The sequence below is a fragment of the Haliscomenobacter sp. genome (genome assembly GCF_041740695.1).
In the GTDB taxonomy this organism is placed as follows: Bacteria; Bacteroidota; Bacteroidia; order Chitinophagales; family Saprospiraceae; genus Haliscomenobacter.
In genome coordinates this window covers 1-45614 of the sequence record NZ_JBGSLK010000142.1, presented here as the reverse complement: position 1 = coordinate 45614, position 45614 = coordinate 1, and the positions used below count along the sequence as shown (strand labels likewise).

41 protein-coding genes and 1 pseudogene are annotated in these 45614 nt (G+C 47.5%); 20 read left to right on the top strand and 22 right to left on the bottom strand.

Features of this window, described 5'->3' with window-relative positions; all coding sequences use genetic code 11:
- Positions 1–433: 433 nt before the first annotated feature.
- Positions 434–745, top strand: a complete 312-nt coding sequence (locus tag ACEW9O_RS29265) for a hypothetical protein (protein ID WP_373553787.1) — start codon at positions 434–436, stop codon at positions 743–745.
- Here the strand turns inward: ACEW9O_RS29265 and ACEW9O_RS29260 are convergent.
- Positions 717–1046 carry a hypothetical protein gene (locus ACEW9O_RS29260; RefSeq protein WP_373553786.1) on the bottom strand — a complete coding sequence of 110 codons (330 nt, stop codon included), beginning with the start codon at positions 1044–1046 and terminating at the stop codon, positions 717–719. The two genes, ACEW9O_RS29265 and ACEW9O_RS29260, sit on opposite strands and share 29 nt — an antisense overlap.
- Before the next feature lie 127 nt (positions 1047–1173).
- Here ACEW9O_RS29260 and ACEW9O_RS29255 point away from each other — a divergent pair, with 127 nt between their 5' ends.
- Positions 1174–1704 (top strand): hypothetical protein, encoded by a 531-nt coding sequence (locus ACEW9O_RS29255; protein ID WP_373553785.1) that lies wholly within the window; start codon positions 1174–1176, stop codon positions 1702–1704.
- Positions 1705–1715: 11 nt separating this feature from the next.
- Complete coding sequence (locus tag ACEW9O_RS29250; protein WP_373553784.1) at positions 1716–2120, top strand: hypothetical protein; 405 nt, start codon at positions 1716–1718, stop codon at positions 2118–2120.
- Between the two features lie 103 nt (positions 2121–2223).
- Here the strand turns inward: ACEW9O_RS29250 and ACEW9O_RS29245 are convergent, their stop codons facing one another.
- The 4 genes and pseudogenes from ACEW9O_RS29245 to ACEW9O_RS29230 all read right to left on the bottom strand — a co-directional run bounded on the left by ACEW9O_RS29245 (position 2224) and on the right by ACEW9O_RS29230 (position 3652).
- Complete coding sequence (locus ACEW9O_RS29245; protein ID WP_373553783.1) at positions 2224–2376, bottom strand: hypothetical protein; 153 nt, start codon at positions 2374–2376, stop codon at positions 2224–2226.
- Positions 2377–2693: 317 nt separating this feature from the next.
- Positions 2694–3086: a DoxX family protein gene (locus ACEW9O_RS29240; protein WP_373553782.1), complete on the bottom strand. Its 393-nt coding sequence runs from the start codon at positions 3084–3086 to the stop codon at positions 2694–2696.
- A gap of 15 nt (positions 3087–3101) precedes the next feature.
- Positions 3102–3260: pseudogene (locus tag ACEW9O_RS29235) on the bottom strand (ATPase); the annotation flags it as partial.
- Positions 3261–3496: 236 nt separating this feature from the next.
- Entirely contained in the window at positions 3497–3652 is a 156-nt protein-coding gene (locus tag ACEW9O_RS29230; RefSeq protein WP_373553781.1) for a hypothetical protein, read from the bottom strand.
- A gap of 80 nt (positions 3653–3732) precedes the next feature.
- Here ACEW9O_RS29230 and ACEW9O_RS29225 point away from each other — a divergent pair, with 80 nt between their 5' ends.
- Positions 3733–4734, top strand: a complete 1002-nt coding sequence (locus ACEW9O_RS29225) for an NAD(P)-dependent alcohol dehydrogenase (protein WP_373553780.1) — start codon at positions 3733–3735, stop codon at positions 4732–4734.
- A gap of 16 nt (positions 4735–4750) precedes the next feature.
- Here the strand turns inward: ACEW9O_RS29225 and ACEW9O_RS29220 are convergent, their stop codons facing one another.
- From ACEW9O_RS29220 to ACEW9O_RS29200, 5 genes are all read right to left on the bottom strand, one after another.
- Complete coding sequence (locus ACEW9O_RS29220; protein ID WP_373553779.1) at positions 4751–5329, bottom strand: Crp/Fnr family transcriptional regulator; 579 nt, start codon at positions 5327–5329, stop codon at positions 4751–4753.
- Between the two features lie 6 nt (positions 5330–5335).
- Positions 5336–5839: a TspO/MBR family protein gene (locus tag ACEW9O_RS29215; protein WP_373553778.1), complete on the bottom strand. Its 504-nt coding sequence runs from the start codon at positions 5837–5839 to the stop codon at positions 5336–5338.
- Positions 5836–6549 (bottom strand): endonuclease/exonuclease/phosphatase family protein, encoded by a 714-nt coding sequence (locus ACEW9O_RS29210; protein WP_373553777.1) that lies wholly within the window; start codon positions 6547–6549, stop codon positions 5836–5838. The genes ACEW9O_RS29215 and ACEW9O_RS29210 overlap by 4 nt, the downstream gene beginning before the upstream one ends.
- A 651-nt stretch (positions 6550–7200) precedes the next feature.
- The gene (gene nhaA, locus ACEW9O_RS29205; protein WP_373553788.1) at positions 7201–8409 is read right to left on the bottom strand and encodes a Na+/H+ antiporter NhaA; all 1209 of its coding nucleotides are present in this window, start codon (positions 8407–8409) and stop codon (positions 7201–7203) included.
- 134 nt (positions 8410–8543) lie between these two features.
- A complete protein-coding gene (locus ACEW9O_RS29200) occupies positions 8544–10112 on the bottom strand; it encodes a DUF4394 domain-containing protein (RefSeq protein WP_373553776.1) in 1569 nt (522 codons plus the stop codon).
- Between the two features lie 602 nt (positions 10113–10714).
- On the opposite strand from ACEW9O_RS29200, the gene ACEW9O_RS29195 reads away from it, so the two are divergent.
- Together ACEW9O_RS29195 and ACEW9O_RS29190 are read left to right on the top strand one after the other, a co-directional pair.
- Complete coding sequence (locus ACEW9O_RS29195) at positions 10715–11911, top strand: DUF5916 domain-containing protein (protein WP_373553775.1); 1197 nt, start codon at positions 10715–10717, stop codon at positions 11909–11911.
- Complete coding sequence (locus ACEW9O_RS29190; protein ID WP_373553774.1) at positions 11874–13280, top strand: DUF5916 domain-containing protein; 1407 nt, start codon at positions 11874–11876, stop codon at positions 13278–13280. The genes ACEW9O_RS29195 and ACEW9O_RS29190 overlap by 38 nt, the downstream gene beginning before the upstream one ends.
- A gap of 364 nt (positions 13281–13644) precedes the next feature.
- On the opposite strand, the gene ACEW9O_RS29185 is transcribed toward ACEW9O_RS29190, so the two are convergent.
- Together ACEW9O_RS29185 and ACEW9O_RS29180 are read right to left on the bottom strand one after the other, a co-directional pair.
- Positions 13645–13968 (bottom strand): hypothetical protein, encoded by a 324-nt coding sequence (locus ACEW9O_RS29185; protein WP_373553773.1) that lies wholly within the window; start codon positions 13966–13968, stop codon positions 13645–13647.
- 911 nt (positions 13969–14879) lie between these two features.
- Positions 14880–15836 carry a threonine/serine dehydratase gene (locus tag ACEW9O_RS29180; RefSeq protein ID WP_373553772.1) on the bottom strand — a complete coding sequence of 319 codons (957 nt, stop codon included), beginning with the start codon at positions 15834–15836 and terminating at the stop codon, positions 14880–14882.
- A 343-nt stretch (positions 15837–16179) separates the two neighbouring features.
- On the opposite strand from ACEW9O_RS29180, the gene ACEW9O_RS29175 reads away from it, so the two are divergent.
- Positions 16180–18804: a DNA gyrase/topoisomerase IV subunit A gene (locus ACEW9O_RS29175; protein ID WP_373553771.1), complete on the top strand. Its 2625-nt coding sequence runs from the start codon at positions 16180–16182 to the stop codon at positions 18802–18804.
- Between the two features lie 385 nt (positions 18805–19189).
- On the top strand, positions 19190–19681 hold the full coding sequence (locus ACEW9O_RS29170) for a Uma2 family endonuclease (RefSeq protein ID WP_373553770.1): 492 nt from the start codon (positions 19190–19192) through the stop codon (positions 19679–19681).
- A 10-nt stretch (positions 19682–19691) separates the two neighbouring features.
- On the opposite strand, the gene ACEW9O_RS29165 is transcribed toward ACEW9O_RS29170, so the two are convergent.
- Positions 19692–20453: an NIPSNAP family protein gene (locus tag ACEW9O_RS29165; protein ID WP_373553769.1), complete on the bottom strand. Its 762-nt coding sequence runs from the start codon at positions 20451–20453 to the stop codon at positions 19692–19694.
- Positions 20454–20584: 131 nt separating this feature from the next.
- Between ACEW9O_RS29165 and hisIE the strand changes: the two genes are divergently transcribed.
- Positions 20585–21199, top strand: coding sequence for a bifunctional phosphoribosyl-AMP cyclohydrolase/phosphoribosyl-ATP diphosphatase HisIE (gene hisIE, locus ACEW9O_RS29160; protein ID WP_373553768.1), 615 nt, complete (start codon positions 20585–20587; stop codon positions 21197–21199).
- A 70-nt stretch (positions 21200–21269) separates the two neighbouring features.
- Entirely contained in the window at positions 21270–21758 is a 489-nt protein-coding gene (locus tag ACEW9O_RS29155; RefSeq protein WP_373553767.1) for a methylated-DNA--[protein]-cysteine S-methyltransferase, read from the top strand.
- Between the two features lie 174 nt (positions 21759–21932).
- Here the strand turns inward: ACEW9O_RS29155 and ACEW9O_RS29150 are convergent, their stop codons facing one another.
- On the bottom strand, positions 21933–24434 hold the full coding sequence (locus ACEW9O_RS29150; RefSeq protein ID WP_373553766.1) for a DNA translocase FtsK 4TM domain-containing protein: 2502 nt from the start codon (positions 24432–24434) through the stop codon (positions 21933–21935).
- A gap of 155 nt (positions 24435–24589) precedes the next feature.
- Here ACEW9O_RS29150 and ACEW9O_RS29145 point away from each other — a divergent pair, with 155 nt between their 5' ends.
- Positions 24590–25327 carry a helix-turn-helix transcriptional regulator gene (locus tag ACEW9O_RS29145; protein ID WP_373553765.1) on the top strand — a complete coding sequence of 246 codons (738 nt, stop codon included), beginning with the start codon at positions 24590–24592 and terminating at the stop codon, positions 25325–25327.
- Positions 25328–25410: 83 nt separating this feature from the next.
- Here ACEW9O_RS29145 and rlmB read toward each other — a convergent pair whose 3' ends face one another.
- Positions 25411–26154 (bottom strand): 23S rRNA (guanosine(2251)-2'-O)-methyltransferase RlmB, encoded by a 744-nt coding sequence (gene rlmB, locus ACEW9O_RS29140; protein ID WP_373553764.1) that lies wholly within the window; start codon positions 26152–26154, stop codon positions 25411–25413.
- Positions 26155–26309: 155 nt separating this feature from the next.
- Here rlmB and ACEW9O_RS29135 point away from each other — a divergent pair, with 155 nt between their 5' ends.
- Entirely contained in the window at positions 26310–29885 is a 3576-nt protein-coding gene (locus tag ACEW9O_RS29135; RefSeq protein ID WP_373553763.1) for a T9SS-dependent M36 family metallopeptidase, read from the top strand.
- Positions 29886–30061: 176 nt separating this feature from the next.
- Here ACEW9O_RS29135 and ACEW9O_RS29130 read toward each other — a convergent pair whose 3' ends face one another.
- On the bottom strand, positions 30062–30937 hold the full coding sequence (locus tag ACEW9O_RS29130; RefSeq protein ID WP_373553762.1) for a LysR family transcriptional regulator: 876 nt from the start codon (positions 30935–30937) through the stop codon (positions 30062–30064).
- Between the two features lie 117 nt (positions 30938–31054).
- Here ACEW9O_RS29130 and hutH point away from each other — a divergent pair, with 117 nt between their 5' ends.
- From hutH to ACEW9O_RS29110, 4 genes are all read left to right on the top strand, one after another.
- The gene (hutH, locus tag ACEW9O_RS29125) at positions 31055–32569 is read left to right on the top strand and encodes a histidine ammonia-lyase (protein ID WP_373553761.1); all 1515 of its coding nucleotides are present in this window, start codon (positions 31055–31057) and stop codon (positions 32567–32569) included.
- Between the two features lie 20 nt (positions 32570–32589).
- The gene (gene hutU / locus ACEW9O_RS29120; protein WP_373553760.1) at positions 32590–34239 is read left to right on the top strand and encodes a urocanate hydratase; all 1650 of its coding nucleotides are present in this window, start codon (positions 32590–32592) and stop codon (positions 34237–34239) included.
- Between the two features lie 119 nt (positions 34240–34358).
- Positions 34359–35600 carry an imidazolonepropionase gene (hutI, locus tag ACEW9O_RS29115; RefSeq protein ID WP_373553759.1) on the top strand — a complete coding sequence of 414 codons (1242 nt, stop codon included), beginning with the start codon at positions 34359–34361 and terminating at the stop codon, positions 35598–35600.
- Positions 35601–35772: 172 nt separating this feature from the next.
- Entirely contained in the window at positions 35773–36780 is a 1008-nt protein-coding gene (locus tag ACEW9O_RS29110; RefSeq protein ID WP_373553758.1) for a formimidoylglutamase, read from the top strand.
- Between the two features lie 298 nt (positions 36781–37078).
- Here the strand turns inward: ACEW9O_RS29110 and recA are convergent, their stop codons facing one another.
- Together recA and ACEW9O_RS29100 are read right to left on the bottom strand one after the other, a co-directional pair.
- On the bottom strand, positions 37079–38140 hold the full coding sequence (gene recA, locus ACEW9O_RS29105) for a recombinase RecA (protein WP_373553757.1): 1062 nt from the start codon (positions 38138–38140) through the stop codon (positions 37079–37081).
- A 178-nt stretch (positions 38141–38318) separates the two neighbouring features.
- The gene (locus ACEW9O_RS29100) at positions 38319–38558 is read right to left on the bottom strand and encodes a hypothetical protein (protein ID WP_320027591.1); all 240 of its coding nucleotides are present in this window, start codon (positions 38556–38558) and stop codon (positions 38319–38321) included.
- A gap of 203 nt (positions 38559–38761) precedes the next feature.
- Between ACEW9O_RS29100 and ACEW9O_RS29095 the strand changes: the two genes are divergently transcribed.
- From ACEW9O_RS29095 to ACEW9O_RS29080, 4 genes are all read left to right on the top strand, one after another.
- Positions 38762–40234, top strand: coding sequence for a phytoene desaturase family protein (locus ACEW9O_RS29095; RefSeq protein ID WP_373553756.1), 1473 nt, complete (start codon positions 38762–38764; stop codon positions 40232–40234).
- 28 nt (positions 40235–40262) lie between these two features.
- A complete protein-coding gene (locus ACEW9O_RS29090) occupies positions 40263–41099 on the top strand; it encodes a phytoene/squalene synthase family protein (protein WP_373553755.1) in 837 nt (278 codons plus the stop codon).
- Between the two features lie 8 nt (positions 41100–41107).
- Entirely contained in the window at positions 41108–41959 is an 852-nt protein-coding gene (locus ACEW9O_RS29085; RefSeq protein WP_373553754.1) for a lycopene cyclase domain-containing protein, read from the top strand.
- An 81-nt stretch (positions 41960–42040) separates the two neighbouring features.
- Positions 42041–42682, top strand: coding sequence for a LysE family translocator (locus ACEW9O_RS29080; protein WP_373553753.1), 642 nt, complete (start codon positions 42041–42043; stop codon positions 42680–42682).
- On the opposite strand, the gene ACEW9O_RS29075 is transcribed toward ACEW9O_RS29080, so the two are convergent.
- From ACEW9O_RS29075 to obgE, 4 genes are all read right to left on the bottom strand, one after another.
- Positions 42668–42874 (bottom strand): hypothetical protein, encoded by a 207-nt coding sequence (locus ACEW9O_RS29075; RefSeq protein ID WP_373553752.1) that lies wholly within the window; start codon positions 42872–42874, stop codon positions 42668–42670. The two genes, ACEW9O_RS29080 and ACEW9O_RS29075, sit on opposite strands and share 15 nt — an antisense overlap.
- A gap of 166 nt (positions 42875–43040) precedes the next feature.
- Positions 43041–43637 (bottom strand): hypothetical protein, encoded by a 597-nt coding sequence (locus ACEW9O_RS29070; RefSeq protein ID WP_373553751.1) that lies wholly within the window; start codon positions 43635–43637, stop codon positions 43041–43043.
- Between the two features lie 177 nt (positions 43638–43814).
- On the bottom strand, positions 43815–44285 hold the full coding sequence (locus tag ACEW9O_RS29065) for a single-stranded DNA-binding protein (RefSeq protein WP_373553750.1): 471 nt from the start codon (positions 44283–44285) through the stop codon (positions 43815–43817).
- Between the two features lie 171 nt (positions 44286–44456).
- The gene (gene obgE / locus ACEW9O_RS29060) at positions 44457–45533 is read right to left on the bottom strand and encodes a GTPase ObgE (RefSeq protein WP_373553749.1); all 1077 of its coding nucleotides are present in this window, start codon (positions 45531–45533) and stop codon (positions 44457–44459) included.
- Positions 45534–45614: the final 81 nt, after the last annotated feature.

The window sequence follows — 45614 nt, the reverse complement described above, 5'->3', positions numbered from 1 at the left end:
CAAAGAAGGCAAAGACCATCTTTGCATTATCAATGCGATGCGCAACAAGATTTTGCTCAGGGTTTTTGCCGTCGTTAAAAATCAAGTTATGTATCAAAAAAATTTGAACAATGTCTTGCTTGAACCATAGAAAACACGACGGAACGACGACACGACGATATGGCTACCGCCACAACATGACGCTTTGCGTCAGGTTCGTAAAGCGCGAAGCGCGTAAATCGTCGTGCCGTCGTTCCGTTGTGTCGTTGTGTTAAAAAAAGCAGCGAAGCTGCTACTGCGTAATGTGAGTTGGTAAAAGGGGGGCGAAGCCTCAAAAGCAGGGGGCTAATTTGTGAAAATTTGTGCAATTTGTGGCTCATTTTAGCGGATCACGCCGCAGGCGGGATAAAAATCCGCGTTGATCCGCCCAATCCGCGTTGTCCGCGTTCCCATCATGCCGCTTTGGTACGGCTTATACATCCGCCAAAACCCCAAACCCGACGCGACAATTCGTCATTCGTTATTCGAAAAATTCGTCATTCCCAATCGTGCTGGTATTGTGTCGCGTTGGTACCCACATTTCGTCCCTACGGGACTCGGGGAAACCCTGGGGTTGTTGGATGCTACCCCTATTTCGTCCCTACGGGATTCGGGGAAATCCTGGGGTTGTTGGATGCTACCCCTATTTCGCCCTAGCGGGGCTTGTCGCCTGCCAAACCCATTTTCCTACGTTTACCTCATTTTTTATTTTGGATCAAACGTTTGAGCGCTTCCATTTCGGTGCGGAGGCCATTGAGTTCAGTTTTGATGGCCTGGAGTTCGTTGAGGATTTTGTCGCCCCGTTCGCCTTCACCCCAGAGCTGGAGTGGATCGATGCCGTGTTCTTGTTCCAGCATCTCGACGATGCGGCGGAAGGTTTTTTCGTTGCCGCCGCTGAGGGCCAGACTCACTACGCCGGGGGCCAATCCCAGCTGTTTAGCCAGGTCTCTTTGGCTCATGCCAAGGGTTTTGAGGGCCCCTTTTACACGCAGGAAAACCTGAGGGTCTGGATCATTAGGTAGCGACATAATTATAATTTTGCTCTAAAATTTTGAAATTTAATTCCAATTTTTTACCTTTGCCATCAGCATAGGAACAAAACCGAAAAGTAGCATTTTATTACCTGATTCCACCCTAGGTGGTTAAAAATTCGTTATGAATACTGTATCGAAAAAGTATCAGTCGGTGCCTATGCAGCCAGCGGCCCCGCGCGGCCCCAGGAGGGCGCTGTTGTTTTTCATTGCGTGCTGTTGTATCTTGGGATTGTTGGTGCGATGGAGCGGAGTTGATTTTCTGGAGCGGGATGAAAGCGGGGAATTTCGCTTGTCCGAGTCGCGCCAAACGCAGATGGAGCGGCGCCTGGAACGATTGCGGAGTTGTGAGCAATACGTGCTGATTGCCAAAACGAGTGGTTTTTACCCTTGTTACAATTGTGGAAAAGACACGCGCATTTTTTTGCAGGCGGGTGAGGTCTGGAAGTATGGCATCACCATCCAGGGCGAAAAAGGAAGGTACCGCAGCTGGGTCACAACAATGGGCTTGCGGTACCGGGTTCAGTATCGCGGGTCGGTACAGGACTGTTTGCGCCAGGAGACACTAAAAATTTACCAATATGCTTTGTTGCCAGAAAATACCAAACGGGCAGTGCCCTTGATTCGGCCGCCGGGCAACAAAGCAGATTTATAAACCCACGTAACATGTATGCACCTTTCATCATCTCCAGTATTGTAGAGGACAACCCCATTGGCGACAAAATTGATGCGCACAATGTGTCCTGGTTGGAGCAATTGCTCAATGCGCAGGTCCAATTGTCCAAGTATGGAACGGGCCTGCGGGGCATTGCGGTGGTGTTCATCGGAACCGGGCCGCAGGATGTGATCCATCAGGAAGAAACCACTTTTGATGCGGACAAAAAAGAGTGGTATGTCCAGCTGCGCCTGCCTTATGCGGCGTTGGAACAGGCGACTGAGGAGGAGGTGTTGGGCCTGATGGCGCGGGAATACTTGCAAGCTTTGCGCGGCTTGGGGGGGCGGGAGCAGGTTGTGGATTTCGATTGGGAGGGCTTGGTGGGGGAGGTGGAGAGAGTGATGAGGGGAGAGTGATGAGTGATGAGTGATGAGTGAAAAGTGAAAAGTGAAGAGTGAAGAGTGGAGAGTGGAGAGTGAAGAGTGGAGAGTGAAGAGTGATGAGTTGGGTTTTGGGGTTTTAGGGGAGGTATGAGGCAGGCCAAAGCGGCAGGATGGTAAAACGGATAAAACGGATGGAACGGATAAAAACGGATTTTTTTGCCGCCTGCGGCGGATAGGGATGAGCCGAAGGCGAGCCAAAGTCCGTTCCAATCCGTTTGGTCCGTTTCATCCGTTTTGCCATCCTGTCGCTTTTAGTAACTCACGTTACGCAAGTTTGATTCTGATAAGGTGCAGCTAAAGTGTATAGCTTCATTCTATTTAACCTCAGCGGTAAAAAACTGCGTAATGTGAGTTAGTAAAAAGGAGGCGAAGCCTCACAAGCAAGGTCGTGCTTTGGAATGACGAATTTTTCGAGTGACGAATGGGGTGCGTTGGGTTTGAGGTAACCTAAAATTCATCCGCGTTGTCCGCGTTCCCATCATGCCGCTTTGGTACGGCTTATACATTCGCTAAAACCCCAAATCCAATGCGACAATTCGTCATTCGTTATTCGAAAAATTCGTCATTCCCAATCGTTTTTCTATCCGCAGGCCTGAAATACCAGGACAGCCCCGTCAGGACGAGCAACAAGACTGGCCCAAAATATTCAATGGCGCCATCGCCCACGGCCAAGTGGGAAAAAACTGCGCCCGACATGGTAAAAAAGAAGCCGGCATAAGCCCATTCTTTGAGCAAGGGGTATTTAGGAATGAGCACGGCCACTACGCCCAAAAATTTCCAAACCGCCAGGATAGTGAGCAAATAGGCAGGATAGCCCAAACGGGTAAATAGGGCTACTTCCTCTTTCATATGAATCAACTGTACAATGCCAGTGGATACCATTCCTAAGGCCAGCCAGATGGTAGCAATCCAATAGATGATTTTATTTCTCTTGGTCATGGTAGGTTATTTGAGTTCGTTTTCGAGTTTGAGCACTTTTGTGTCCATCCATTGCGCCACGATGTCGGGCTCTACGTAGGCTTTGAATAGCAATTCCAAGGGCAGTTCAAATTCCCTGGTAATCACGATTTCCTGTTTGCCGTCTTCGGCGTTGATTTTGGTTTTCCGTTCCATGTTAGTCTTTGGGTTTATAGTTTTTCATGATGGCTTCCAGCTTATTGAAGCGCTCATCCCACTGATTTTCAGGTATTGTCTCGTCTATAGCAAACATAAGTCTTGTGGAATTTTGATCATGTTTTGCGAACAACTAATCGCGGAGCGATTGAATTTAGAATAGCCCCGGTCGTCCGGGGAAAAATGCGAGGAAAATGGTCACAACCACGGCAGTGGTTGAATTTTCTGTGAATTGTTCAACCGCTGCCGCGGTTGTGGAACCCACCTAAATCCCCCAAATCCCTCCTAACCTGTTCAATTGTCAACCCCGTATCTTCAGCAATATCTTCATCTGAAAGATTCCGTTTTAGTAATTTTCTGGCAATCTCATGGCTTTGCGCTTTTTTGATCAAATGGTTTTACGCTTTTTGTCCTATTTCATTTCTTAACCCAAGTCAATGCAATTGGGAAGCCAGCGCTATAATTTTGTGTCATGAAAAAATCAAGCACAACAATGAGCGCTGAAATGAAAGCAATTGAGTATCTGCAATACGGAGAAGCCGCTGTACTTCAACTCAACGAAGTAGCCAAACCCAGCCCAAAATCCAAGGAGGTCCTGATCCGAAACCATGCCAGCACCGTCACCGCAGCAGACATCATGATGCGCAACGGCAAGCCGCTGATTGGCCGGCTTTACCTGGGCTTGAACAAACCCAGCCGAACCATTCTGGGTTTTGAATTTGCTGGCGAAGTGGTCGAAGTTGGCACTGAGGTTACCTTATTCAAGCCTGGCGACAAGGTTTTTGGTGGCACCACTACCCTCGGTTGTTACGCAGAATATGTCTGTGTAAGTGAGCATGACGTCATCACCACCATGCCCAGCAACATTAGCTATCAGGAGGCCGCCCCGGTGAGTGGGAGTGCCATCACAGTATTGAATTTTTTGAAAGGCCTGGCCAACATCCAGGCCAACCAGCAGGTGCTGATCAATGGCGCATCGGGTGCCCTGGGTACTTACGCCGTGCAAATTGCCAAACATTATGGCGCAATCGTAACGGGTGTTTGTAGCACCAGCAATGTGGAAATGGTCAAAGCTTTAGGCGCGGATCAGGTCATTGATTATACCCAGGAAGACTTCACCAAAAATGGGGTGCAATACGACATCATTTTTGATACGGTGGGCAAGAGGAATTTTGGGGAATGCAAAAATTCGCTTAGCCAAAATGGGATTTACCTTTCAAGTGTGATTGATTTTTCCTTGTTGATGCACATGATTTGGACCTCAATTTTTGGTAGCAAAAAAGCCAGGTCTTCCTCAACCGGGATGCTTCCAGTGCGGGAACGTTTGGCCTATTTCCTGGAAATTAAGGAGCTTTTGATGTTGGGAAAAATTAAAACGGTGATTGACCAGCATTTCCCTTTGTCACAACTTGCGGCGGCGCATCAGTACGTTGAAAAAGGGCACAAAAAAGGGAATTTGGTCATTACGGTATGATTGGCTTTTTTAAGCCCTAAGGTCTCTGATTCAGCCTTTTTCGAATTCGACTCAAGGACTCTGGCTTCACCCCCAGGTAACTGGCCAGTTGGTACTGGGGGATTCGTTGAAATAAATCGGGACGGGTGTTCAACAATTTCAAATAGCGTTGCTCCGGCGAGTCGGTCAGGTAAGCAGTCAAGGCTTGTTTTTGTTCCACAAAAGCAGCTTCGACTACCGCTCGGGAGATGGTTTCAAAACGGGGAAAACGTTTGAACATTTCCTGGGCCTCGCGCTCGTTCCCAATCGACACGGAGGTGTCTTCCACACAAACCAGATTGTGCATGGAAGGGGTGGGTGACGTAAAGTTGCTCAGGGAAATCACCCATTGTTCTTCGGTGAAAAAATTGGTCGTTTTTTCTTCTCCATCGCTTAAAATGTACTCTCTAATGCAGCCTTCCAAAATGAAGTAGGAATTAACCTGCACCTGCCCTTCCCGCAATAGCATGGTCCCCTTTTTGAAGGTCTCTACGCGCATGCTCTCGGCAATTGCGGCGGCCTCTTCTGCGGAAAGCGGGCTGATTTTGGAGAAGTGTTGTACAAATTTGTTGTCCATTGTTGATCAATTGAGACTCCAAATGGTATAGTTCAAAACGCTGGCAAAAGATACCCATAACAAATAGGGAACAAGCAGCCACCCTGCCGTTTTTGAGATTTTTGAGAACTGGAAGATCGTCAGGATGATCGCCAACAGCAGCAGCAGAATCTCGATCAAGGCAAAAAATGGAGACTGGAATCTGAAAAAAATGATGCTCCACCAAAAATTGAGGAAGAGTTGTAAGGCAAATGCAACATAGGCGCTGCGTTTGTTGGCTGCAGGGATTTCGTTTTTCCAAATGAGCCAAAAAGCGATACCCATCAGAGCATACAAAAGAGTCCATACCGGAGCAAAAAGATAACCCGGAGGATTCCAGGAGGGTTTTTGGAGATTGTCAAACCAGGTATTCATGGCCGCACTGCCAATTAAGCCGCTGGTGAATCCAATTGCTTCACAAGCGAGGATGGCAATGATTAATTTCCAGATGGAGGATGTGTTGCGTGGTGTACGCACAGGAGTTGTTGTCATCCTCCAAAGTTAACGATTAATGGGGTATGGTCGCTATAATTGATCCAATGTTCGTATTTTCCTATTTCTATGGCGGTTACCTGCTGATAGAGCGCAGCGGAACTAAAGCAATAGTCAAGGTGATAAGGTTTGTTTTTGTTGCGGTAGAGGTAAAAAGTCGGATCATTTTCTTTGCCTTGTTCCTGGCTCAAATACTGATGATAAACGCTGTAAATGTTTTTCTCAGCCAATTTTTCCACTACTGCTGAATGGTTGCCAACTCTGCGGGGCCTGTCCCAAATTTTGTTGCTGTTAAAGTCTCCAGTTAGGATGCTCCGTTCACTGTTCAAAAGCTGGTCGTAATGGTGCAGCGCTTTCCAAATTTGCTCCACATATTGCCCGTCTGGATCCTGGCGATTGTTGGCCCAAATGGCAAAAAGGGTAAAGTCAAATTTTCCTCCCGTGACCGCAATCGGTAAAATGATTTTTAGGGCTGAGTTGTATTGCTCGTGCAGTTGAAATTTGTAGTCGCCGTAAGAAAAAACGCCAAGTCCTTTGTGGGGGTTATCGCCCACCCAAAGCAGGTCATTGGGTTTGGGTGTGGTTGAATTGAAAGTCAGTTTATCGGGGTGCTCACATTCCGGAACCACCAGAATATCGGGTTGGTGCAGCAAAATTTGTGCTGCTTTTTTTCTAAATGCGCCTTGGCAATTCCAGGTGATTAATTTCATTAGACTTCCTTTAGACTTGAGGTGATTTGATTATCAAGTAATTGGGTGATCTTTGGCATAACGACCAGCGGCAGAGCCGCCAAAACGTCTGTAGCTCAAGGAACGAAGATAGATTTTAAGGTACGTAGTACCGTAACAGTTGCTTTTTGTTCCGGTGCTCTGCACCTTAAGCCGTACTTGGTCTAAATACTACAGACGTTTTGGCGGCTCTGCCGCTAGTCGTTGGTCCTAAGTTTATAACTTGCTAATTATCAAATCACCTCAAGTCTCTTTCAATGAAAAAGATTTCACTTTTTTCTTTTTACAAAAAAGTAAATTACTAGTGTCAGTGTCCAAGTTAAAAAGCAGTCAAGGAGAAAGTTATCAATTCTCCACCCGCAATTTGGAGAGTCTGAGCCCCTTAGCCAAAACTGATAATAATATTTAAATGGAAAACCCAAATTTGCCACAGGTTTCTGGGAAAGGTCGCCCACAGAACTTAATAGCGACGTCATTATAGAAATGTATGAAACAACACAAAGGGCAATAATTGAATAGAGGGTAGCTATAAATATTTTTTTTGTCATTCCTTAACTGTCAGTTGATTATCATTGTTACGCATAACACGAAAACAAACCCATTATTGCGTAAATAATGCCCTACATGCTTTATTCATCGTTCAGGTTCGAGGTTATCTGTCGTCCCAATTTGTTCGGACAGGGTCATCCGCAGCCATAAATATCCAATTGCCCCTGCAACAAAGGAAGCGATCAGGATGGCAATTTTTGATTGAATGATGGTTTCGGGCTCGTCGAACGCAAGTAGGGTAATGAAGATGGACATGGTAAACCCGATGCCCCCTAAAAACCCTGCTCCGATGATGTTTTTCCATTTCAGGTCTGTCGGCAACACACAAAGCCCTAAACCAACACCAATAAAGGAAAAGAGCCAAATGCCCAGTGGTTTACCAATCACCAGTCCCGCCATAATGCCTAAACTGTTGGCCTCTCCCAAGCTGCTTTGCCAACCGGCACCAATAGAAATGCCAGTATTGGCTAGTGCAAATAGGGGCAGAATTAAAAACGCTACTGGCTTGTGTAAGACATGTTGAAGAATATAGGAAGGAGATTTTTCCCCGCCGCTGCCGAATGGAATGGCAAAAGCCAACAATACTCCGGTTATGGTGGCGTGAACACCCGAGTGCAGCATAAAATACCACATGGCTACACCCCCAATCAGATAGGGAATCAGGTTGTGAACTTTTAGGCGGTTTAGCAGGAGTAAAACCCCAAAAATGCCCAGTGCGATAGATAGGTTGAGAAAGGCAATTGAAGTTGTATAAAAAATGGCAATGACAATGATTGCTCCCAAATCGTCCATTACCGCCAAGGCGGTCAGGAATATTTTTAGCGAAGCCGGAACCCGATTGCCCAAAAGCGAAAGGATGCCAATGGCAAAGGCAATGTCGGTAGCCATGGGGATACCCGCACCTGCCTGAGTGTCCGTCCCAAAATTGAGCAATAAAAATAGCCCTGCGGGGACAAACATGCCGCCTAATGCGCCAAAAAGTGGCAACGCAGCACTTTTGAGGTCGCTCAATTCTCCGTGGTAGATTTCTCGTTCTAACTCCAAACCAATGAGTAGAAAAAAAATGGCCATCAGCCCATCATTGATCCAATGCGTGATGCTGTGCCCGCCCAAGTCAAGGTGCCAAAAATGGATATAGTCGGTTTGCCATGGAGAGTTTGCCAACCCAAGTGAAAAAAGGGTCACGAAAACTAAAATCAGTCCGCCTGCTTTTCCGCTGTCAAAAAATCGTTGAAAAGTTTGGTTAAGGTCATTGGGTTCGCGGTTAGTGCTGGGTTTGCAATAATTGCTTATAACACTGGGCGCTTTGGCAATGTTCTGGAAAGTGTATTCCGTCTTTAAGCACTTTGCAGTTGATTGAACGAAGAAAAGGGTAAGGACGCTAATCCTTACCCTTCTCTGTTTCCAATTCTATCGTTTGAAAAAAATCAGAATCCGTTGCCCAGCGCAAATCCATTGGCACTGGTCGTAATCCCGATCAATCGAGTAGCTTGACCCGTGGTCAAATTAATCGAATACACACTGGAAATCGTGCCCGTTTTTAAGATGGCAAAGGCTTTGCCAGACGTGCCGCCAATGTCAAATCCGTTGCCGGAAATTATATTTACCCCTAAACCGCCTACCAAGGTAAGTTTGCCGTCGTTAGGTGGTACCTGTAGGTAAAGAGCATTCGCTTCGTAATCAATACCATACAATGCAGTGGTGGTCGCACCCGCGAAATTGTTGGTGTACGCTGCGGCATCTACTGCCGGGGTACCTGGGTTCAGTGTGCCATCCGTAAAGACTGCGGTTCCCAACGTGGGGTGCAGGCGCAGGTTTTGGCCGGTGTTGCTGACCACTCTGATCCGGTCTACCGTTGGATTGAAGTCAAAGCCAAACTCTGTCCCGCTCAGTGCGGGCGTAAAGCCAGTTCCCATCACCGTTGCAGCACCATTGGCTGTATTGATGGTGTAGATGCGGCTAGTGCTGCCAAGAGCATACAGTTGCCCGGTGGCCGGACGCATGTCAATGCCCAAAACCGTTTCGCCACTCTGCAAACCAGTGATGGCTTTAGTGAATCGGTCGCCATTGGCCAGTCCGTTGATGATCATTAAATTGGTGCCTCCCGTGATGGTATAGGCAACCATGGTAGTCGGAATAGCCAGGTCAATGACGCCTTTTTTGGCTTTTCCCACATTTTTCGCCAAACCTGTTTTTAGGTCAATGCTGTAAAAACTTGGCGTGTCGTCGCCAGTTCCATTGGCTGAAAATGCCGCCAAAGCCATGTCATTTTTGGGAGAAAGATCAAACCCACCTTCGCCCACTAAGTCAACGCCCAAAGAACCTACTTCAACCAGGGTTCCGTTATTCGGTGGGTTTTGGATGAACAGTTTGTCGCTGCTTACATCAATGTCGTAGAGCGTCGTACTGGTAGCACCAGCAAAACTATTGGTATAAGCCACCGCAGAAACACCAGAAGTAACTGGATTCAGGCTGCCATCAGTAAAGGCTACGGCGCCAGTTTCTGGGTGCAGGCGCAGGTTTTGGCCCATGTTGGTCACCAAGCGGATTCTATCCACGGTTGGGTTGAAATCGAATCCAACCTGGGTTCCACTGATGGCTGGTGTAAATGGCGTGGTACTGACCGCAACGGCAGTACCCGTATTTTGATTGATGATGTAAAGCCGACTCTGGTTGCTTACTCCATACAGTTGGCCGCTGGCTGGGCGAAAATCAATGGCCAGGATTTTTTCAGCGGCTTGTAAGCCAGTAATGCTTACTGTTTTGTCTTCACTGAACGTTTGGCGCGCAGTGTATTGTACCAGCATATTGCTATCAAGCAGGGCATAAACGATAGCATCTTTGGTGTAAAGATCCCGATAAAACTCTTTGATCCCCAATGCTGGAAAATCTTCGGCATTGCTGGAAAGGTTGTCCTGATCTTTCGTGCAGGAGAAAAAGGTGGCTAGGCCTGATAGCAGCAGTACTGCACCAAGCTTGATTTGATTTGGTAGCATGTGAATTTTGATTTAATAACGCAGAAACATGAGTCATCCCGAATTTTTGAAAAGCGAAAATCGGGCTAAAATCTAATCGCGGAGCGATTGAATTTTGAATAGCCCCGGTCGTCCGGGGCTATTCAAAATTCAACCGCTTTCGCGGTTCGTCATCCCAAAAATTCGGGATGACTCATTTTTTGCGTCATACTTAGAAGTTGAATTCATACATAGCTACGAAGCACTATTTGAAACTGGATTGCGCGCATTGCATTTTATTTTATTCGAACAGTTGATTTTTTACTGCCCTTTGTGCCATCAACAGAACCGAAAGGTAGCTATGCTGGTGTGTCCTTTCGTACACTTCGTGTTCAAAAACGAACAAATTACAATTAATTTTTTTGTGTAAAAAATTCATAAATAGAGACTTGAATTATTGGTACAAATTTTGACTAAAAACCATTAATCACCCTGTAAGTCCTACTAGTATGTGCAATAGTATTCCGACCATTGCCATGCAACATGTACAAAAAAGAACTGTCTTTACTTGAAATCAAGTAACACCCGATTCAGAGCCTGGTTAAATTTAAACAGGCTCTATTAAAACGCTCATCCGACTGACCATGACAAACAGGTTTATGTGGTGCCTTACGGTTGCCACCACTCTGCTTACTACTACTATTTTATCCGGGCAAATCACGCCCAAAAAACTCCCCGCGCAGCGCACCGACCAGCGCGTTACCATCGATGGTAAACTCAACGAAGCGGCCTGGCAGGATGCCGCCAAGGCTGACGAGTACGTAGAATTCCGTCCAGTAATTGGGCGCAAGGAAGCCTACGAGAACCGCACCGAATCTTTCTTGATGTACGACGATCAGGGCATCTATTTTGGCGGAACCTGTTACGAACGCAACATCGACAGCATTGCCAAAGAGTTGGTGGGCCGTGATGGGTTTGGCATGAACGACTACATCGGCCTCATTTTTGACACCTACAACGACAAATTGAATGGCTTCGAATATTTTGTCACCCCCCTGGGCGAACAGTGGGATGCCAAAATGACCTCCAACCAAAATAGCGACAACGGGGGCGAAGATTTCAGCTGGAATGCGGTGTGGAAAAGTGCCGTTATCATCCATGAAAAAGGCTGGACTTTTGAAATGTTCCTGCCTTACTCTGCCATCCGCTTCAGCAAGGACAAAGTCCAGGATTGGGGTTTAAACATCACCCGCCGCCGCCGCAAAACCGAGCAGCAGTACACCTGGAATGCCATCGACCCCAATGTCAATGGTTTTTTGACCCAGGAAGGTACCTGGACGGGTATCACCGACATCAAACCGCCCTTGCGTTTACAATTGTCGCCCTATTTTTCCATTTACGGCAATCATTTTCCCATCAATCAAGTGGGGCAAAAAAACTGGAGCAGCCAGGTGTCTGGCGGGCTTGACCTCAAGTTGGGACTCAACCAGGCCTTCACTCTGGACGCAACCTTGATTCCCGATTTTGGTCAGGTGCAGAGTGACAATCAGGTGCTCAACCTCACCCCGTTTGAAGTGAAATTCAACGAAAACCGGACCTTTTTCACCGAAGGTACCGAGCTGTTTGGAAAAGGGAACCTCGTCTACTCCCGGCGCATTGGCGGTAGGCCCATCAACCTGCACAAAGCTTACGAGAATGTAGATGCCAATGAAAAAATACTCAGCAACCCCAGCGAATCCAAACTGATCAACGCGTCCAAAATTTCGGGACGGACCAAAAATGGACTGGGCATCGGGGTGCTCAATGCCGTTACCCGCGCCCAACACTCGTATCGGCGGTAGTTGTTTCGATTGTCTCGGTATCGGGGTGCTCAATGCCGTTACCCGCGCCCAACACGCCATGATCGAAAACCTGGAAACCAATAGTATCCGCCAAGTGGAAACCGACCCCTTGACCAACTACAACATCCTGGTACTGGATCAAACCCTCAAAAACAACTCAAGTGTAAGTTTCATCAACACCAGTGTAATCCGGGGCAGTGGCAACTACAACGCCAATGTAAGTTCAGGCTTGTTCAGTTTTTCAGACAAAAAAAACCGGTACGACCTGAGTGGAAGCGCCGCCCTGAGCAACCTGAGCCACAAAACCGAGGACAAGCAAAACATCCTGGGTTATAGCCATTCGTTGGGTTTTGGAAAAAACAGCGGGCGGTTCACTTTTAACCTCAACCAAGAACTCACCGATACCAAATACAACAGCAATGATTTGGGCTATTTTACCAACAACAACTTCATCAATCATTACTTCTACGTGGGGTACCGCTACACGGAGCCCAAGGGTTGGTACAATCGCCTGTTTTTAAATTTCAATTCAAACATCAGTTCTCTGTTTTCCCCCATCGGCAACATTGAGAGCACCTACCAGAATTCCAGGGTGCAGGTCAATATCAATGCCCAGACCAAATCCTTGTATTGGTTTGGCCTCATGCTGAATTACCGGCCCAAGGAAAATGATTTTTATGAACCCCGTACCAATGGATACCTCTTTACCCGGGGTACTAGTGTCACTCTTGGTGGTTGGGTCGAAAGCAATTCTGCCAAGAAGTACTCCTTTGTAGTGGAAGCCTTTGAGCGCAAGTTTTTCAATTTTTACGATGCCAATGGCCTGGACCTATTTATTGGTCAAACCTATCGCTTCAGCAGCAAATTTTCGGTCAACCTTCGGCTTGGGCTCACCCCACGCCCCAAAAGTGTGGGCTACACGACTACCTTGAGCGACCAGAGCATTTTATTCGCCCTGCGCAAGGTAAGCACGCTGGACAATGTGCTCAGTTTGAAGTACAACTTTACCAACAAAATGGGGCTCACCTTCCGGGCCAGACACTACACCAGTGTAGTGGAAAACAAGGCGTTTTTCACCCTCAACTCCGACGGGACTTTAAGCCCCAAATCGGAAGTCACGAACAACTACAACCGCAACGTCAACTACTTCAACATCGATATGGTGTACACCTGGCAGTTTGCTCCCGGCAGCTTCTTGAATGCGGTCTGGAAAAATGCCACTTACTACGGGTCCGACTCCTCGCAGGACAGGTATTTCGAAAACCTGGGCAATACCCTGGAAGCGGATCAGAACAACAACCTTTCGCTAAAGATCATCTACTTTTTTGATTACCTGCAATTGAAAGGGAAGAAGAAAGTTAAGGAATAATTTTCATTTGCTAAAGCTCTATTCAATAAACATGAGTCATCCCAAATTTTTGGAATGACAAACCGCGGATGCGGTTGAATTTAGAATAGCCCCGGTCGTCCGGGGTCATTTTGGTAGCAAAAGGTTTCGCAACCGCGGATGCGGTTGAACTTTTAGCTCAATTGAGTTCAACCAGTGCCGTGGTTGCCGCCAATTTGACCCAACTATTTACCCCGGACGACCGGGGCTATTATAAATTCAATCGCTCCGCGATTAGGTTTATGCCCGATTTTGGCTTTTCAAAAATTCGGGATGACTCATGTTTTATGTTTCACGAAAGGATTAAGGGCGATAAAAAAATGAGCACTTATTTTTGCCCCACTGCTTAGTGTCTCCGATCCCGGCGATTCTCAGCGCGGTCCCGTTTGTTCTCGGCGCGGTCTCTGCGGTTTTCAGCGCGGTCGCGTACGTCTTCTCTACGATCTCTTACATCTTCCATTTTATCTCTGATGCCCCCGTCATGTTGGGCATCGCGTACATCTTCGGCGCGGTCGCGTTTGTTTTCAGCGCGGTCGCGTTTGTTCTCGGCACGGTCGGCGCGGTTTTCGGCACGGTCAACTTTGTTTTCAACCTTGTCCAGCACATTTTGTGCCTGGGTAGCAAAAGTTAACGCAAACAAGCAGGCGAATAGAACGAGTACTTTTTTCATTGTTGTAGGTTTTATGAAGTTCAACAGTTGTCCATGTCACAAATTTGCGTGGGAATAGGCTGAAGTCTTTAGAACTAAAGGGTGATTTTTAGTTACGATGCTTGGACTAGATTGGAGTGAGTAGGTTTAATGGGGGAATTAATTTTCTGATTTTATACTTGCCTCCGGCAGGAATAATTTGCTCGGCAAAGTTGAAGTTCATACGTAAAGCTTTTAATCAGTACAAGGAGATTGTAGTGACACTGTCACCACAATCTTTAATAGTGAAACATTGGTCACTCAGCTTTTGATCATTTTTGCGAAAAACTAATCGCGGAGCGATTGAATTTAGAATAACCCCGGTCGTCCGCAGGACCGATCAGTTCTAATTTTAGGCGTTGGCGCTGGTACAAGTCTCCAGACTTGTACCAATATCAACACGTCTCTGAAGTGTGTTTGCTCAATATTTTCGCGTTGCTCTTGCGTCAGAGACGCGAAAATGTAGGTACAAGTCTGGAGACTTGTACCAGCTAAAATTAATTTTATTTAACGTAAGTTTTGAGTTATTCGCATTGAATATCAACGGATTATTATGTTTTTTTGACGAAAAAGCTATTCCTCTACCACATTTTTTACCGCAGAGTTTCGCAGAGTAAACACAGAGTTTCGCAGAGTTTAGGCCACCTTCGGTGGCTAAGAGTACTCAGAGGCACATTGAATGAACACTAAATGCCTAAATTCAAATTTTAATCATACTCGACCTCCAGCCACCAGAGGTGGCAAAACTCCTAAAAACTAATAAAACTCTGCGAAACTCTGTGGGTACTCTGCGAAACTCTGCGGTAAAAAAATTAATTAATTCAAAACTCACGTTATTTATTGATGTGTTTTGACAATTTGGGGTTGTCAACCCCAAATTCATTTACTTCATTTCAAAACGGTAACCCCCGCACATCCACATTCCCTCCCGTCAAAATAATCCCCACCTTCTTCCCTGCAAAAACGTCCCCGTTTTTCAGCACCGCCGCCAGGGGCACCACACAAGAAGGTTCCACCACAATTTTCATCCGCTCATAAACCAACTGCATGGCGGCCACTATCTCCGCCTCCGTAACCGTAAACACATCACTGAGGTAGGTTTTAATGATATCAAAGGTTCTTTCCGACAAATTGGTCAACAAACCATCCGCAATGGAAGGCAAGCCCTGGTGTGGCGTCCGCACCCCACTTTTGAACGACAACCAGGCATCGTTGACCTGTTCTGGTTCCGCACCGTAAATTTTGGTGTTTGGCGAAAAATAACGGGTGCTCAAGGCTGTGCCACTCATCAACCCCCCGCCTCCAATAGGCGAAATGATCGCATCCAAGTCCGCCACTTCCTGAATCAATTCCAGGGCAGCGGTTGCCTGTCCAGCAATCACGTTGTAATCGTCGTAAGGGTGGATAAAAGTAGCGCCCGTTTCGGCCAGTACCTGGGCCAAGGTGCTTTCGCGGGCGGCCTGGGTGGCCTCACACAACACGATATTTGCGCCATACCCAGCGGTGGCTTCCCGCTTTACACTCGGTGCATTTTCGGGCATTACGATGTGGGCGGGCACCCCTAGCGCCTGCGCAATTTTGGCCACCGCCTGGGCGTGATTGCCTGAAGAGTGGGTGGCCAATCCTTTTTGGCGAGCTGTTTCATCCAGGCGCAAGGCGGCATTGCTGGCCCCGCGCATTTTGAACGCCCCGATTTTTTGGAAGTTTTCGCACTTGAAAAACAGTTGTGCGCCACTGATCGTATTGATGCTTTGGCAAGTCAACACCGGCGTGCGGTGGATGTAAGGTTGAATCAAAGCGTGAGATTGCTGGATATCGGCTGCGCTAGGCATCTGAACTAAAGGCTGCATGATGGATTATTTTGATCCCAATATCGGAGCTTTAGTGCTTTTTAGGGCGAAAAAAAAATAAGTGTTCATTTTGCCTGAGGATTAGATAAATAAACGGTTCATTTCAAGTGTCTTATCTAATCCTTAGGCTCAAAAAAAATGAACACTTATTTTTGCCCCACTACTTGAATAGGTTTGTTGGCTTTTTTTAATCAAAAACAATTTGTGTTTAAAATTATTTTGTGTACTTTTGCTAAATTAGTTGAGAAGGTTTAGGGAAGTTGAGAAAGTTGAGGCTACCGCGAGCGGCACTCAACCTCCCTAAACCTTCTCAACCTACTCAACTTCTACCTGTTTTTTGAGCATGGATCAATCGAACAAAACCGCCAACGGCAACGGCCAACTAATCAATTTGCAAGGCATGTACCAGGACTATTTCCTGGACTATGCCTCCTACGTTATTTTGGAACGCGCCGTACCCCATATCGACGACGGGCTAAAACCAGTACAACGGCGCATTCTGCACGCCATGAAAGAAACCGACGATGGGCGCTACAACAAAGTCGCCAACGTCATTGGTTTGACCATGCAATACCACCCCCACGGCGACGCGGCCATTGGCGACGCACTCGTGAACATGGGGCAAAAAGAACTTAGCATTGATACCCAGGGAAACTGGGGTGATATAGCCACTGGAGCTGGCGCGGCGGCGGCCCGTTACATCGAAGGGCGTTTGACCAAGTTTGCACTGGAGGTCATGTTCAACCCCCAAACGACCGAGTGGCAAATGTCTTACGACGGGCGCAAACGGGAGCCGGTGACCTTGCCGGCCAAGTTCCCCTTGTTGTTGGCCTCGGGTACGGATGGCATTGCGGTGGGTTTGTCCACCAAAATCATGCCCCACAACTTCATTGAACTGATCAAGGCTTCCATCGATATCCTCAAGGGCAAAAAAGTCCAGATTTTCCCCGATTTCCAAACCGGGGCCATGGTCGATGTGAGCGATTACAATGGGGGCAAACGGGGCGGCAAAATCAAAGTCCGCGCCCTGATTGAAAAATTGGACAAAGACCTACTGGCCGTCAAGGAGCTGCCCTACAGCGTGACCACCGAATCGCTGATCGAAAGCATCATCAAGGCCAACGATAAAGGGAAAATTAAGATCAAAAAGGTAGTCGACCTCACCAGTAGGGACGTAGAAGTGCAGATCGAATTGATCCCCGGTACTTCTCCCGATGTAACCATCGATGCCCTCTATGCTTTTACCGATTGTGAAATCTCCATTTCTCCCAACGCCTGCGTCATCCATGAAGATAGGCCGCGGTTTATGACCGTGGAAGAAATCCTGGAGCACAATACACTCCGCACCCGTGACTTGTTGCAGACGGAGCTGGAAATCAAACTGGGCGAGCTGCTGGAAAAATGGCACATGGCCAGTTTGGAAAAAATCTTCATCGAAAACCGGATTTACCACCAGATTGAAGAGTGTGAAAGTTGGGAGGAAGTATTGACGACTATCGACCGTGAATTGCGCAAATACGTGGTAACGCCTGCGGATAACCCGACCCCAAACGACCAACGCCTGCGCCTGATGCGCGACATCACCCAGGACGACATCAGCAAGCTGACCGAAATCCGCATCAAACGCATCTCCAAATACAATACCTTCAAAGCGGATGAGCACATCGCTGCCCTGGAAGAGGAAATGAAGCAGGTGCGCTACGACCTGGAGCACATCACCGACTTCACGATTGCCTATTTCAAACGCCTTTTGGAAAAATACGGCAAGGGCCGTGAGCGCCGCACCAAAATCACCTCATTCGAGTACATCCAAGCCACCGAGGTAGTAGCCAACAACGCCAAGTTGTTTGTCAATTACACCGAGGGTTTTATTGGCTTTGGCTTGAAAAAAGATGAAAGCAACGTCTTCGTTTCCGAATGCTCCGACATCGACGATGTTATTGTTTTCCGCGCTGATGGCCGCTTTATGGTCAAACGGATCGCGGACAAAGTTTTTGTAGGCAAAGACATCATCCACGCCACAGTGTGGAAGAAGAACGATGAACGAACGACCTACAACCTGGTTTACTCCGATGGTGTCAATGGCCGCACCTTCGCCAAACGTTTCAACGTGACGGCCATCACGAGGGACAAGGAATACGTACTGACCTCGGAAGCCAAGGGCTCAAAACTCTTGTATTTTACCCACAACCCCAATGGCGAAGCCGAGGTAGTCAATATCCAGCTGACCCAGGCCTCCACGGCGAAGAAAAAAATGTTGGATTACGACTTCAAGGAAATTGCCATCAAAGGCCGGAGCTCGCAGGGCAACCTGATCACCAAGTACCCCGTGCGCAAGGTCAGCCTGAAAGAAGCTGGTCGCTCTACCATTGGCGCTTTAAAGGTATACATCGACGATGTGAGTGGCCGCCTGAACAACGATGGCCGCGGTCGATTGCTAGGCGAATTCGATACGGGTGAGCTGATGTTCATCCTCTACAAAGACGGCACCTACGAAATGACTGAATTGGACATGACCCGCCGCTTCAACCTCCTTGAGTTGTACCACCTGGGCAAGTATGACCCCGAAACGGTGATCAGCGCTGTACACTACGACGGGAACAAGGGTTTGACGATGGTCAAACGTTTCCGCTTGGAAACCACCAAACTCAAAGAACGGTTCAGTTACCTGACCGACCACAAAGATTCGCGGCTGCTTTTTGCGACCATCGAGGCCAACCCACAGGTGCGGTACTCCATGAAGTTGAAAAACAAAAAAATGCAGGGCGAACTCAACCTGGCCGACTTCATCGATGTGAAAGGTTGGAAAGCCTTGGGCAATAAGCTGAGCGATCAGAAACTAAGCGAAGTGGAACTCATTCCATCCGCCGAAAAACCCGCTGAAAAACCAGTGGAGGTAGCACCAGATAAGTTGCAAGCTGGGGATAGCATCGAGTTTGATGTGGATGGGCAGACGAAGTTGTTTTAGGTGGAAAAATAGACTTGAAGTGATAATCAGAAAAATTAAGTAACCTTAGGCCCAGCGACCAGCGGCAGAGCCGCTAAACGTCTGTAGCATTAAGTTTCAAATTTTGAAATAAAGGTGCAGAGCACCGTAACCAAGAAGCGGTGTTACGGTGCTCTGCACCTTTACGCTGGTATCATGCATTAAATCTACAGACGTTTTGGCGGCGCTGCCGCTGGCCATTGCCTAAAAATTACTTGATTATGAATTTGCCACAAGTCATGATGTAAGATTTATGGATAAACAATTCACCCAACATAAATTTCCCTCCTATCTGACAAGGGAGACCTTTGATGGAGTAAATTTCTACTATCCAGGTTTTCGACAGGTGTTGTACAAACAAAAAAGTTTGGACAATCTCATTGGGGATAGTGGGTTGTTGTTTTTCTTAAAATGCTTCTTAGCGGATGTCTTGAAGGCAGGGCTAGATGAAAAATGCTACCGCATCGGTGCTGGTAAATTAGGGTTTCAACCTAATGCTAAGGATAAATTTGAATTGAGTGTGGTAGTTTTTGACAAGGCTATTTTGACCCCGGATAAAATCACCCCCCGCTATGTTACCGTACCGCCCAAAGTGGTGATCGAAATTGATGTAAATGTAGAATTGCCCGAACGCAATTCTGACCTCTTCCAGGAGTACGTCATGCGCAAATTAGACAGCCTTTTTAACCACGGAGTTGAAAAAGTGATCTGGTTTTTTACCAAAAGCAAAAAAGTATGCATCGCCCTACCCGGACAAGCCTGGCAGATCGATGATTGGAATCAAGACATCACACTTTTTGAAGGCGTTAAAGTCAATATTGCGGATTACATCGCTCAGGAAGGTTTCAAGTTAGATTGATGCGCTGATTTTATTTAATCGGCGAAAAATCCAGCGGCTTCAAATACAGCGACTCCACCTTCACCGTCAGTGATCCACCCGCTTTATCCTCGGAGTCCTTGCGCACCTTGATCCACTCGGGGTCATTCCGAAAATCCGTAAAAGCCTTCAAGCCCGCTTCTTGGCTGGGATGAGCAAGCATATAAATCAAGGTTTCCTGCGCCGGATAAGCATCCACCACCGTCCAATACCAGAGGTTGGTCATGCCGTATTTTTCAAAAAGTTTGCGTGTATGGTTGCGAAAACGGTCCAAGAGGTTGGGCAATTTTCCGGGTGTGGCATTGTAGGTACGCAATTCAAATACCCTTTCTTTCGAACCATTCTTGGGAAATTTGATGGTCGAAAAATCGGTTAGGCGCAAGAAGTGTTTATCCGAACTGGCTTCCAGGCGACCTACGGACTCGGAATCTTCGATGCCTTTTTTCCACTTAGGATCCCGCAAAAAATCTTTGGTGGAGCGCAACCAGGAAGCCTGGCTGTAGTAGGACAAAATGCTTACTATGCGCTCGTCTTTGGGGTCTACTGGCGACCAGAATCCCTCCACCTGAATGTGGTGTTTGCGGTACAAGGGTACTGCAAACTGGCGATAGCGGTTTTGCAAATACTTCAACCGGCCAGGTTCGGCCTGGTGGATTTGAATTTCGTAGTAGCGGGGTTCTGGCCCTTTGGGCTCTTGATCGTTGCTGCTAAAAAGGCTAGAAAGACAAAAAAACAAACTATAAACCATTCCCATGTTGACACACTTTGCGTGCTAAACTACAATATTGTTAGGGAATTGCAAAACCTTTAGTTTATACAATGTGCAGGCTTTTTTTGGGTCTTTGGACATTTGGGTGTTAATTTGCAGCAAATTCAACAGATACAATGTCTTTCAATTTCGACCCAAACAGTGTTGATTTTCAAAAATCTGGGGGTTTAGTGCCCGCCATCATCCAGGATCACCTCAGCAACAAGGTGCTCATGCTGGGCTACATGAACCGCGCCGCCCTGGATCACACCCTTGCTGAAGGGAAAGTTACTTTTTTCAGCCGCTCCAAAGAACGCCTTTGGACCAAAGGAGAAAGCAGCAACAATTTTTTGCACCTCATCGATATTGCAGTGGATTGTGACCAGGATAGCCTCCTGATCAAAGCCCGCCCCGACGGCCCGACTTGCCATACAGGAGCCGATACTTGCTGGAATGAAAAAAACGTGTCCAACGACTTTTTGCAGCAACTCGAAAATGTAATCCGCCAGCGCCGCGATCACCCCGATGATACCTCGTACACCACTTCGCTGTTCAAAAGAGGCATCAACAAAATTGCCCAAAAAGTAGGTGAAGAAGCCGTGGAGTTGGTCATCGAAGCCAAAGACAACAACGCCGATTTGTTCTTGAATGAAGCCGCTGATTTGATGTTTCACTACCTGATCCTGCTGTCTGCCAAAGGGTACGAATTGGGCGATGTGGTGAAAATATTGGAGAGCCGGCATAAGAAGTAAGGTAAAAGTTTGTGTGTTTGTTGAAAAAGTTTGAACTTTAGACATACTATCTTCTTGAAAGGCACAAAAAATGTTGCAACAAACCTACTTCGCTTCCCCCTTCGGCTGCATTGAAATCAAAGGCAGTGAATTGGGCATTACCTCGGTCAAGTTGACCAAAAAAGACACTTGTCCCAAAGAGGAAGTGCCTCCTGAATTGCGGGAATGTGTGCAACAATTAGAGGAGTATTTTCAACGCAAGCGAGATGGGTTTGACCTGAAGCTGGATTTCAGTGGTGCACCTGAATTCAACCTGGCGGTATGGCAGGAATTGCTCAAAATTCCCTATGGCCATACCACCTCATACCTGGCCATCGCCAAAGCACTGAACAATCCTGACTCAGTGCGGGCCGTAGGGCAGGCCAATGCCCACAATCCCATTGCCATCATCGTGCCTTGCCACCGTTGTATTGCCAGCAATGGCGATTTGCACGGGTATTATTATGGATTGGATATGAAGCGGAGGTTGCTGGAACTGGAAAACCCGCTGAGTTTTGGGCGGCAGGGAAGCTTGTTTTGAGTTGAAATGTTGAAAAGAAATTGGTAGCTCAGTATTAGGAGCACTTATTTTAGCTTGATCTGTAAATTCTAGAAAAATGGTGTACTTGATTTACTGTGTAGGGGGTATTCGCACAAACCCACCTAAACACCTGTTCATCCACAAAAATGGTTCGCTTAATTTGCATGGCACACGTTACCTCCGTGCCCGCAAATCCGCCAAAAACCTTTCCAATTCTCCCTCATCAAAAAACAGCACCTCTCTGGCCTTGCTGCCTTCACTCGGCCCCACAATGCCCATGGCTTGCAACTGATCCATAATCCGTCCTGCGCGGTTATAGCCCAGTTTTAGGCGGCGCTGGATCATGGAAGTTGAGCCATGTTGGCTTTGTACGATCAAGCGCGCGGAATCTTCAAACATTTCGTCCAGATCGGTGTATTTCAGGTCGCTTTGGCCGGGTGGCTCATCGTCGCCGTAGTATTCTGGCAAGAAGTATGGCTCGGGGTAACCTTGTTGTTTGGCAATAAAATCAATGGCTTGTTCTACTTCGGGTGTATCGATGAAGGCACCTTGCAGGCGAATCATTTCACCACCCACGGAGAGCAACATGTCGCCGCGACCAATCAATTGTTCGGCGCCACCAGCATCCAGAATGGTGCGGGAGTCTACTTTCGAGGTCACCTTGTAGCCAATCCGCGCTGGGAAGTTCGCCTTGATCACCCCGGTGATGATGTTCACCGAAGGGCGCTGGGTGGCGATCACCAGGTGAATACCGACGGCCCGCGCCAATTGTGCGAGGCGACCAATGGGGAGTTCCACCTCTTTGCCCGCCGTCATGATCAAGTCGGCAAACTCGTCGATGACCAGTACGATGAAGGGCAAAAACTTGTGGCCTTTTTGTGGATTCAGGCGGCGTTGGACAAACTTGTCGTTGTATTCCCGGATGTTCCGCGCCGAAGCTTTTTTCAACAAATCATAACGGTTGTCCATCTCAATGCACAAGGAATTGAGGGTATGGATCACCTTGGTGGTATCGGTAATGATGGGTTCGTCCTGATTGGGCAAAAAGGCCAAGAAGTGGTTCTCCAGTTTGGCATAAGGGAACAATTCCACCTTTTTGGGGTCGATCAGCACCAGTTTGACTTGCGAAGGGTGCTTTTTGTACAACAAGGAAATCAAAATGGAGTTGATCCCCACCGATTTACCTTGTCCTGTGGCACCCGCCACCAGCAAGTGGGGCATTTTGGCCAAGTCCGCTACAAAAACTTCATTGGAAATGGTTTTACCCAGTGCGATGGGCAAGTCCATTTTGGCCTTTTTGAATTTTTCGTGCATGAGTACCTCTTTCATCGAAACGATCTGTTTCTTTTTATTGGGTACTTCAATCCCGATGGTGCCCTTGCCGGGAATCGGCGCAATGATACGGATACCCAGGGCCGAAAGGCTCAGGGCAATATCGTCTTCCAGGTTTTTGATGCGCGAAATCCGCACCCCTGGCGCAGGAATGATCTCGTAGAGGGTGACCGTTGGCCCGATGGTGGCGCGAATTTTGGTGATCTCGATTTTGTAGTGCAACAACGTTTCGATGATCTGATCCTTATTCGCCTCCAGCTCTTCGCGGTCTATTTCTACCTTTTGATCCGAATAATCGTTGAGCAGGGCCAATACTGGGTGCTCGTAAGAAGACAATTCCAGGGTAGGATCGTAAGGTTCGCTGTGATCTGGGTTTTCTTCCTGGGCCAAGTCCAATGGTTGCAGGTTCAAGTCAGGGGCGTTTTCCACGATGGGCTGGCGTTCTTGCGGCTCTGTAAAGCCCATCTCCAGCTCCAAATCACCAGGGCTATTTGCTACTGGGGGGCGGTTGGCTGCTTTGGCCAGGTCAAAAGCCAGTTGGCCTCCTTTCAGTGCAGGCACAGGTGGCATTTCCACATCGGGCAGCGGGATGTCTTCTTCCTCAAATTCTTCACCTTCTGCTTCGCCAGTATTGGTATTGATGCGTTTTTGAGCTCTTGGACCTGGGCGCAATTTAGCTTGCGCTTCGCGCAAATCTCCGGGTTTGGCCCGGCGGAATAGTTTTCCTTGAATCAGTGCCTCAAAATAATAGTAGATTTCCTGCATGGCCTGGCCAAAAGACAATTGGTCGAAATTGGGATTGAAACGCCAAACGACCAAGCCAAAAGTGATGGCACCAAACAAAACCACTTGTCCGGCAGTACCCACAAAACGGTACAGCCAAAGATTGACCGTATCCCCCAAGGCTCCCCCCCAAGGAAAACCAAAAGTGCCAAACAAAAACTCAAAAATCACCGATAAAAAGAACACCAATATAACCGTGTAGCGAATGCGACTGGTAAAACGATACAGCGGGATACGCCGGATCAGGGCACTCCCCATGAGCGCAAGCAGGTAAACCAACAAAAAAGAAGGTAAACCAAAAAGGTAGTAAAAGAAAAAGTTGGATAAAATCGCGCCCAAACGCCCTAACCAGTTGGCCATTTCAAATCGACTATCCAACAAAAGCTCCCAGGAAAAGCGCAATACGCGATCCTGATCGATGTGCCAGGTGAATAGATAGGATGTAAATGCAATGAATAGGTAAAGGGCAAAAAACAACAATAGCACTCCCGCTAGTTTGGGGATGCGTTCATCATCTGTAAACCGGAATGTAAGTTGTCCTTTTTTCTTTTTTGCCGCCATAATGAAAAGCTGTTGTGTGCTGCCAAGCAGCGTAAACGCAAAAATAATCCTATTTCAACAAAAAAAAATGTCTTGCAAATATTTGTTGGTAACAATTTTTTGTTTACCTTGCATGCAATTCGGCACTAATATTTTTAGAATTTAAATCACACTCCATGATTCGTGAAGATCGTATATCGTTGAATGAGCGCTTCCGCAAGGTTTTTGACCTGCTGGTGGAACGCGGAGACATTCAACCCAACGACCGGAGTGGCAAAGGTATCGGCGACTTTGCCCTCAAAATCCTTGGTAACCGAGCTTATGGCCACATCATTCGGGCTTTTCTCAATCCTGATGACAAGCGTTGCTTGGATTATCGTCATGCTCGAACATTATGCCGTGAATACGGAGTCAATGAATCCTACCTCATCGACGGGTTAGGTACACCCTTTGGTTTTGATCTGCCAAAACCTTCTCCTGCTGATGAGGCAAACCTAAAGGTAGGCAATATTTTGTTTACTTCCGAGGAAGCTTTTGCAGGTTCGACCGTAGGAAAGGATGGTTGGGCCGTTGAAGATATCGATTATTTCAATATTCCTGGCTTGGCTGGCGGTGGCCTTGTTGCTTTCCCCATCAAAGGAAACAGTATGGAACCCATCATTGCCAATGGTGATGTGGTGATCTGCCGCGAAATCCAAAGCATGAGTGAAGTGCGTGACAACAAGATTTATGCCGTGAAACACAATGGCAGCATTTGGGTAAAACACGTACAGAAAATCAACGACCGCAATGGACGTGTGACTCGCCTGAAAATGATTTCTTCCAATCACCTCGAACATGATCCCTTCACTGAGGATGTGAACGAACATACTCGTTTGTATCAGGTGATCCGGAAGATCAGCGAACTAGACTAAACAATGAAAAATGAAAAACTAAAAATGAAAAACAACAACAAGTAGTTACTATTTTTCATTTTTAGTTTTTCACTTTTCACTTTTCACATAATTCGCTGTCTCGTCACCTCATACAACACCACTCCCGCTGCCACTGAAGCATTCAGTGAGTCGGTTTGCCCCAATTGGGGAATGATGAATCGTTCATCTGCCATAGCCGCCACGGCCGGGCTAATTCCTTCTGCTTCCGAACCAATCACCAGGGCTACTGGAATGGTCCAATCCAATTCTGTCAACGACGAAGTTGCACTCAAATCACTGACGTAAACGTTCACGCCCGAGAGTTTCAATAACTCAATGGCACCGACCATACTTTTTTCCCGACATACGGGAATAATGGTCAAAGCACCTGCTGAGGTTTTGACCGCTTCAGCGTTGACTTGAGCACTTTTTTTGCTGGAAATCACGATCGCATGAGCACCAAAAACTTCCGCTGAACGGGCAATCGCACCAAAATTGCGCACATCGGTGATGCCGTCCAATAGAACGATCAAGGGTGTTTGACCATTTTCAAACACGGAGGGTAAAATATCTTCCAGGCGTTGGAAAGGAATCGGAGAAATAAAAGCAATCACGCCCTGGTGGTTGCCTCCAGCCAATTTATTGAGGCGCTCTTTCGGAACCACCTGCATCGGCACTTCGTATTCTTTGGTCAGGTGACGGATTTCTTTTTCAAATTCCCCCCGAATCCCCTGCTGCATGACCACTTTATCAACGGGCCAGCCTGAGCGGATGGCATCCACTACCGGGTGACGCCCGTACACTATTTCGGAAATTTTTTCCGCCATGATGAATCTTAAATTGAGGCCTTTTGGGCTTTTGACTGACAAATAAACTACTTTTTAATTGATCCACAGAACAAATCCACTTCTTTGTCCGTATCAAGCGTGATTGATTTATGTATTTTTGAGACTTTACGGTTTAAATGCAACAAAGGATAAAAATGATGAAAATCTCCGCTTTATTTTCACCCCTCTGCTTACTGGGGCTATTGAGCTTCGTGCAAGTTGCCCGAGCGCAATCGCTCGATGCAAGCCGACAGGCGCTGGCTCACCTGCAAGCGAATCAACAAAAATGGAAACTTAGCCCGGAAGACCTGCAAGGACTAAAGGTAAGTCATACCTATCAGAGTGAACACAATGGGGTAACCCACGTCTATTTTACCCAAACCCATGAGGGCATCGAGGTATACAATGCCATTTCCGGAGTTCACATCAAGGATGGCAACGTAGTTTTTGTGGCTGAACGGTTTATACCCGATGTAGCCTCACGCGTAAATGCGCTTAAGCCTAACCTAAAGCCTGAGAAGGCACTGCTTCGCGCTGCCGAAGATTTAGGCATGAGTGAAAAAAGCGGGGACATCAGAGTGTTAAAAAGTGAAAAAAATCACTCGGCAGAATTTGCTGGGGGAAATATTTCACGAAGCAACATTCCCAGCCATTTGATGTATCACCTCAGTGCGGGTGGGCGTTTACGCCTGGCTTGGGTGATGGAAATTCAGGATCCTCGGAGTTCAGATCACTGGATAACTTTTATAGATGCCCAAACCGGGGCGGTTTTAGAAAAAGTCAATCAAACCATTTCCTGTACTTTCCCTGGGCACAACCACTCCGCACAACTCATTTCTGATGAGTGCCTGCAAGAAGCGGGTTTGCAACGCATGACCATGCCTGCCAAAACCACCACGGAAGAATTAGCGCCTCTCGCCGATGGTGCAAGCTACAATGTATTTGCGTTGCCCATCGAAAGCCCTTTGCATGGCTTGCGAAAAGTGATCACCAATCCTGCGGATGTTAATGCTTCACCTTATGGCTGGCACGATACCAATGGTACCCCTGGTGCAGAATACACCATCACCCGAGGCAATAACACCTATACCTATCTGGACCAAAATGCCGACAACCGGCCCGATACCATTGTGGTGCCCAATGGTGGGGCCAACCTTAATTTTAACTATTCTTTCAATTCCAACTTACAGCCCAGCAATTCACGGGCAGCTGCCATCACCCAGTTGTTTTACATGAACAACGTGATGCACGATTTTAGTTACCAATATGGATTCAATGAGGCAGCGGGTAATTTTCAACAAAACAATTATGGCCGTGGTGGCCGCCCCAATGATGCAGTCAACGCTGAAGCGCAGGATGGTACCGATACCAATAACGCCAACTTTGGTACTCCCGCAGATGGCGGTCCTCCCCGGATGCAAATGTTCATTTGGAACGCCGCTGCAGGGAATGCCTTTATTGATGCACCAGCTGGGATTGCTGGGAAATATCCGGTGCGGGGTGCAAGTTTTGGCAAACGTTTGACTACCACCCCCGTCACTGCCGAGGTAGCCGTGGGGGTAGATGGGTCGGGAGCCGCCAATCTGGGCTGCCAAACTTTGTTGAACCCGGCCAACCTGAAAGGAAAAATTGTGCTGATTGATCGGGGCACTTGTACTTTTGAGGTCAAAGCCCTCAATGCCCAAACTGCTGGAGCAGTAGCTTGTGTAATCTGTAATTTTGAAAATACCCTGCCGGGAGGTTTGGCGGATGATCCGGTCGTAAGTGGTGTCACCATCCCCGTGGTAGGTATGCGCTCTGGAGATTGTGAGTTGATGAGACAAGCGATGGCCAGAGAAAAAGTAGTGTTGACTTTGGTAGCGCCTGCAATCACTGGTCCGGATTCGATTGACGCCAGTTTTGACAACGGCATCATTGCACACGAATATGGCCACGGCATCTCGGTGCGTTTGACCGGAGGCCCCTCTGTTACATCTTGTTTGAACAACGATGAACAAATGGGTGAAGGCTGGAGCGATTTTTTTGCCCTGGTCACAACCGTAACCGCAGGTCAAAATGGCAAAGCGGCTCGTGGCGTAGGAAATTACGTGCTCTACGAAGGACTGGACGGAACGGGTATCCGTCGTTTGCCTTACTCTACTGACCTGAAAGCCAATGGTCAAGTTTATGACGATATTATTGGAACCAGTTTTCCGCACCCGGTGGGAGAAGTATGGGCCGCGACCCTTTGGGACTTGTATTGGGCGATGGTCGACAAATACGGCTGGGATCCTGACTTGTACCGTGGAAAAGGGGGCAACAACCGCGCTATTCAACTGGTTATGGACGGTATGAAACTACAAAACTGTAGTCCAGGCTTTATTGATGGCCGCAACGCCATCATTGCCGCAGATGCACTCAACAACGGCGGTGCCAACGAATGTTTAATCTGGGAAGTGTTTGCCCGGCGTGGCCTGGGATGGAGCGCTGACCAGGGCAGCAGTGGCAACCGCAATGACGGACTACAAACCTTTGACAACCGCCCAGAATGCATCAAAACCCTAAAAATTGAAAAACTGGTCGATGGCAACATCAGTGCTGGCGATACTGTCAATGTAACCTTACTGGTGTACAACCATAAAGATACGCCCGTCAATGCGGCCGTACTCAATGATGAACTACCGAATGGCCTAAGTTTGATTCCGGTATCGGTAGTAGGTTCTAACAAAACCTCGGTAAGCAATGGGGTTGCCTCTTTTGAGATCGGAACTCTCGCTCCCGGTGCCAGCAAAATCATCCGTTACCTCGCCATCAGCAACCGCAACCGCCCTTCCCTTCGACAGGCACTAGATGATGTAGAAGGCAGTACAAGCATGTGGGATAAATTGTCCATCGATGGCCAGGACACTTTCCGGATTAGCACAGCCAAGGCGTTTAAAGGCACCAAAGCCTGGACCGTTCCCGGCGGCCGTACCTCCGTGGATCAGGCTTTGTACCTAAAAGAACCCATTCGGATCAGCGGCACCCAGCCTGTGCTGCGTTTTTATCAGGATTATGCTATTGAAACGGCATTGGACGCGGGTATTTTGGAAGTATCCACCAATGGCGGCAGCACCTGGCAGTACATTCCGGATAGCCTGATTTTCCGCAATGGTTATACTCGCCCAGTGGTATACACTACTTTTTCGGTTCCACGATTGCGGGGTTTTTCGGGGTCAACTGGCCAATTTGTGCCAACTTACGTCGATTTGAGCAAGTACACGGGGCAGGAGGTTCAAGTGCGTTTCCGCTTCGGATCCAATGATGATCCAGCCAGCGGCGCGATCCGTACCCAAGGCTGGTTTATCGACAACATCGAATTTATGGACCTGGTGAATTACAATGGCCAGGTATGCCTCACTACTGCGGAAGGGGATAAAGTGTGCAGCAAAGCAGCCGATCGGGGTACTTTGGTTGAGCCAGGTTCCGTGATTAGCTCCACCCGCGATTTACAGAGCAACATCCGCATGAACATTTACCCCAATCCAACTGGTGATCAAATCAACGTTCAACTTGAAGGTTTACCAGCTGGTCGGGCACAAGCCATTTTAATGAGCACCGAAGGCCGGATTCTCCAAACTCAAACCATGCAGAACCGCGATGCAGATAGCCGTTTGTTGGCTTTTGATCTTTCCAGCCTGCCCGCCGGTATCTACCTGATGCAGGTGAAAGGTGAAGGGGTGAATCGGGTGGAAAAAGTGGTGAAGTATTAACCAAAGCGACATTTTTTTTAACACAAAGGGAAAAAAGAGGGCACAAAGGACACAAAGTTAGACGTTGACAGCGCTTCGCTTTGTGTCCTTTGTGTCCTCTTTTTTTTCCTTTGTGCTAATTTATTGTTTGCGTCAAGTTTTGTCTCAAAAAACGATCTTGGGGCTTAGGATAGAGTTCAACCCTTTTCCAACAAACTCAAAAACACCTTCAACACCGGATTCGGATTCTCCTTCTCCCACAAAGCCGTGATCTCTGCCCGCTGTGGAATGTCTTTCAATTCAATAAATTTTACCGCTGCCGTGTTCACTCGACTAAAAGAAGTGGGCAAAAAGGAGATGCCCAGTTTTTTTTCAATCAATTGCAGCACGGTGTGCCCATGCACGGTTTCATGGACAATGTTGGGAAAAAATCCGGCGTCTTCACAAATGCTCAATTGTTGATTGTGGTACGCTGCCCCATCCTGGCGGGTCGTGAGGATGAATTTTTCCCGGGCAAAAGCTTGCAAACCCGCAAAATTGTGGGCATTGATTGCATGATCAGCGGGCAGCACCAGGGAAAAAGTTTCCCGATACATCAAGCGGCTATCCCAGCGCTCATCAAAAGGTGGATTGCGCACAAAGGCTACATCCAACATTCCTTTTTGCATGGCTTCCAATTGGGAGGCGGTCGTCATTTCTGATAAATAGGTCTGGATAACCGGGTATTGTTGGTTGAGGGCCACCAAAATTTCGGGCAAAAAGGTATGGATACAGGAGCCAACGTACCCCAGTCGAATTTCCCCCTGTTGCCCTCGTTCAATCATCGGCAAATGATTGCGGATTTCTTCAATTTGCCCCAGGATGCGTTGGGCTTCTTCCCAAAAGTAGGCACCAGCGGGTGTCAGACTCACCTTGCGTTTGGTACGTTCCAACAAGGTCACCTTTAACTCTTTTTCCAATTCCTGAATCTGCTTGCTCAGGGCAGGTTGCACGATAAAAAGTTTGCTTGCTGCGCGGCCAAAATGCAACTCATTGGCCAGGGTGACGAAATAACGCAGGTGTCGTAGCTCCATTAATCACTTTTTTTGATCAAAAATGCAAAAAAATACCATTTAGAGCAATTAATAAGTAGGCGTAATTTTGTGGAACCAAATAGCCTTCATGAACAGAAGGCTAATAAACCAAAATATATGCCCGCAGTCCTGGATCGAGTGCTTAAAAAAAGTGTACATGAAATCGGTTCCACTGAATTGACCTTGGACCGGATTAAACTCATTGTGCAAGAACGCTGGCAATTGGCCTTGGCCCCGGCGGCCAAAGCCCGCATCCAGAAGTGTCGAGCCTATCTTGATCAAAAGTTGGCCAACTCCGAGCAGTTGTTTTATGGCATCAATACTGGTTTTGGTTACCTGCAAAATGTGCGCATCAACCGGGCGGAAACTACCGATTTGCAGTACAATTTGCTGCAATCCCATGCCTGTGGTTTGGGCGAAGAAGTACCTGCGGATATCGTACGGCTGATGCTTTTGTTCAAAATCGAGTCCTTGTCCCAAGGCTATTCTGCGGTGCAATTGAGCACGGTTGAACGTTTGATCGATTTTTTCAACCACGACCTTTTGCCCGTCGTTTACACCCAGGGTTCACTGGGTGCTTCGGGCGATTTAGCACCACTTTCACACCTCAGCCTACCCCTGATTGGATTGGGGTTGATGACCGTTAAAGGCAAAAAAGTACCAGCAGCACAGGTACTGGCGCAACACCATTGGCACCCCATCCAACTCCAAGCCAAAGAGGGCATTGCCCTGATCAACGGCACCCAGTTCATGTTGGCCTACGGATTTTACAACCTCATTCAGGCCGAACGTGCGCTGCAAATGGCCGATCTCATCGCCGCCATGAGCATTGATGCGTTTGATGGAAGTTTACAACCTTTCCACGAACGTCTGCACCAAATCCGGCCCCACCCGGGGCAAGTCGATACTGCATCGAAAATCCGCCAATACCTGAGCGGCAGTGCCATTGCGGAAAAAACCAAAGAACAGGTCCAAGACCCCTACTCTTTCCGCTGCATTCCTCAGGTACACGGCGCTTCCAAAGACGTTTTTGCCCAAACCCTCGCGGTGATGACCTGTGAAGCCAATGCAGTGACCGACAACCCCAATGTGTTTCCCGACGAAGACCTGATTCTTTCCGGTGGTAATTTTCATGGCCAGCCGCTAGCGATGGCGCTCGATTTTTTGAGCATCGCCATGGCCGAAATCGGCAGCATTTCGGAGCGACGTACTTATCAGTTGTTGTCTGGCCAACGTGGCTTACCACTGTTTTTGATCAAAAACCCTGGCTTGCACTCTGGTTTGATGATTCCCCAGTACACCGCAGCGGGTATTGTCAGTGAAAACAAACAACTCTGTACCCCCGCTTCGGTCGACTCGATTGTGTCTTCCAATGGACAGGAAGACCACGTCAGCATGGGTGCCAACGCAGCCGTCAAAGGTGCCCGGGTGTTGAACAATGTGTACAAAGTATTGGCCATTGAGCTCTTGACTGCTGCTCAAGCGCTCGAATTTCGGCGCCCTTTATCGAGTTCAGTCCAGGTGGAAGACTTGCACCGGGCTTTTCGAAAATTTGTCTCCTTCAATGAAGCCGATCGGGTATTGGCCGATGATTTACAAATAAGCATCTCCTTCATCAACCGCTATAAATAGTGGGGCAAAAACAAGTGTTCATGTTGCTTGAAACCATAAACCAGTATAAAACGCCAACTGGCACTACCCTGCAATGCAAGGGTTGGATTCAGGAGGCCGCCTTGCGCATGTTGCTCAACAACATTGATCCCGAGGTTGCCGAACGCCCTGAAGAGCTCATTGTGTATGGTGGTCGCGGAAAGGCTGCCCGCAACCAGGCAGCATTGGACCTGATCATCAAGGCGCTCAAAAACCTGAACGACGATGAGACCTTACTCATCCAATCGGGCAAACCCGTAGGTGTACTCCCTACCCACCCCGATGCACCCCGGGTGATCATTTCCAATTCTCAACTGGTACCCAAATGGGCCACCTGGGAGCACTTCAACGAACTAGAGAAAAAGGGATTGATGATGTACGGCCAGATGACTGCGGGCTCCTGGATTTACATTGGCTCACAGGGGATTGTGCAAGGTACATATGAAACTTTCGCCGCGATCGCCAATCAACATTTTGGAGGCACGTTGCGGGGCACCCTGTCGGTCACGGCTGGTTTGGGCGGTATGGGCGGAGCTCAACCCCTGGCAGTGACCATGAATGACGGAGTATGCCTGGTGGCCGAAGCAGAAGAATGGCGCATCCAGAAACGCCTGCAAACCCGCTATCTGGACGAACAAATGGAATCCATCGACGCGGCGATTGATCGGGCGCTGGAATTGCGCAAACTGGGCGAAAAACGCTCCATTGGGGTACACTGCAACGTTGTGGACTTATTGGAGCGAATGTTAGAGCGCAACGTGACGCCCGATATCCTGACCGACCAAACCTCGGCGCACGACCCCATCATCGGGTATTTTCCCCATGAAATCAGCGTAGAACAGGCCAATATCCTGCGCACCGAAAACCCCGAACAGTATCTGGAAATGGCCTACCGCTCCATTGTTCGGCATGTGGAATTGATGATTGAACTACAAAAACGCGGCGCCGTTACTTTTGATTATGGCAATAACCTGCGGGGCCGGGCTGCTGAAAAAGGGCTGAAAAATGCTTTTGATTTTCCCGGCTTTGTTCCCGCTTACATTCGGCCTTTGTTTTGTGAAGGCAAAGGGCCTTTCCGCTGGGCTGCGCTTTCTGGCGATCCGGAGGATATCCGAGTCACCGACGAGCTGATTCTGAAATTGTTTCCTGAAAACCATTCCTTGCACCGCTGGATTCAAAAGGCTCAAGAACATATTGCTTTCCAGGGACTACCTGCACGGATTTGCTGGTTGGGGTTAGGAGAACGGGAAAAAGCCGGACTTGCTTTTAATGAATTGGTTCGAGAGGGTAAGGTAAAAGCACCGATTGTGATTGGGCGGGATCACCTGGATACGGGTTCGGTAGCCTCCCCCAATCGCGAAACGGAAGCCATGCTCGACGGCTCGGATGCCGTAGCCGATTGGCCGATCCTCAACGCTTTGATCAATACTGCTGGTGGTGCCAGTTGGGTGTCTTTGCACCATGGGGGCGGTGTAGGGATGGGGTATTCCATCCATGCGGGCATGGTGATCGTGGCCGATGGGACTGAGGAGGCTGCGCGCCGACTCAAACGGGTGCTGCACAACGACCCTGCCATGGGTGTCATTCGCCACGCCGATGCAGGTTATGACATTGCGAAGGATGTGGCGCGGCAACATCGTTTGGAATTGTGAGGTCTTTTCACCACCTAAGAAACTGAAGACACCATAGAACCACCTAAGTATTAGGACTAAAGTGGATCTTAGGTGTCTTCAGTTTCTTAGGTGGTGAAAAAAGAAAAATACATGCGCGAATGCTTTTGACCAACATCACATATTTATTGGGCATTCACCCTGGAACCAAAGCTTTGCGTGGTCAGGCACTGGCACAATTGCCCGGTATCGAGCAAGCCTACCTGCGTATAGAAGGCACTCAGATCGTGGACTACGGGCCAATGAGTGCATTAAAAGTTTACGAAAGCCCAGCTCAGACTCAGAATCTGAGTGGCCGCTACGTATTGCCCTGTTGGTGTGATTCACATACCCACCTGGTTTTTGCAGGCAGCCGCGAACAGGAATTTGTGGACAAAATCCGCGGCCTTACTTATGCTGAAATAGCTCAAAAAGGCGGGGGAATTTTGAACTCGGCCCGGTTGCTGCAAAAGACCCCAGCCGAAGTATTGTTTCAACAAGCCTGGAAGCGACTGGAAGCGCTGAAAAAACTGGGCACTGGCGCAATTGAAATCAAAAGTGGCTATGGCCTAACGCTAGAAGCAGAAATAAAAATGCTGCGGGTGATCAAACGCCTGAAACAGGAGGCCGATATTCCCATCAAAGCCACTTTTTTGGGTGCGCATGCTTTTCCCGTTGCGTTTAAAGACGATCGGAGCGGATACATTCGCCAAATCATCGAAGAAATGTTACCCGCCATTGCCCTCGAAGGATTGGCCGATTACATTGATGTATTTTGTGAACAAGGTTTTTTTACCCCAGTTGAAACGTCGCAGATTTTGGAGGCCGGGCGACGTTATGGTTTAAAAACCAAGTTACACGCCAATCAGTTGCACAATTCGGGTGGAGTACAAGTGGGGGTGCAAGCGGGAGCGGTTTCGGTGGATCACCTGGAAAACATTGGGGAAGAAGAGATCCAACTTTTGGCCCAACATCCTACGATTGCGACCTTGTTGCCTTCAGCGGCTTTTTTTCTGCGCTTGCCGTACCCTCCGGCGCGGCAGTTGATCGAAGCAGGTGCAGCAGTGGCTTTGGCTACCGATTACAATCCGGGTTCTTCACCGAGTGGCAACATGCCTTTGTTGGTCGCATTGAGTTGTATCCAAATGCGGATGCTACCCGAAGAAGCGATTAATGCGGCTACGTTTAACGGAGCTTGCGCGATGGAGGTACAGCAAGAAGTGGGGAGTATTGCAATGGGCAAACGCGCCAATTTGATCGTAACCAAGCCGATGCCTTCGTTGGCGTATTTACCTTATGCCTTTGGCAGCAATTTGATTGAACAAGTATTGATTAATGGGAGTGTGTATCACCGGGAGTTGTGATCCCAGAGCGACATTTTTTTAGCACAAAGAACACAAAGAGGGCACAAAGGACACAAAGTTAGACGTTGACGACTCTTTTTGTCCTTTGTGCCCCTTGGTGTCCTTTGTGAAAATTATGTCGCTTTGGCATTGCAAAAATTCGAGATAATGCACGTTCCCTCAACGTTGAACCATGCATTTTCACCCCATGACCACCACCGAGGTACAATCACGCACCCGCACCCGCCCGCAAGAAACCAAACTAGGTCAAAGAATCCTGGTTCAATCCGAGCTGGAGTCCACGGGCCCCCACTTTGTTTTGTTTGGTGTAAAAGAAGACCTGGGCGCCCGCGCCAATTTTGGGCTAGGGGGGGCCGCTACTGCATGGGACTCATTCCTGAATGCTTTTCTCAACGTGCAGGACACTCCATTTTTGCGCGGTCAGAATATACAATTGTTGGGCCATTTTGATTTTACCGTTTTGCCAAATCATTCGGATGTCCCATTGATGCGGCAGCAAGTGGAACAAATCGACGCCGAGGTGAGTGCCTTAGTAAGCCAAATTGTGGCTGTGGGGAAAATTCCGTTGATCATCGGCGGAAGCCATGCTGGAGCCTATGCCAATTTAAAAGGGACAGCCCTAGGCCTGAGAAAAAGTAATCCAGCTGCTGTAGTAAATTGTATCAATCTGGATGCTCATTCTGATTACCGCATTACAGAAGGACGACATAGCGGCAATGGCTTTCGGTATGCCCAGGAAGAGGGGTATTTGCAACATTATTCCATCCTGGGTTTACATGAAAACTATACTCCTGAAAACATTTTGCAGGACTTAGAGCGGCACCCCGCCATCCAGTTTTCAACTTGGGAAGACATTTTTTTACGGGAAAAACTAAACTTTGCTCAAGCGCTTGAGCACTCCGTTGCCTTTACCAAAAATGGAGCAAATCGGGTAGGCATTGAGTTGGATGTGGACTGTATCGAAAATGTGCTTTCCAGTGCGCTGACCCCGAGTGGCATCAACACCCAGCAAGCCCGGTATTATTTGTACCAAACGGCCCAGCGTTGTGAACCTGCCTACTTGCACATCTGTGAGGCCGCCACCAGTTTGGAAAATGGTTCGGAAAACCGTAGCACCGGAAAGTTGTTGAGTTATCTAGTCAGCGATTTTGTAAAAGGTTACCTGGAGCGCAATCGATAAAGGAAAAACTTGCAGCAATCATACAACCGGATATTTTGTATTTTAGAAGCGAAGGACATGAATTGCCACGTGCTTTAGCTCGTGGATTGGGATTGCCCTTCTTGCTGGGCTTTAGCCTAACTTCAAATTTAGCAAGTAGGGCTAAAGCCCAAAAACTAGCGTTTACTGCCTCCCCACCAGCTGAAGCTGGAGGCAATTCATCTCCTCCGAGCAAAATGCCCAGTAGTAGCAATAAAAAAACCGTGTTGAGCAGCTTTGCAAACTCAACACGGTTTTTTTGTTACTATCCCTAAAACGACTAATCGTCGGAATCGTCATCGCTTCCGCGCTTAGATGCGGGTTTAATGACTTCGGGGCTGGCGAGGAGTTTATCCTTGATTTTGAGTTCCAATTCGAGTGCTACTTCTGGGTTGTCTACCAAAAACTGCTTGGCAGACTCACGGCCCTGGGCAATTTTAGCACCAGCATAGCTATACCAGGCACCACTTTTTTGAATGACATCGTAATCGACTCCCATGTCCACGATTTCGCCGGATTTGGATATCCCTTCACCAAAGGTGATGTCGAAATTAGCGATGCGGAATGGTGGGGCCAATTTATTTTTCTTCACGGTTACTTTCACTTGGTTGCCTACCACGTTTCCGTCTTTGTCTTTGATGGCTGCACCGGATTTGCGGATGTCCAAACGAATAGAAGCATAAAATTTCAGCGCGTTACCCCCGGTGGTGGTTTCAGGATTTCCGAACATCACCCCAATTTTTTCACGCAACTGGTTGATGAAGATGCAGCAGCAATTGGTTTTGCTGATGCTTGCCGTAAGTTTGCGCATGGCTTGGGACATCAAGCGGGCTTGCACCCCCACTTTGGAGTCGCCCATTTCCCCTTCAATTTCACTGCGTGGTACCAATGCAGCAACTGAGTCAACAACCAAAATATCGATAGCGCCAGAACGAATCAGGTTTTCAGCGATTTCGAGGGCTTGTTCCCCGTTGTCGGGTTGAGAAATGAGGAGCTCGTCGGTCTTCACACCCAACTTTTCGGCATAGAAGCGGTCAAATGCGTGTTCTGCATCCACAATGGCGGCAATTCCACCTTGCTTTTGGCATTCTGCAATGGCATGAATCGCCAGTGTGGTTTTACCGGAAGATTCTGGGCCATAAATTTCCACAATTCTACCCTTTGGGAGTCCATTGATGCCTAAGGCAATATCCAGGCCCAAAGAGCCCGTAGGAATAACCTCTACATGGGACACTTGTTTATCGCCCAAACGCATGATCGTGCCTTTACCGAAGGTCTTGTCCAGACGATCCATGGTAAGTTGGAGGGCTTTTAATTTTTGGTCTTTGTCCAGTTGCGACATGGTGATTTATATTACGTTTTTATGCTCAAAAAAAATTAGTAGCTCAAACAAGCTTTTACAAAGTTAGTATTAAATGTTTTAAATGCAAATTTTTGTGAAACAATTTTTAGAAAAAAAGAAAAAGCGGAACCTGGATGATTCTCCAGATTCCGCTTTTCCATGTGTAACATCAGATACCTTAATCCTGGCCTTGAAGGGCAGCCGAGCGTTTGCTGTACTGCAGGATATTTTGTAAGGTGGATGCCTTGGCATTGAATTTCACTTTGGGCAGTTGTTCGTAAGCTTTGCGCAGTTCGCGGTATTCTTCGCGTAGTAAAATGTTGTCTTGCAATGCTTCCCGAACCGCCAGAGTTTCCGCAGCCGAGGTTTCTTGATAAAGGTATTTAATGAGCATGTCTTGAGTAAATGTTTGATCCATGTAGCCTTGTTTAATGACTGAATATCAATTGTAAAACAAAATAAGCTAAAAAAATATTGCACCAATTTCAAAATTATTTCGCAAATGCCTAATTGGCGTCTTTTGAGGAAATTGGTTTTGTCTAAGTTTTACAAAAAAAAGCTTAAACAAAAATCAGCAAATGCTGTTACCCTTCCAGTTTCTACATCCACAAATAAGATACCTTGGCAAAAAGAGTAGTCGTAATTGGAGCCGGATTTGCTGGCCTTGCTGCCGCATGTTGTTTGGCGAAAGCGGGGCATGAGGTCACCATATTAGAAAAGAATAGTGTGCCAGGTGGTCGTGCCCGCCAGTACATGGCTGATGGTTTTGTGTTTGATATGGGCCCAAGTTGGTATTGGATGCCCGATGTGTTTGAACAATTTTTCAACCATTTCGGCAAAAAAGCCGCGGATTATTACCAACTCAAGCGCCTGGATCCATCTTACTCCGTATTTTTTGGCCAAGACGATGTCATGCAGGTGCCCGCAGGTATGGACGAACTCTTCGCGCTTTTTGAACGCTACGAGCCAGGGAGCAGCTCAAACCTAAAAAAGTTTTTGGCCGAAGCCCAATACAAATACGAAGTAGGCATGGCCGACTTTGTACACAAACCCAGCCATTCTATTCTGGAATTTGCCGACCTGCGCATCCTCAAAAGTATGTTCCGCTTGCAAATGTTCACCAGCATGTCGACGCATGTCCGGCAATTGTTCAAGAATCGCCAGTTGATCGAATTATTGGAGTTTCCGGTACTTTTCCTAGGGGCGACCCCGGCCAAAACCCCGGCCATGTATAGCCTGATGAATTATGCGGATATGGCCTTGGGTACCTGGTACCCGATGGGGGGCATGTACAAAATTGTGGAGGCCATGGTGAGCTTGGCCGAAGAACTAGGGGTCGTGCTGCAGCTCAATCAAGAGGTCAAACAAATCACCACCAGCAATGGCCTGGCTACAAAAGTCATTACGCAGGACGCTGAATATCCGGTAGATGCCGTAGTAGGTGGTGCGGATTATCACCATCTCGATCAGCAGGTGCTTGCGCCCAATCAGCGCAATTACGATGCAGCTTATTGGGACAAAAGGGTCATGGCGCCCTCCTCTTTGCTGTTTTATGTAGGGGTAAAAAAGCGGCTAAAAAATTTGCAGCACCACAACCTCTTTTTTGATGAAGACTTCACCCAGCACGCCATTGATATTTATGAGCAGCCGCGTTGGCCGGAAAAGCCCCTGTTTTATGTTTGTGCTCCTTCCGTGACCGATTCCAGTGTAGCTCCCGAAGGATATGAAAACTTATTTATCCTGATTCCCTTAGCCCCGGATTTGGAAGATACAGAAGTCCTACGAGAACGCTATTATCAGGTGGTGATGGAGCGTTTGGAACGGCTTACAGGGCAGGAAATCCGCTCAGATGTGGTGTACAAGCGTTCTTACGCCCACCGTGATTTTGTACAAGATTATCACGCTTTTAAAGGAAACGCCTACGGATTGGCAAATACGCTATTTCAAACCGCCTTTTTAAAGCCTAAATTGCGTAGTAAAAAAGTAGCGAACCTGTTTTTTACGGGTCAGCTCACAACCCCTGGTCCAGGTGTCCCACCTTCGCTCATTTCGGGGCAAGTGGTGGCGCGCGAAGTAGCTAAGTTATGGCCATAATATCACACCCTAAAAATCAGTCGAACCTATGATGAGTTTATTCAACAGCACCTGTATGGAGTGCAGCCAACTGATCACCCAACGCTACAGTACCTCATTTTCAATGGGAATCAAGGTGTTTGACAAAGCTTATCGAGCACCGATTTACGCGATTTACGGCTTCGTCCGTTTTGCTGATGAGATTGTAGATACTTTCCATGGATACAACAAAGCGGAGCTTCTGCAACGTTTCAAAGAGGACACCTATCGTGCCATTGAGGAGGGCATCAGCCTTAACCCGGTCTTGCAGGCATTTCAGCAAGTGGTTAATCGATACAAGATCGAACGTGAACTGATTGAGGCCTTCTTGTACAGTATGGAATTGGATTTGCACCACAATCAGTATGAGGATCGTTTGTATCAGGAGTACATTTACGGTTCGGCAGAAGTAGTCGGGTTGATGTGCTTACGGGTATGGACCAATGGCGATGATGCACAGTACCAACACTTGAAAGCGCCCGCACGGAGCCTGGGCGCGGCTTTTCAAAAGATCAATTTCCTGCGGGATATGAAAAGTGATTTTGATGAAAGAGGTCGTGTCTATTTCCCAGGAGTAGATTTTCGTCAGTTTACCGAAGCAGATAAACTCAACATTGAGTCAGACATCAAAGCCGATTTTGACCATGCATACACAGGCATCGTACAATTGCCCAAGGGGGTACGTTTTGGAGTGTACTTGGCGTATGTGTACTATACCAAGTTGTTTCAAAAAATCAAAAACTCGCCGGCACATCAGGTACAAAAGCGGAGAATTCGGGTGCACGATGGGCGTAAAGTTGCACTGCTTTTAAGCTCAGCTGTCAGAAATCGTTTAAATTTGCTGTAAAATCGAGCATGAAAACAGCTATTACCGTTCCAGAGGCACAAATATCTAACCGTTGGAAATGGCCCATCTTGTTGTGGCCATACCTGGCCGTTGTCCTTTTGTGGCTTTTCGGCGGCATCAACCCCGGCAAACTGGTCTACGATGTGCCTACTCTGGCTCATTTCCCTTTTTTGGAAAATAGAATGGCTTATGCTTATGTGCACATTTTTGCTTTTGTGCCCGTCTTTCTGTTGAGTTTCGACCGCAAGGTGCACTATTATAAATCCTGGTTGGATCTATTTCCTTCCATCCTCATTATGGGGGCGCTTTTCGTTGTTTGGGATATTTACAAAACTTTGGCCGGTGTCTGGGGGTTCAACGACTACTATGTTAGTGGGTTGAGAATTGTGTATTTGCCCTGGGAAGAGTTGCTGTTTTTCGTAACTGTCCCGTTCGCCAGCATCTTTATTTACGAATGCCTCAATGCGTACTTTCCAGGTGACCCATTTGCGCGTTGGGACAAACGTATCACCCTCGGATTGATTATTGGCTGTTTTATTTTAGCCCTTTTCAACATCAATAAGGCTTATTCCAGTACCACTTTCATCCTTACAGGTGGATTTATGTTGTATCACTGGTACTATATTCCGAACACTTACCGTACCCGTTTTTACCGAGCTTTCTTGGTTATTTTGATTCCGTTTTTACTCGTAGATGGAGTGCTCACAGGTGGGTTTACTAAAGAACCGATTGTACTGTACAATCCGGAAGAATACATGGGTATTCGGATTGGCTCTGTACCAATTGAAGACGCGGTGTATGGTTTTTTACTCCTATTTGGGGTTTGTTACTGGTTGGAATGGTTGCGCAAGAGCAACTAAGCTACTTTTTTTATGTCCTTCTTTTTTTTGCGTTTAACTTTGCAACACTATTTTAGTAGGCTATAAAGAACGGACGAGAAAATGGACATGCTTTTGGATGGGATGAAATTAGGGCTTATTCTTAGTTTTATGATTGGCCCCATTTTTTTTGCATTGGTACAAACAAGTGTGGAGGAAGGCTTCCGGGCCGGGGCGATGGTTGCACTGGGCATATGGGTGAGTGACTCATCTTTTGTATTAGCGGTGTATTATGGGGTATCCTACTTAGCAGAAATTGTAAAAGCGCCGAGTTTTTCGCTGATTCTGGGAATTGCGGGTAGTATTTTGCTGGCTTGTTTTGGTTTGGTCACCCTCTTGACCATACCCAAAGGTTTGTTGACCGGTGTCTTGCCGGACTATAAACGTAGTTCTAGCTATTTATCCCTATTCATCAAAGGTTTTTTGATCAATACCATCAATCCTTTCACCGTCTTTTTTTGGACCAGCTTGATGGGAACAGTGGTGATTAAAGATGGATTTGACGGTCAGCAGGCCTCCTGGTTTTTTGGGGGCATACTGGGTACAATTGTGGTTACTGATTTATTAAAGGTGATTTTGGCGAAAAAAATTCGCTACAGTTTGCGCCCGATTCACTTGCTTTGGTTGCGCAGGATATCAGGTGGGGCATTAATCGTCTTTGGAGTGGTCCTGCTGCTAAGGGTCTTACTCCTAATGCAAGGGTGAAATTTCAAACTCAAGCAGTTGTTCCAACGTAGAGAAAATAAAGATCAATAAACCAACACCGGGTACACTGACCTGGGCCTGAATGTATTCTTTTCCAGCTAGCACCTGCGAACAAACCTGAAGATCAGGATACAGTTTTTTCACTTCTGCTAAAGAAATACCTTTTTTAAAGCTGATGCGTGGTAGCTTCACAACTCATAACAGTTTAAACAGGAAAATGTCAAATTAAGACACCTTTCTGCACTAGGAAGATGGAAATTGCTATGAGTTTTTTGGTGAAGGAGTCAAAAAAATCGGGGAAGAAGAAGTGTCAATTTAAAAATACAACAAGCACGGAAATAATAAATACGGTACAAATCTAATTCCATTCAAACGTTTCAATCATTTTTCGCAGGTCTTTTTTTACAAAATCGTACACCGGTGCCAAGGAGTCTGTGTTGATTTTGGTTTTAAAGTACAACGAAGCACGGAAGAAATGCTGTTTTTCATCGGTAATGAAAAACTGAAAAGGCGTAGCGGCGGGGCCTTCAATGGAAAAAACCATACCTTGTAAGTCAGGTGCACGATTGATGCGCTCTTCTGCGATGTAATTGGCTTTTTTATTGTGCCAATCTACCAATTCAAAAGCATCCGCTTTGAGCTTGTCCAAGGACTTCCCTGCCCCCACTTTGGAATAGGTGCAATAAATCCGGCACTCAAAATCGGGGTAATACACATCAAACCAACAGGGATTTTCGGGCTTTACGCCATTTTGCCCCGTGTCTTGCTGCACTACGCTATAAGTAGGGTATTGAAAAGTAAAAGCACAATAGTTTTTGTCAAAAACTTGAAATGCTTTTTGCGGATAAATCACTCGTGGGTAGGCCCGTGGGCGTGGAATGGGCGTAGGCTGTTCACAAGCTATCGCCAGCCCGGCAATCGACAACAAAAATACAAAACGAAATAGCAAGGTCATGTACTTGGATCAGCATGTAGTCATAAATGTGTTACCCCAAATGATTAAATCCAAAGCGACATTTTTTAGCACAAAGGTCACTAAGGCAGCACAAAGGACACAAAGTTAGATGTTGACAACGTTTTATGTCCCTTGTGCATATTCGCGCATTCGAGATGACGCAGGTATGCCTGTAAATTAAAAGGGCAAATCATCGTCGGCCGTTGCGGGTACTTCTTCAGCAGAAGTGGGCATCGGCGCTTCACTAACGCCAGAATTGTTGTTGCGATTGTATGGATCGTCTTTTTCTCCAGGGAAAGAAGCGCCATTGGCTCCTGAACCACTCTTACGATCAATGACCCGGAAATAATCGGCCACAATTTCGGTGGTTCTGCGGTTGTTGCCATCCTTGTCCTGCCAGGTACGGTGAGTCAGTTTACCTTCCAAATAGATCGTCATCCCTTTTTTGAGGCTTTTTTCCGCCCGTTCGGCCACGGTTCGCCACACGACGATATCGTGCCACTCGGTCAGTTCCTGCCAATTGTTTTCTTTATCACGGTAACTTTCACTTGTAGCTAGTGAAAACTTGGCTACCATTGCACCATTTTCCAAGCTGCGGACTTCGGGGTCTTTTCCCAAGTTACCGATGAGCATTACACGATTCACCATTGTTTTAAATTTTTATAAATTTACAACAAAGTAAAACAAAAAGCTACACCCCCGCACTACCATTTTTCATTTTTTTGTTCCCGCGCAGTTTGGGCAAAAAGGAGGCAGTTTAAAAGCATAGCTATTTGATAAACAAGGCTGTATAAAAAAGGTCACCCTTCTTTTTGTAATTTATTCTTCTTCGGAATGTTTGGATCGGGTACCGTGAATCAAGCGATGTGGGTTGGCAAGATTCAGATTGATGGCATCCTTGGGTGCCGAATTGATGCTTTCCCACAACAAATCCTTGAGTTCCATCAAGCCCTGCTCTGCCACCGCAGAGATGAACAAGTGGGGAATGTCTTTCGGAATGGTGGGTAGCAGCATTTCCTTTAGTTCCTCATCAATCAAATCTGCTTTGGTAATGGCCAGCAGCCGGGGTTTGTCCAGCAATTCCGGGTTGTACACCCGTAGCTCGTTCTCCAAAATTTGATATTCCCGGTTGATGTCGTCGGTATCGGCCGGTACCATGAACAAGAGCGTTGAATTGCGCTCAATGTGGCGCAAAAAGCGCAAACCCAAACCTTTGCCTTCACTGGCATGCTCGATGATTCCTGGGATGTCAGCCATCACGAAGGACCTTCCATCGCGGTAGGGCACAATTCCCAGATTGGGCGTCAGGGTAGTAAAAGCATAGTCCCCAATTTTGGGCTTGGCGGCCGAAATGACCGACAAGAGGGTTGATTTGCCCGCATTTGGAAAGCCGACCAAACCTACATCCGCCAAAACTTTTAACTCCAGAATTTTCCATTCTTCGAGTCCAGGCCCGCCAGGCTGAGCATGACCAGGCGTTTGATTGGTAGGAGATTTAAAAAAGGCGTTGCCTTTTCCTCCCTGACCACCCGGTGCGATGATTTTTATTTCATCGTGCTTAGTGATTTCAAATTCGATCTCACCCGTTTCTGCGTCTTTGGCTACGGTGCCCAGTGGAACATCCAAGATGACGTCGTCACCATCGGCACCCGTGCAATTGCCGCCTCGGCCATTGACGCCCGCCTTGGCGATGACGTGCTTGCGGTATTTGAGGGAAAGCAGCGTCCATACGTTGCGGTTGCCCCGCAAGATGATGTGCCCACCCCGGCCGCCGTCGCCGCCGTCAGGGCCACCCATAGCGGTGTTTTTGTCCTGAAGAAAATGAACAGATCCTGATCCCCCCGCGCCAGACCGGCAACAAATTTTCACATAATCTACAAAGTTCTGTTCAGCCACACTGCATAGTTGAGGAGTTGAGGAAGGTTGAGAAGGTTGAGAAGGTTGAGGCTACCGCGAACAACTTTGACGAGAACTACG

What these genes read in the sequence shown, in the direction of transcription:
- ACEW9O_RS29195 (WP_373553775.1), top strand. Translation starts at nt 10,715, where the DNA reads ATGACAAACAGGTTTATGTGGTGCCTTACGGTTGCCACCACTCTGCTT.
- ACEW9O_RS29175 (WP_373553771.1), top strand. Translation starts at nt 16,180, where the DNA reads ATGGATCAATCGAACAAAACCGCCAACGGCAACGGCCAACTAATCAAT.
- ACEW9O_RS29130 (WP_373553762.1), bottom strand. Translation starts at nt 30,937, where the DNA reads ATGGAGCTACGACACCTGCGTTATTTCGTCACCCTGGCCAATGAGTTG.
- ACEW9O_RS29090 (WP_373553755.1), top strand. Translation starts at nt 40,263, where the DNA reads ATGATGAGTTTATTCAACAGCACCTGTATGGAGTGCAGCCAACTGATC.
- ACEW9O_RS29080 (WP_373553753.1), top strand. Translation starts at nt 42,041, where the DNA reads ATGGACATGCTTTTGGATGGGATGAAATTAGGGCTTATTCTTAGTTTT.
- ACEW9O_RS29110 (WP_373553758.1), top strand. Translation starts at nt 35,773, where the DNA reads ATGCATTTTCACCCCATGACCACCACCGAGGTACAATCACGCACCCGC.
- ACEW9O_RS29150 (WP_373553766.1), bottom strand. Translation starts at nt 24,434, where the DNA reads ATGGCGGCAAAAAAGAAAAAAGGACAACTTACATTCCGGTTTACAGAT.
- ACEW9O_RS29155 (WP_373553767.1), top strand. Translation starts at nt 21,270, where the DNA reads ATGTTGCAACAAACCTACTTCGCTTCCCCCTTCGGCTGCATTGAAATC.
- ACEW9O_RS29200 (WP_373553776.1), bottom strand. Translation starts at nt 10,112, where the DNA reads ATGCTACCAAATCAAATCAAGCTTGGTGCAGTACTGCTGCTATCAGGC.
- ACEW9O_RS29165 (WP_373553769.1), bottom strand. Translation starts at nt 20,453, where the DNA reads ATGGGAATGGTTTATAGTTTGTTTTTTTGTCTTTCTAGCCTTTTTAGC.
- ACEW9O_RS29255 (WP_373553785.1), top strand. Translation starts at nt 1,174, where the DNA reads ATGAATACTGTATCGAAAAAGTATCAGTCGGTGCCTATGCAGCCAGCG.
- ACEW9O_RS29145 (WP_373553765.1), top strand. Translation starts at nt 24,590, where the DNA reads ATGATTCGTGAAGATCGTATATCGTTGAATGAGCGCTTCCGCAAGGTT.
- ACEW9O_RS29070 (WP_373553751.1), bottom strand. Translation starts at nt 43,637, where the DNA reads ATGACCTTGCTATTTCGTTTTGTATTTTTGTTGTCGATTGCCGGGCTG.
- ACEW9O_RS29240 (WP_373553782.1), bottom strand. Translation starts at nt 3,086, where the DNA reads ATGACCAAGAGAAATAAAATCATCTATTGGATTGCTACCATCTGGCTG.
- ACEW9O_RS29260 (WP_373553786.1), bottom strand. Translation starts at nt 1,046, where the DNA reads ATGTCGCTACCTAATGATCCAGACCCTCAGGTTTTCCTGCGTGTAAAA.
- ACEW9O_RS29100 (WP_320027591.1), bottom strand. Translation starts at nt 38,558, where the DNA reads ATGGATCAAACATTTACTCAAGACATGCTCATTAAATACCTTTATCAA.
- ACEW9O_RS29185 (WP_373553773.1), bottom strand. Translation starts at nt 13,968, where the DNA reads ATGAAAAAAGTACTCGTTCTATTCGCCTGCTTGTTTGCGTTAACTTTT.
- ACEW9O_RS29225 (WP_373553780.1), top strand. Translation starts at nt 3,733, where the DNA reads ATGAAAAAATCAAGCACAACAATGAGCGCTGAAATGAAAGCAATTGAG.
- ACEW9O_RS29250 (WP_373553784.1), top strand. Translation starts at nt 1,716, where the DNA reads ATGTATGCACCTTTCATCATCTCCAGTATTGTAGAGGACAACCCCATT.
- ACEW9O_RS29135 (WP_373553763.1), top strand. Translation starts at nt 26,310, where the DNA reads ATGATGAAAATCTCCGCTTTATTTTCACCCCTCTGCTTACTGGGGCTA.
- ACEW9O_RS29215 (WP_373553778.1), bottom strand. Translation starts at nt 5,839, where the DNA reads ATGACAACAACTCCTGTGCGTACACCACGCAACACATCCTCCATCTGG.
- ACEW9O_RS29220 (WP_373553779.1), bottom strand. Translation starts at nt 5,329, where the DNA reads ATGGACAACAAATTTGTACAACACTTCTCCAAAATCAGCCCGCTTTCC.
- ACEW9O_RS29245 (WP_373553783.1), bottom strand. Translation starts at nt 2,376, where the DNA reads ATGAAACGGACCAAACGGATTGGAACGGACTTTGGCTCGCCTTCGGCT.
- ACEW9O_RS29210 (WP_373553777.1), bottom strand. Translation starts at nt 6,549, where the DNA reads ATGAAATTAATCACCTGGAATTGCCAAGGCGCATTTAGAAAAAAAGCA.
- hutI (WP_373553759.1), top strand. Translation starts at nt 34,359, where the DNA reads ATGCTTTTGACCAACATCACATATTTATTGGGCATTCACCCTGGAACC.
- recA (WP_373553757.1), bottom strand. Translation starts at nt 38,140, where the DNA reads ATGTCGCAACTGGACAAAGACCAAAAATTAAAAGCCCTCCAACTTACC.
- ACEW9O_RS29065 (WP_373553750.1), bottom strand. Translation starts at nt 44,285, where the DNA reads ATGGTGAATCGTGTAATGCTCATCGGTAACTTGGGAAAAGACCCCGAA.
- hutU (WP_373553760.1), top strand. Translation starts at nt 32,590, where the DNA reads ATGTTGCTTGAAACCATAAACCAGTATAAAACGCCAACTGGCACTACC.
- hutH (WP_373553761.1), top strand. Translation starts at nt 31,055, where the DNA reads ATGCCCGCAGTCCTGGATCGAGTGCTTAAAAAAAGTGTACATGAAATC.
- ACEW9O_RS29085 (WP_373553754.1), top strand. Translation starts at nt 41,108, where the DNA reads ATGAAAACAGCTATTACCGTTCCAGAGGCACAAATATCTAACCGTTGG.
- ACEW9O_RS29190 (WP_373553774.1), top strand. Translation starts at nt 11,874, where the DNA reads ATGCCGTTACCCGCGCCCAACACTCGTATCGGCGGTAGTTGTTTCGAT.
- ACEW9O_RS29265 (WP_373553787.1), top strand. Translation starts at nt 434, where the DNA reads ATGCCGCTTTGGTACGGCTTATACATCCGCCAAAACCCCAAACCCGAC.
- hisIE (WP_373553768.1), top strand. Translation starts at nt 20,585, where the DNA reads ATGTCTTTCAATTTCGACCCAAACAGTGTTGATTTTCAAAAATCTGGG.
- rlmB (WP_373553764.1), bottom strand. Translation starts at nt 26,154, where the DNA reads ATGGCGGAAAAAATTTCCGAAATAGTGTACGGGCGTCACCCGGTAGTG.
- ACEW9O_RS29180 (WP_373553772.1), bottom strand. Translation starts at nt 15,836, where the DNA reads ATGCAGCCTTTAGTTCAGATGCCTAGCGCAGCCGATATCCAGCAATCT.